This is a genomic window from Kineococcus anabasis (assembly GCF_054590795.1).
On record NZ_BAAIHU010000002.1, the window covers coordinates 704,530 to 761,203 of the forward strand.

50 protein-coding genes and 1 pseudogene (2 of these 51 running past the window's edge) are annotated in these 56,674 nt (G+C 75.9%); 32 read left to right on the forward strand and 19 right to left on the reverse strand.

The features are described 5' to 3' along the window. From ACYQBY_RS06655 to ACYQBY_RS06685, 7 genes are all read left to right on the forward strand, one after another. Window positions 1–1,762, forward strand: partial view of a polyribonucleotide nucleotidyltransferase gene (locus ACYQBY_RS06655; RefSeq protein WP_459643033.1) — the 3' portion only. 512 nt of this gene lie to the left of the window's left edge; only the last 1,762 of its 2,274 coding nucleotides appear in the window; its start codon lies beyond the left edge, outside the window; its stop codon occupies window positions 1,760–1,762. 1 nt (window position 1,763) lies between these two features. After that, a complete protein-coding gene (locus tag ACYQBY_RS06660) occupies window positions 1,764–3,119 on the forward strand; it encodes a M16 family metallopeptidase (RefSeq protein WP_459643034.1) in 1,356 nt (451 codons plus the stop codon). A 35-nt stretch (window positions 3,120–3,154) separates the two neighbouring features. Continuing rightward, window positions 3,155–3,925 (forward strand): 4-hydroxy-tetrahydrodipicolinate reductase, encoded by a 771-nt coding sequence (dapB, locus tag ACYQBY_RS06665; protein WP_459643130.1) that lies wholly within the window; start codon window positions 3,155–3,157, stop codon window positions 3,923–3,925. A 12-nt stretch (window positions 3,926–3,937) separates the two neighbouring features. After that, entirely contained in the window at window positions 3,938–4,399 is a 462-nt protein-coding gene (locus ACYQBY_RS06670) for a hypothetical protein (protein ID WP_459643035.1), read from the forward strand. Window positions 4,400–4,485: 86 nt separating this feature from the next. After that, the gene (locus ACYQBY_RS06675; RefSeq protein ID WP_459643036.1) at window positions 4,486–5,160 is read left to right on the forward strand and encodes an HAD-IA family hydrolase; all 675 of its coding nucleotides are present in this window, start codon (window positions 4,486–4,488) and stop codon (window positions 5,158–5,160) included. Window positions 5,161–5,362: 202 nt separating this feature from the next. Then, on the forward strand, window positions 5,363–6,316 hold the full coding sequence (dapA, locus tag ACYQBY_RS06680) for a 4-hydroxy-tetrahydrodipicolinate synthase (protein ID WP_459643037.1): 954 nt from the start codon (window positions 5,363–5,365) through the stop codon (window positions 6,314–6,316). After that, on the forward strand, window positions 6,313–8,001 hold the full coding sequence (locus ACYQBY_RS06685) for a ribonuclease J (protein ID WP_459643038.1): 1,689 nt from the start codon (window positions 6,313–6,315) through the stop codon (window positions 7,999–8,001). The genes dapA and ACYQBY_RS06685 overlap by 4 nt, the downstream gene beginning before the upstream one ends. Here ACYQBY_RS06685 and ACYQBY_RS06690 read toward each other — a convergent pair. Further along, a complete protein-coding gene (locus tag ACYQBY_RS06690; protein WP_459643039.1) occupies window positions 7,991–9,172 on the reverse strand; it encodes a heparan-alpha-glucosaminide N-acetyltransferase domain-containing protein in 1,182 nt (393 codons plus the stop codon). The genes ACYQBY_RS06685 and ACYQBY_RS06690 overlap by 11 nt on opposite strands. A gap of 131 nt (window positions 9,173–9,303) precedes the next feature. Here ACYQBY_RS06690 and ACYQBY_RS06695 point away from each other — a divergent pair, with 131 nt between their 5' ends. The 6 genes and pseudogenes from ACYQBY_RS06695 to ACYQBY_RS06720 all read left to right on the forward strand — a co-directional run. Further along, a complete protein-coding gene (locus ACYQBY_RS06695) occupies window positions 9,304–12,054 on the forward strand; it encodes a DNA translocase FtsK (protein WP_459643040.1) in 2,751 nt (916 codons plus the stop codon). Between the two features lie 134 nt (window positions 12,055–12,188). Further along, the gene (locus ACYQBY_RS06700; protein WP_459643041.1) at window positions 12,189–13,037 is read left to right on the forward strand and encodes an NYN domain-containing protein; all 849 of its coding nucleotides are present in this window, start codon (window positions 12,189–12,191) and stop codon (window positions 13,035–13,037) included. Window positions 13,038–13,088: 51 nt separating this feature from the next. Next, window positions 13,089–14,579 (forward strand): 30S ribosomal protein S12 methylthiotransferase RimO, encoded by a 1,491-nt coding sequence (rimO, locus tag ACYQBY_RS06705; RefSeq protein WP_459643042.1) that lies wholly within the window; start codon window positions 13,089–13,091, stop codon window positions 14,577–14,579. Continuing rightward, on the forward strand, window positions 14,576–15,187 hold the full coding sequence (pgsA, locus tag ACYQBY_RS06710) for a CDP-diacylglycerol--glycerol-3-phosphate 3-phosphatidyltransferase (RefSeq protein ID WP_459643043.1): 612 nt from the start codon (window positions 14,576–14,578) through the stop codon (window positions 15,185–15,187). Before rimO ends, pgsA begins: the two co-directional genes overlap by 4 nt. A 1-nt stretch (window position 15,188) precedes the next feature. Next, a complete protein-coding gene (locus tag ACYQBY_RS06715) occupies window positions 15,189–15,758 on the forward strand; it encodes a CinA family protein (protein WP_459643044.1) in 570 nt (189 codons plus the stop codon). Between the two features lie 145 nt (window positions 15,759–15,903). Beyond that, window positions 15,904–16,146 (forward strand): annotated as a pseudogene (locus ACYQBY_RS06720) (helix-turn-helix domain-containing protein); the annotation flags it as partial. Window positions 16,147–16,531: 385 nt separating this feature from the next. Here the strand turns inward: ACYQBY_RS06720 and ACYQBY_RS06725 are convergent. Beyond that, complete coding sequence (locus ACYQBY_RS06725; protein ID WP_459643045.1) at window positions 16,532–17,410, reverse strand: DNA-formamidopyrimidine glycosylase family protein; 879 nt, start codon at window positions 17,408–17,410, stop codon at window positions 16,532–16,534. Between the two features lie 96 nt (window positions 17,411–17,506). Continuing rightward, window positions 17,507–22,339, reverse strand: coding sequence for an ATP-dependent helicase (locus ACYQBY_RS06730; protein ID WP_459643131.1), 4,833 nt, complete (start codon window positions 22,337–22,339; stop codon window positions 17,507–17,509). Window positions 22,340–22,538: 199 nt separating this feature from the next. On the opposite strand from ACYQBY_RS06730, the gene ACYQBY_RS06735 reads away from it, so the two are divergent. The 4 genes from ACYQBY_RS06735 to ACYQBY_RS06750 all read left to right on the forward strand — a co-directional run bounded on the left by ACYQBY_RS06735 (window position 22,539) and on the right by ACYQBY_RS06750 (window position 25,501). Beyond that, on the forward strand, window positions 22,539–22,760 hold the full coding sequence (locus ACYQBY_RS06735) for a DUF3046 domain-containing protein (protein ID WP_459643046.1): 222 nt from the start codon (window positions 22,539–22,541) through the stop codon (window positions 22,758–22,760). Window positions 22,761–22,899: 139 nt separating this feature from the next. Then, window positions 22,900–23,826, forward strand: a complete 927-nt coding sequence (locus ACYQBY_RS06740; RefSeq protein WP_459643132.1) for an ABC transporter ATP-binding protein — start codon at window positions 22,900–22,902, stop codon at window positions 23,824–23,826. Further along, window positions 23,826–24,653, forward strand: coding sequence for an ABC transporter permease (locus tag ACYQBY_RS06745; RefSeq protein WP_459643047.1), 828 nt, complete (start codon window positions 23,826–23,828; stop codon window positions 24,651–24,653). The genes ACYQBY_RS06740 and ACYQBY_RS06745 overlap by 1 nt, the downstream gene beginning before the upstream one ends. Next, window positions 24,650–25,501 carry an ABC transporter permease gene (locus ACYQBY_RS06750; RefSeq protein ID WP_459643048.1) on the forward strand — a complete coding sequence of 284 codons (852 nt, stop codon included), beginning with the start codon at window positions 24,650–24,652 and terminating at the stop codon, window positions 25,499–25,501. Before ACYQBY_RS06745 ends, ACYQBY_RS06750 begins: the two co-directional genes overlap by 4 nt. 40 nt (window positions 25,502–25,541) lie before the next feature. Here the strand turns inward: ACYQBY_RS06750 and ACYQBY_RS06755 are convergent, their stop codons facing one another. The 7 genes from ACYQBY_RS06755 to ACYQBY_RS06785 all read right to left on the reverse strand — a co-directional run bounded on the left by ACYQBY_RS06755 (window position 25,542) and on the right by ACYQBY_RS06785 (window position 29,982). Then, entirely contained in the window at window positions 25,542–26,078 is a 537-nt protein-coding gene (locus ACYQBY_RS06755) for a GNAT family N-acetyltransferase (RefSeq protein WP_459643049.1), read from the reverse strand. An 81-nt stretch (window positions 26,079–26,159) separates the two neighbouring features. Beyond that, a complete protein-coding gene (locus ACYQBY_RS06760) occupies window positions 26,160–26,567 on the reverse strand; it encodes a DUF1801 domain-containing protein (RefSeq protein WP_459643050.1) in 408 nt (135 codons plus the stop codon). Continuing rightward, window positions 26,564–27,451 carry an SMP-30/gluconolactonase/LRE family protein gene (locus ACYQBY_RS06765; RefSeq protein ID WP_459643051.1) on the reverse strand — a complete coding sequence of 296 codons (888 nt, stop codon included), beginning with the start codon at window positions 27,449–27,451 and terminating at the stop codon, window positions 26,564–26,566. The genes ACYQBY_RS06760 and ACYQBY_RS06765 overlap by 4 nt, the downstream gene beginning before the upstream one ends. A gap of 298 nt (window positions 27,452–27,749) precedes the next feature. Then, entirely contained in the window at window positions 27,750–28,277 is a 528-nt protein-coding gene (locus ACYQBY_RS06770; RefSeq protein ID WP_459643052.1) for a GNAT family N-acetyltransferase, read from the reverse strand. Window positions 28,278–28,372: 95 nt separating this feature from the next. Further along, on the reverse strand, window positions 28,373–28,951 hold the full coding sequence (locus ACYQBY_RS06775) for a Clp protease N-terminal domain-containing protein (protein WP_459643053.1): 579 nt from the start codon (window positions 28,949–28,951) through the stop codon (window positions 28,373–28,375). Continuing rightward, entirely contained in the window at window positions 28,951–29,184 is a 234-nt protein-coding gene (locus ACYQBY_RS06780; RefSeq protein WP_459643054.1) for an RNA polymerase subunit sigma-70, read from the reverse strand. The genes ACYQBY_RS06775 and ACYQBY_RS06780 overlap by 1 nt, the downstream gene beginning before the upstream one ends. A gap of 63 nt (window positions 29,185–29,247) precedes the next feature. Next, entirely contained in the window at window positions 29,248–29,982 is a 735-nt protein-coding gene (locus ACYQBY_RS06785) for an AAA family ATPase (RefSeq protein WP_459643055.1), read from the reverse strand. A gap of 160 nt (window positions 29,983–30,142) precedes the next feature. On the opposite strand from ACYQBY_RS06785, the gene ACYQBY_RS06790 reads away from it, so the two are divergent. Further along, complete coding sequence (locus tag ACYQBY_RS06790) at window positions 30,143–32,842, forward strand: glycoside hydrolase family 3 N-terminal domain-containing protein (protein ID WP_459643056.1); 2,700 nt, start codon at window positions 30,143–30,145, stop codon at window positions 32,840–32,842. A 31-nt stretch (window positions 32,843–32,873) separates the two neighbouring features. On the opposite strand, the gene ACYQBY_RS06795 is transcribed toward ACYQBY_RS06790, so the two are convergent. Then, window positions 32,874–33,404 carry an SAM-dependent methyltransferase gene (locus ACYQBY_RS06795; protein ID WP_459643057.1) on the reverse strand — a complete coding sequence of 177 codons (531 nt, stop codon included), beginning with the start codon at window positions 33,402–33,404 and terminating at the stop codon, window positions 32,874–32,876. 98 nt (window positions 33,405–33,502) lie between these two features. Between ACYQBY_RS06795 and ACYQBY_RS06800 the strand changes: the two genes are divergently transcribed. The 5 genes from ACYQBY_RS06800 (at window position 33,503) to treS (ending at window position 39,047) form a co-directional block, all read left to right on the forward strand. After that, window positions 33,503–33,976 carry a VOC family protein gene (locus tag ACYQBY_RS06800; protein ID WP_459643058.1) on the forward strand — a complete coding sequence of 158 codons (474 nt, stop codon included), beginning with the start codon at window positions 33,503–33,505 and terminating at the stop codon, window positions 33,974–33,976. A 192-nt stretch (window positions 33,977–34,168) separates the two neighbouring features. Continuing rightward, window positions 34,169–34,720, forward strand: coding sequence for a sugar O-acetyltransferase (locus tag ACYQBY_RS06805; protein WP_459643133.1), 552 nt, complete (start codon window positions 34,169–34,171; stop codon window positions 34,718–34,720). Then, the gene (locus ACYQBY_RS06810) at window positions 34,717–35,325 is read left to right on the forward strand and encodes a TetR/AcrR family transcriptional regulator (RefSeq protein WP_459643059.1); all 609 of its coding nucleotides are present in this window, start codon (window positions 34,717–34,719) and stop codon (window positions 35,323–35,325) included. The genes ACYQBY_RS06805 and ACYQBY_RS06810 overlap by 4 nt, the downstream gene beginning before the upstream one ends. Then, entirely contained in the window at window positions 35,322–36,548 is a 1,227-nt protein-coding gene (locus ACYQBY_RS06815) for an MFS transporter (protein ID WP_459643060.1), read from the forward strand. The genes ACYQBY_RS06810 and ACYQBY_RS06815 overlap by 4 nt, the downstream gene beginning before the upstream one ends. 252 nt (window positions 36,549–36,800) lie before the next feature. Then, window positions 36,801–39,047, forward strand: coding sequence for a maltose alpha-D-glucosyltransferase (treS, locus tag ACYQBY_RS06820; protein ID WP_459643134.1), 2,247 nt, complete (start codon window positions 36,801–36,803; stop codon window positions 39,045–39,047). Between the two features lie 50 nt (window positions 39,048–39,097). Here treS and ACYQBY_RS06825 read toward each other — a convergent pair whose 3' ends face one another. Next, entirely contained in the window at window positions 39,098–39,712 is a 615-nt protein-coding gene (locus ACYQBY_RS06825) for a TetR/AcrR family transcriptional regulator (RefSeq protein WP_459643061.1), read from the reverse strand. Window positions 39,713–39,802: 90 nt separating this feature from the next. On the opposite strand from ACYQBY_RS06825, the gene ACYQBY_RS06830 reads away from it, so the two are divergent. From ACYQBY_RS06830 to ACYQBY_RS06840, 3 genes are all read left to right on the forward strand, one after another. Further along, window positions 39,803–40,597, forward strand: coding sequence for an SDR family NAD(P)-dependent oxidoreductase (locus ACYQBY_RS06830; protein ID WP_459643062.1), 795 nt, complete (start codon window positions 39,803–39,805; stop codon window positions 40,595–40,597). A 201-nt stretch (window positions 40,598–40,798) separates the two neighbouring features. Next, window positions 40,799–41,833 (forward strand): recombinase RecA, encoded by a 1,035-nt coding sequence (recA, locus tag ACYQBY_RS06835; RefSeq protein WP_459643063.1) that lies wholly within the window; start codon window positions 40,799–40,801, stop codon window positions 41,831–41,833. A 149-nt stretch (window positions 41,834–41,982) separates the two neighbouring features. Then, a complete protein-coding gene (locus tag ACYQBY_RS06840) occupies window positions 41,983–42,519 on the forward strand; it encodes a regulatory protein RecX (protein ID WP_459643064.1) in 537 nt (178 codons plus the stop codon). Between the two features lie 50 nt (window positions 42,520–42,569). Here ACYQBY_RS06840 and ACYQBY_RS06845 read toward each other — a convergent pair whose 3' ends face one another. The 5 genes from ACYQBY_RS06845 to ACYQBY_RS06865 all read right to left on the reverse strand — a co-directional run bounded on the left by ACYQBY_RS06845 (window position 42,570) and on the right by ACYQBY_RS06865 (window position 46,090). After that, window positions 42,570–42,701, reverse strand: coding sequence for a hypothetical protein (locus ACYQBY_RS06845; RefSeq protein WP_459643065.1), 132 nt, complete (start codon window positions 42,699–42,701; stop codon window positions 42,570–42,572). A gap of 45 nt (window positions 42,702–42,746) precedes the next feature. Next, window positions 42,747–43,598 (reverse strand): amino acid ABC transporter permease, encoded by an 852-nt coding sequence (locus tag ACYQBY_RS06850; protein WP_459643066.1) that lies wholly within the window; start codon window positions 43,596–43,598, stop codon window positions 42,747–42,749. Further along, entirely contained in the window at window positions 43,595–44,260 is a 666-nt protein-coding gene (locus ACYQBY_RS06855) for an amino acid ABC transporter permease (RefSeq protein WP_459643067.1), read from the reverse strand. Before ACYQBY_RS06855 ends, ACYQBY_RS06850 begins: the two co-directional genes overlap by 4 nt. A gap of 85 nt (window positions 44,261–44,345) precedes the next feature. Then, window positions 44,346–45,254 (reverse strand): glutamate ABC transporter substrate-binding protein, encoded by a 909-nt coding sequence (locus tag ACYQBY_RS06860; protein ID WP_459643068.1) that lies wholly within the window; start codon window positions 45,252–45,254, stop codon window positions 44,346–44,348. Between the two features lie 62 nt (window positions 45,255–45,316). After that, on the reverse strand, window positions 45,317–46,090 hold the full coding sequence (locus ACYQBY_RS06865; RefSeq protein ID WP_459643069.1) for an amino acid ABC transporter ATP-binding protein: 774 nt from the start codon (window positions 46,088–46,090) through the stop codon (window positions 45,317–45,319). 134 nt (window positions 46,091–46,224) lie between these two features. Here ACYQBY_RS06865 and miaB point away from each other — a divergent pair, with 134 nt between their 5' ends. The 3 genes from miaB (at window position 46,225) to dapF (ending at window position 50,539) form a co-directional block, all read left to right on the forward strand. Continuing rightward, window positions 46,225–47,745, forward strand: a complete 1,521-nt coding sequence (gene miaB, locus ACYQBY_RS06870) for a tRNA (N6-isopentenyl adenosine(37)-C2)-methylthiotransferase MiaB (protein WP_459643070.1) — start codon at window positions 46,225–46,227, stop codon at window positions 47,743–47,745. Window positions 47,746–48,386: 641 nt separating this feature from the next. Then, window positions 48,387–49,331, forward strand: coding sequence for a tRNA (adenosine(37)-N6)-dimethylallyltransferase MiaA (gene miaA / locus ACYQBY_RS06875; protein ID WP_459643135.1), 945 nt, complete (start codon window positions 48,387–48,389; stop codon window positions 49,329–49,331). A gap of 209 nt (window positions 49,332–49,540) precedes the next feature. Beyond that, window positions 49,541–50,539: a diaminopimelate epimerase gene (gene dapF, locus ACYQBY_RS06880; RefSeq protein ID WP_459643071.1), complete on the forward strand. Its 999-nt coding sequence runs from the start codon at window positions 49,541–49,543 to the stop codon at window positions 50,537–50,539. Window positions 50,540–50,545: 6 nt separating this feature from the next. On the opposite strand, the gene ACYQBY_RS06885 is transcribed toward dapF, so the two are convergent. Together ACYQBY_RS06885 and ACYQBY_RS06890 are read right to left on the reverse strand one after the other, a co-directional pair. After that, complete coding sequence (locus ACYQBY_RS06885; RefSeq protein WP_459643072.1) at window positions 50,546–51,679, reverse strand: aminotransferase class V-fold PLP-dependent enzyme; 1,134 nt, start codon at window positions 51,677–51,679, stop codon at window positions 50,546–50,548. Between the two features lie 54 nt (window positions 51,680–51,733). Then, a complete protein-coding gene (locus tag ACYQBY_RS06890) occupies window positions 51,734–52,375 on the reverse strand; it encodes a class I SAM-dependent methyltransferase (RefSeq protein ID WP_459643073.1) in 642 nt (213 codons plus the stop codon). 185 nt (window positions 52,376–52,560) lie between these two features. Between ACYQBY_RS06890 and hflX the strand changes: the two genes are divergently transcribed. The 3 genes from hflX to ACYQBY_RS06905 form a co-directional block, all read left to right on the forward strand. Beyond that, complete coding sequence (hflX, locus tag ACYQBY_RS06895) at window positions 52,561–54,132, forward strand: GTPase HflX (protein WP_459643074.1); 1,572 nt, start codon at window positions 52,561–52,563, stop codon at window positions 54,130–54,132. Window positions 54,133–54,239: 107 nt separating this feature from the next. Beyond that, complete coding sequence (locus ACYQBY_RS06900) at window positions 54,240–56,333, forward strand: ATP-dependent DNA helicase (protein WP_459643075.1); 2,094 nt, start codon at window positions 54,240–54,242, stop codon at window positions 56,331–56,333. A 211-nt stretch (window positions 56,334–56,544) separates the two neighbouring features. Beyond that, window positions 56,545–56,674, forward strand: partial view of a ferritin-like domain-containing protein gene (locus ACYQBY_RS06905; RefSeq protein WP_459643076.1) — the 5' portion only. It continues 800 nt past the right edge of the window; the window shows 130 of its 930 coding nt (coding positions 1–130); it begins with the start codon at window positions 56,545–56,547; its stop codon lies off the right edge, out of view.

The following is a 56,674-nucleotide window of genomic DNA, read 5'->3' on the forward strand; positions in this document are numbered from 1 at the left end:
GTTCCCCCGCTACTCCGAGTCCGAGCGCGCCGTCTTCGAGATGGTCGTGGCCGGTCGCGTCATCACCGGTGCCGACGGCACCGAGGACGTCGCGATCATGATGGTGGAGGCCGAGGCCACGGACAACGCCTGGGTCCTCATCAAGGAGAACGGTGCGCAGGCGCCCACCGAGGACGTCGTGGCCCAGGGCCTCGAGGCCGCCAAGCCGCACATCGCGGCCCTCGTGCGCGCCCAGCAGGAGGTCGCCTCGCGCGCCGCGAAGCCGACCGCGGAGTTCCCGCTCTTCCCCGACTACGCCGACGACGTCCTCGAGGCCGTCACCGCGGCCGCCGAGGCGGACCTGCGCGAGGCGCTGACCATCGGCGGCAAGCAGGAGCGCCAGGACCGGGTCGACGCCGTCAAGGCGGAGCTGAAGGGCAAGCTCGGCGAGGCGTTCGAGGGCCGGGAGAAGGAGATCTCCGCGGCCTACCGCTCGCTGCAGAAGAAGCTCATCCGCCAGCGCATCCTCACCGACGGCGTCCGCATCGACGGCCGCGGCCTCGCCGACATCCGGACCCTGTCCGCCGAGGTCGAGGTCCTGCCCCGCGTGCACGGCTCCGCGCTGTTCGAGCGCGGCGAGACCCAGATCCTCGGCGTGACGACGCTGAACATGCTCCGCATGGAGCAGCAGCTCGACACGCTCTCGCCCGTGACGCGCAAGCGCTACATGCACAACTACAACTTCCCGCCCTTCTCCACGGGCGAGACCGGCCGCGTCGGCTCCCCGAAGCGCCGCGAGATCGGCCACGGCGCGCTCGCCGAGCGCGCGTTGGTGCCGGTGCTGCCCGCCCGCGAGGAGTTCCCCTACGCCATCCGGCAGGTCTCCGAGGCCCTCAGCTCCAACGGCTCCACCTCGATGGGCTCCGTGTGCGCCTCGACGCTGTCGCTGCTCAACGCCGGTGTGCCGCTGCGCGCGCCGGTCGCGGGCATCGCCATGGGCCTGGTGTCCGACACCGTGGACGGTGAGACCCGCTACGCGGCCCTGACCGACATCCTCGGCGCCGAGGACGCCTTCGGCGACATGGACTTCAAGGTCGCCGGCACGCCGGAGTTCGTCACGGCGATCCAGCTCGACACCAAGCTCGACGGCCTGCCCGCCTCGGTGCTCGGCGACGCGCTGAAGCAGGCCCGCGACGCGCGCCTGCACATCCTCGCGGTGATGAACGAGGCCATCGACGCACCGGACGAGATGTCCCCGACGGCCCCGCGCGTCATCACGGTGAAGGTCCCCGTCGACAAGATCGGCGAGGTCATCGGCCCCAAGGGCAAGATGATCAACCAGATCCAGGAGGACACGGGCGCCGACATCTCCATCGAGGACGACGGCACCGTGTACATCGGGGCCGTCGACGGCCCGTCCGCGGAGGCCGCGCGCAGCGCGATCAACGCGATCGCCAACCCGACGATGCCGGAGGTCGGTGAGCGCTACCTGGGCACCGTCGTGAAGACGACGACGTTCGGTGCGTTCATCTCCCTGCTGCCCGGCAAGGACGGCCTGCTGCACATCTCCCAGCTGCGCAAGCTGGTGGGCGGCAAGCGCGTCGACAACGTCGACGAGGTGCTGGCCGTGGGGCAGAAGGTCCAGGTGCAGATCGCGGAGATCGACCCGCGGGGCAAGCTGTCGCTGGTGCCCGTCGTCGCCGACGAGGAGGGCGGCGAGGGCGGCGCGGAGCAGTCCGCGGACGCCTCCGGGGCCTCCGACTCCGTCGGGGTCGACGCCTGACGTGACGAGCATCCCGCTCCCGCTGGGCCCGGCCTCCGACGGCGTCCGCACCACCACCGTCGAGGACTCGGGCGGCGGCGCCCTCGTGCGCCGCTCCGTCCTGCCCAGCGGGGCGCGGGTCCTCACGGAGGCCATGCCGGGCCAGCGTTCCGTGAGCTTCGGCTGCTGGGTGGGGGTAGGCTCCCGCGACGAGACGCACGGGCAGTTCGGCTCCACCCACTTCCTGGAGCACCTGCTCTTCAAGGGCACCACCCGCCGCGACGCCATGGACATCGCCACCGCGTTCGACGCGGTCGGCGGTGAGGCCAACGCCGCGACGGGCAAGGAGCACACGACCTACTACGCGCGGATCCTCGACGAGGACCTGCCGATGGCCATCGACGTCGTCACCGACATGGTCACCTCGGCGGTCCTGGACCCCGGGGACTTCGACTCCGAGCGCGAGGTCATCCTGGAAGAGCTCGCCATGAACGACGACGACCCCGCCGACGTCGCCCACGAGCGCTTCGCCGAGGTCGTCCTCGGTGAGCACCCGCTCGGGCGGCCCATCGGCGGCACGCCCGACACCATCCGGGCGGTCGGGCGCGACGACGTGTGGGCGCACTACCGCCAGCACTACGAGCCGCGCCACCTCGTCTTCACCGCCGCGGGCGGCCTCGACCACGAGGCCGTCTGCTCGGCGGTGCAGGCGGAGCTGGAGCGCGCCGGGGTGCCGCTGCCGCCGGCGGCCCCGGCTGCGCGACGCGTCACGGGGGAGGCCACGGGCGGCGGCGCAGGCCGCGCCCTCGTCGTGGGCAGGCCCACCGAGCAGGCCCACCTCGTGCTGGGCTGCACGGGGGTCACCGCGACCGACGAGCGCCGCTTCACGCTGTCGGTGCTCAACGCCGTCCTCGGCGGGGGCATGAGCAGCCGGCTCTTCCAGGAGGTCCGGGAGAAGCGCGGCCTGGCGTACTCGGTGTACTCCTTCAACGCGAACTACTCCGACGGCGGCTACATCGGGCTGTACGCGGGCTGCTCGCCGGCCAAGGCGGACCAGGTGGCCGAGCTCATGCTCGCGGAGCTGGTGCGCCTGGCGCAGGACGGCCTGGACGAGGAGGAGCTGCGCCGCGGGATCGGCCAGCTCGCCGGCGGGCTCGTGCTGGGCCTGGAGGACTCCGGCTCCCGGATGTCCCGGCTGGGCAAGGCGGAGCTGGTGCACGGGGAGTTCACCGGCCTGGACACCGCCCTGCGCAGGCTGCGGGCCGTCACGGCGGACGAGGTGCAGGGGCTGGCCGCGGACCTGGTGGCCCGGCCCCGCTCGATCGTGGCGGTCGGCCCCTTCGAGGAGGACCACGACTTCTCCCGGGTCCTGGCGTGAGCGCCGGGGCCGCCGGCGGGGAGCCCGTCCCGCCGCTGCGCGTCGCCGTCCTCGGTGCCCGCGGGCGCATGGGCGCCCAGGCCTGCGCCGCCGTGGAGGCCGCACCGGACCTGGAGCTCGTCGCGCGCATCGGGCGCGGTGACCCGCTGGAGGCCGTCGCGGACGCCGACGCGCAGGTCGTCGTCGACCTCACCGTGCCCTCGGCGGTCATGGGCAACGTCGAGTGGTGCGTCTCGCACGGGGTGCACGTCGTCACCGGCACCACCGGCTGGACGGCGGAGCGGCTCGAGACCGTGCGCGGCTGGCTGGCCGAGGCCCCGGCCCTCGGGGTGCTGGTCGCGCCCAACTTCGGCATCGGCGCGGTGCTGGTCATGAAGTTCGCCCAGCAGGCCGCCCGCTGGTTCGAGTCCGTCGAGGTCGTGGAGCTGCACCACCCGGCCAAGGTGGACGCCCCGTCCGGCACGGCGGTGCGCACCGCCCAGCTGATCGCCGCCGCCCGCGCCGAGGCCGGTCTGCCGCCCGCGCCCGACGCGACGAGCGAGGAGCTGGAGGGCGCCCGCGGCGCGGACGTCGACGGGGTGCGCGTGCACGCGGTGCGCCTGCGGGGGCTGCTGGCCCACCAGGAGGTGCTGTTCGGCGGGCCGGGGGAGACCCTGACCCTGCGCGACGACACCTACGACCGGGCCTCGTTCATGCCGGGGGTCCTGCTCGGGGTGCGCACGGTCGTGGACCGCCCGGGCCTGACCGTCGGCCTGGAGCACTACCTGGACCTGGACGGCGCCGCGCGCCGCGACGGTCCGGCCTGAGCCGGGGCGCCGGTGCGCACCAAGCTGGTCGTGGCCCTGGCCACGGCCGTCGTCCTCGGCTACCTCCTGACCCTGGGGCGCCTCGGCGTGGAGATGCTGCGCCAGGGCGGGGCGGTGCCCGTCCTCTACGGCACGGCCCTGCTGCTCCTGCCCGCCGTCGCCGCCTGGGCCGTGGCGCGGGAGCTGATGTTCGGCGTGGCCACGGAGCGCCTCGGGCGCCGGCTCGCCGAGCGCGGGGAGCTGCCCGTGGACGACCTGGGCCGCACCGCCGGCGGCCGGGTGGACCGGGAGGCGGGCCGCGCCCTGTTCGAGCGCTACCGCGCCGAGGTGGAGCGCGACGGCGCCGACGCCGGCGCCTGGTACCGCCTGGCGGTGGCCTACGACGCCGCGGGGGACCGCCGGCGGGCGCGCGCCGCGGCCCGGCACGCCGTGCGCCTGGACCGCTCCGCGCCCGGGGGCACCCCTCCGGGCTGACCGGGCTGACCGGGAAGCCGGGGGCCGCCCGCCGGGCCGGCGGGTGCCCGGCGTGGCCGCCGCCGGCCGCTGCTTAGGGTGCGGGGGTGGACAGCACCCTCCCCGCTCTCGCCGGCCGCACCTTCGACGCCGTCCTGTTCGACATGGACGGCACCCTGGTGGACTCCACCACCGCCATCGTGCGCTGCTGGACGCGCTGGGCGATCGAGTTCGGGGTGGACGGGGAGGCCTTCGCCAAGGCCCACGGCCACGGCCGCCCCGCCGCCTCCATCGTCGCCGAGCTGCTGCCGGCCGGGCAGGTGGCGGAGGCGACCCGGCGCATCACGGAGCTGGAGGTGGAGGACGTCGCCGACGTGGTCCTGCTGCCCGGGGTGGAGGAGCTGCTGGCGTCCCTGCCGCAGGAGCGGTGGGCGGTCGTGACGTCCTGCACCCTGCCGCTGGCGCGGGCGCGGGCCTCCTCGGCGGGGCTGCGCGAGCCCCAGGAGTGGGTGACGTTCGACGACGTGCGCCGCGGCAAGCCCGACCCGGAGCCGTACCTGCTGGGGGCGCGCCGCCTGGGCGTGGACCCGGCCCGCTGCCTGGTCGTGGAGGACGCTCCCGCGGGTCTGCTCTCGGGGCGCGCCGCGGGCTGCGCCACGCTCGCCGTGACCGTCACCCACCCCGCCTCCGAGCTCCTCGCCGACGCGGTGGTGCCGACCCTGGCGCACGTGGCCGTGGTCGCCGCCGGGGACGGTCTGCAGGTGGTGTCCCGCGCGGTGTAACGCGCCCGCGCCGGGCCGCGATGTACCCCCCGGATCCGGTGCTCGCCCGAACCCCGAGCGGGCCAGCACCGGATCCAGCCACGTCCGGGCCGGTTCTCCGCGCCCGGACGTGGTCTTCCCCCGGCACGCCGCCGCCGGCCCCGGCGCAGGTCACCGCCCGCCTCGGGCGGGACGGGTGCCGCCGCAGCGGTAGCGTGACCCCATGCCCGTCGAGCTCTCCCTGCCTCCCGCGCGCCCGTTCGGCGCGGTCTGCGCCGCCATGGTCACCCCCTTCACGGCCGACGGGAAGCTGGACCTGGACGCGGCGCAGTCGCTGGCGGAGCGCCTCGTCGGCGAGGGCCACGACGGCCTGGTGGTCAGCGGCACGACGGGGGAGTCGCCCACCACGTCGGACAGCGAGAAGGAGAGCCTGCTCGCCGCGGTGCTCCAGGCCGTCGGCGGGCGCGCCCGCGTCCTGGCCGGGGTGGGCACCAACGACACCCAGCACACCGTCGCGCTGGCACGCGCCGCGGAGCGGGCGGGTGCGCACGGGCTGCTCGTGGTGACCCCGTACTACTCCAAGCCGCCGCAGGAGGCCCTGCGGCGGCACTTCGTCGCGGTCGCCGACGCCACCGGCCTGCCCGTGATGCTCTATGACATCCCGGGGCGCTCGGGGGTGGCGATCGGCACGGAGACGCTCGTGCGGCTCGCCGAGCACCCGCGGGTCGTCGCGGTCAAGGACGCCAAGGGCGACCTGTACGAGACGTCGTGGGTGCAGACGCGCACCGACCTGGCCTGGTACTCCGGGGACGACGCCCTGAACCTCGCCCACCTCGCGCACGGGGCCGCCGGGATCGTCAGCGTCGTCAGCCACGTCGCGGGTCCCGAGTACGCCCGCATGGTGCAGGCGGTGGACGCGGGGGACCTCGCCGGCGCCCTCGCCGTCCACCGCCGCCTGCTGCCCGCGGTGCGGGCGATCATGACCCGCACGCAGGGGGTCATCGCCGTCAAGGCGGCCCTGGAGCTGACCGGGGCCCTTCCCACCCGCACGACCCGACCGCCGCTGATCGACGCGACCGAGGAGGAGGTGGCGACCCTGCGCGCCGACCTCGACTCCGCCGGCCTGCTCGAGGCCCGGACCCTCGCGGCGCACGCCGCGTCTGGAGGAACCGCATGAGCCACCCGCACCCCGAGCTCTCGCCGCCGCCGCCCCTCGCCGAGGGCGCCCTGCGCGTCCTGCCGCTCGGCGGCCTGGGCGAGGTGGGCCGCAACATGGCGGTCCTGGAGCACCGCGGCAAGCTGCTGATCATCGACTGCGGGGTGCTGTTCCCCGAGGAGAACCAGCCGGGCGTGGACCTGATCCTGCCCGACTTCACGCCCATCGCGGACCGCCTCGACGACGTCGTCGCGGTGATCCTCACCCACGGGCACGAGGACCACATCGGCGCGGTGCCGTACCTGCTGCGGCTCAAGCCGGACATCCCGCTCGTCGGCTCCCAGCTCACGCTCGCCTTCATCGAGGCGAAGCTCAAGGAGCACCGCATCACCCCGTACACCCTGCAGGTGCGGGAGGGGCAGGTCGAGCAGCTCGGCCCGTTCGGCTGCGAGTTCGTCGCCGTCAACCACTCCATCCCCGACGCCCTCGCCGTCGCGGTGCGCACCAGCGCCGGCACGGTCCTGCACACCGGCGACTTCAAGATGGACCAGCTCCCGCTGGACTCGCGCATCACCGACCTGCGCGCCTTCGCCCGCCTGGGCGAGGAGGGCGTGGACCTGTTCATGGTGGACTCCACCAACGCCGAGGTCCCCGGTTTCACCGCCCCCGAGCGGGGCATCGGCCCGGTGCTGGACCAGGTGTTCGGCCGCGCGGAGCGCCGCGTCATCGTCGCCTCGTTCGCCAGCCACGTGCACCGCGTGCAGCAGGTCCTGGACGCCGCGGACCGGCACGGGCGCAAGGTCGCCCTCGTGGGGCGCTCCATGGTGCGCAACATGGGCATCGCCGCCGAGCTGGGCTACCTGACGGTCCCCCCGGGGGTCCTGGTGGACGTCAAGCGGGTCGGGGACCTGCCGGAGGACCAGATCGTGCTCATGTGCACGGGGTCCCAGGGCGAGCCGATGGCCGCGCTGTCGCGGATGGCGAACGGGGACCACCGGATCGTCGTCGGCGCGGGTGACACGGTCGTGCTCGCCTCCTCGCTCATCCCCGGCAACGAGAACGCCGTGTTCCGCGTCATCAACGGCCTCATCCGCCTCGGCGCGAAGGTCGTGCACTCCGGCAACGCCAAGGTGCACGTCTCCGGGCACGCCAGCGCCGGTGAGCTCCTGTACTGCTACAACATCGTGCGCCCGCGCAACGTCATGCCGGTGCACGGGGAGTACCGCCACCTCGTCGCCAACGCCGAGCTGGCCGTGCAGACCGGCGTGCCGCGCGAGCGGGTCGTCGTCGTGGAGGACGGCGTCGTGGTGGACCTCGTGGACGGGGTGGCCCGCGTGGCGGGCAACGTCCCCTGCGGCTACGTCTACGTCGACGGCTCCACCGTCGGGGAGATCACCGACGCGGACCTGAAGGACCGGCGCATCCTCGGCGAGGAGGGCTTCATCTCCGTCTTCCTCGTGGTCGACGCCGCCACCGGCAAGATCGTGGCGGGGCCGGAGTTCAACACCCGCGGCTTCCCCGGGGAGGGCGAGGAGCGCTTCGCGCAGGTGCGCGCCCGCATCGAGAGCGCGCTGAGCGAGGCGACCGCCAACGGCAACGTCGACGCGTACCGGCTCCAGCAGGTGCTGCGGCGCACCGTCGGGACCTGGGTGAGCCAGGTGCACCGCCGCCGGCCGATGATCATCCCTGTGGTGGTCACCGCCTGAGGGCGGGCGCTCCGCGGGGCCGGCCGCCGACGAGGGACCCGGCCAGCCCCGCCGCGGCCCCGACGACCTCCTCGGCGGGGCCGCGGCCCAGCGCCTGCCGCCAGGCCGTGGCCAGCACGCACGCGACGACGAGGTGCACGCCCAGGGCCACACCGGGCGGGGTGTGCAGCAGCGGCCACGCCAGCACGTGCAGCGCGTACACGCTCAGCGGCATGCTGCCCACGGCCGTCAGCGGCCCCAACCACCGCGTGAGGGCCGCGGGCAGCGCCAGGGCGAGCCCGAGGGCGAGCAGCGCGGTGCCGGTGGAGGAGACGAGGTACACCGGCGTGTAGGAGTGCGGCACGGCGACGGCCAGCCACCACCACGTCGTCGTCGGGGTGGTGCCGTACGCGCTCGCCCCCGGGGCCGTGATCCGCGCCCAGCCCTGCGGGTCCGCGGCCGCGATCGCGCCCGCCCCGCCGGCCGGTCCCAGCAGCAGGGCGCCCACCAGGCCGGCCGCGCCCGCCAGCACGGCCCCGGCCCCGGCCAGCCGGAGCGCGGCGCGCCCGGAGGGCAGGCCCGCGCGGGCCACGGCGAGGCCGGCGAGGAGGAAACCGGCCCAGCCGACGACCGGGTAGTAGCCGGTCAGGGCGAGGGTGGTGAGCAGCCCGGCCGGGTCCGCGAGCGAGGCCAGGCCCGGCTGCGGCCCGGGCCCGGGGGGCAGGTCCTGCCGCAGCAGGTGGCCCGCGACCGGCCCCAGGAGCAGCCAAGCCCCCGCCAGGACCGCCAGGCGCCGCGCGGGCCACCACAGCACCGGCAGCAGCACGAGGAAGGCCAAACCGTAGGCGGGCAGGACCACGGCGATGCCCTCCTGCCACCCGGTCAGCACCAGCCCGAGCAGCGTGACGAGCAGGGCCCGCACGACGACGCCCGCGCGCAGGCCCGCCCGCTCGCGGCGGCCGGCACCGTCCAGACCGCGCCGGGTGAGCAGCCCCAGGGACACCCCGGCCAGGACGCCGAAGAGGGCCGAGGCGCGGCCGCCGGCGACGGTGTGGACCAGGCCCGCCGCGCCGCCCGCCGCGGCCGGCAGGAGGTGCACGGCCACCATCCCCGTCACGGCGAGGCCGCGGGCCAGGTCCACCCCGGCGAGCCGTTCCCGCCCCGCCGCCGGACCGCGTGCAACCGTCGCCATGGGCGCAGTCTCCCGCCCGCCCCTGTGCGCGGGCCGTGGGCCTCCTGTGCGGCGCGCCGCCGGTGGTGCCGTGCGGCGCGCCGCCGGTGGTGTGCCGCTGTGCCCGGGGCCCCCGCGGGTACGGTGTCGCCATGGCCACCCGGACGAGCGCGCGTTCCACGCCCGAACGGGGCAAGACCCCTGCCAGGGGCGGCGGCCCGTCGAAGCCGGTGCGCACCGCCGCCCGCCAGCCCGCCCGCCAGCCGGCCCGGCGCCCCGCACCGGCCGCGCGGCGCTCCCCGCCCCCCGCCCGCACCGGGCCCTCCTGGCCGGTGCGGGTCGTCTCCTCCGCCTGGATGGGCCTGGCCCACCTCGTCGGCGGCGCCGCCCGCCGCGTCGGCCAGGGCGCGCGGGAGCTGGACCCCGCCCACCGCCGCGACGGCGTCGGCCTGCTGCTGCTGGCGCTGGCGCTCGTGGTGGCCGCCCGGGAGTGGTGGGGGCTGCGCGGGGCGGCGGGGCACTACATCCACGTCGTGGCGGCCGGCACCTTCGGCAAGGTGGCCCTCGCGCTGCCGCTGGTCCTGCTGGGCATGGCCGTGCACCTGCTGCGCCACCCCGACCGCACCCGCACCACGGCGCGCGCGGTGATCGGCACCATCGCCCTGGTGCTGGCCGCCAGCGGTCTGGTCCACCTCGCCTCCGGGGCGCCCAGCCCCACCGTCGAGGCCGACCCGTGGGTCGGCGGGGCCGGCGGCATGCTCGGCTTCCTGGCCGCCACACCCCTCACGAGCGCGCTGACGGCCTGGGTGACGGTGCCGCTGCTGTCGCTGCTGGGCTTCTTCGGGCTGCTGGTCCTGACGGCGACCCCGGTGCACGCGATCCCGTCGCGGCTGCGGGCGCTGTACGAGTGGCTGACGCACCACTCCGGCACGGAGGCCGCCGAGGGGGCCGCCGACGGCACCGGGCGCCGCGAGCGCGGCTCCGCCGCGGATGCCGCCCACGACGCCGCGGCCGCCGCACTGGCCCGGGCGCGCCGCCGTCGCCGCGGCGCTGCGCCGGAGGAGGGGCCCGACGGCCCGCGCCCGGGCGACGAGGCGTTCGAGCAGGCCGTCGCCACCGGCCGCGAGCGCGGGCGCGGCCCGAGGTCCGCCCCCCGACCCGACGCCGACGCCCCCGCTCAGGGGTCGACCCCCGCCTCGCCGAGCGCACCGCCCCCCGTGTCGCCCCCTGCGCCGTCCCCGGTGCCGGAGCGTGCCGCGGAGCCCGTGCCCGCGGCGCCGCCGAAGGACCCCGACCCCGTCGCCGAGCCGCTCCCGATCCGCGTCGAGCAGCTCGCCGTGGGGGACGTGCCCTACACGCTGCCCTCCGACGAGGTCCTCACCCCGGGCACCCCGCACAAGACCCGCAGCGCCGCCAACGACCGCGTCGTGGAGTCCCTCTCGGGGGTGCTGGACCAGTTCGAGATCGACGCGAGGGTGACCGGCTTCATGCGCGGGCCCACCGTCACGCGCTACGAGGTCGAGCTCGGCCCCGGCGTGAAGGTGGAGCGGGTCACGGCGCTGTCGAAGAACATCGCCTACGCCGTCGCCAGCGCGGACGTGCGGATCCTGTCGCCGATCCCCGGCAAGTCGGCCATCGGCATCGAGATCCCCAACACCGACCGCGAGACGGTCTCCCTCGGCGACGTGCTCCGCAGCGGCGTGGCCCGCAAGAACGAGCACCCGATGGTCATGGGCGTCGGCAAGGACGTCGAGGGCGGTTTCGTCGTCGCGAACCTCGCCAAGATGCCGCACCTGCTCGTGGCGGGTGCCACGGGCGCCGGCAAGTCCAGCTTCATCAACTCGATGATCACCTCGATCCTCATGCGCTCCACCCCGGACGAGGTCCGGATGGTCCTCGTGGACCCCAAGCGCGTCGAGCTGACGATCTACGAGGGCATCCCGCACCTCATCACCCCCATCATCACCAGTCCCAAGAAGGCCGCGGAGGCCCTGGAGTGGGTGGTGAAGGAGATGGACACCCGCTACAACGACCTCGCGGCGTTCGGCTTCAAGCACATCGACGACTTCAACCGCGCGGTCCGCGCCGGTGAGGTGCCGCTGCCGCCGGGCAGCCAGCGCGTCCTGCAGCCCTACCCCTACCTGCTCGTGATCGTCGACGAGCTGGCGGACCTGATGATGGTCGCCCCCCGCGACGTGGAGGCCTCCATCCAGCGCATCACGCAGCTGGCGCGCGCGGCGGGCATCCACCTGGTGCTCGCGACGCAGCGGCCGAGCGTGGACGTGGTCACCGGCCTGATCAAGGCGAACGTGCCCAGCCGGCTGGCGTTCGCGACGTCGTCGCTGGCGGACTCCCGGGTCGTGCTGGACCAGCCGGGCGCGGAGAAGCTCGTCGGCCAGGGCGACGCGCTGTTCCTGCCGATGGGCGCGAGCAAGCCGATGCGCGTGCAGGGCGCGTGGGTCACGGAGTCCGAGGTGGAGGCCGTCGTCTCCCACGTCAAGACCCAGCTCAAGCCGTCCTACCGCGACGACGTCGTGCCCACGGCGGAGAAGAAGCAGGTCGACGAGGAGATCGGCGACGACCTCGGCGTGCTGCTGCAGGCGGCGGAGCTGGTGGTCAACACCCAGTTCGGCTCGACCTCGATGCTGCAGCGCAAGCTGCGGGTGGGTTTCGCCAAGGCCGGGCGCCTGATGGACCTGCTGGAGTCGCGGGGCGTCGTGGGGGCCAGCGAGGGCTCCAAGGCGCGCGACGTGCTCGTCAAGCCGGAGGACCTGCCGGCGACGCTGGCCGCCATCCGGGGCGAGGACCCGCCGACGGCGCTGCTGGACGACTCAGGCCTGGGGGACGTGGAGGACGACGAGGGCGGCTCTGAGGACGCCTGGGACCTGACCGACCGGGCCTGATCCGCCGTCACGGGCGGGCCCGGCGGCCCGCCGGGGCGGGCCGGGAGACCCGCGCGAACCGTGCGACACGCCGAGGTGTCACGCAGTGCGAGCACTACGTCGCAATTGGTGACTCTCCGTGCAACTATGTGCAGATGGAGGCTCGTGAGGCCAGCGTTGCGGCAGGCCAGGCACGGCAGGACGGGCCTGAGCTCGACCTGCTGGTGTGGGATGCGCCCAACATCGACATGACCCTGTCGAGCATCCTGGGGAGCCGCCCCTCACCGTCCTCACGCCCCCGCTTCGACGCCCTCGCGCGGTGGTTCCTCTCCGGTGCGGGCGAGCGCGAGGTGGAGGGCTGCGTCTTCACGAACGTCCAGCCCGCCAGCGCGCTGACGATGCGCGGGTGGATCGAGGCGCTGCGCGGCTTCGGCTACGCGGTCTTCGCCCGCCCCAAGCTGCAGGCCGACGACGACGTCGACGAGGACATGCTCCGGCACATCGCTGAGCGCCGCGTCAGCCACCGCCTCACCCGCCTCGTCGTGGCCAGCGGGGACGGCCGCAACTTCCTGCAGCCCCTGGAGGCCCTCGCCCGGGAGGGCGTGCACGTCACCGTCCTGTCCTTCGCCGAGGTCGCCGGCTACGCGCAGGAGTCGGAACACATCGAGTTCGTCGACCTGGAAGACGTGCCCGGGGCCTTCCAGTTCCCGCTCGGGCGCACCCGCCTCACCGCGCTGCCCCCCGGCGGCGGGTGGTTCCGGCCGACGCGGCCCATGCGGGCGCTGCTGGAGGAGCCGCACGCGCCGCAGACGCACGCCCAGCCCGTGGTGGCCGGGCACGACGCGGAGGCGGCGGGCGCGGCGGCCCACACCCCGCAGCCACCCGCACCCGCTCCGGGAGCGCCCGTGCCGCACCCGCCGGCGCCCCACGGCCCCGTGCCGCACCCGCCCTTCGGGGCGAGGGTGGCCAGCGGGCGCGCCGCCCCGGTCCGCGCCGAGCACTGACCCGTCGTCCGGCGGTCCCCGCGGACCTGCGCCGGTGCGTACCCTGGCGGGGTGCCTTCCCGATCCGTCGCGCTGATCACCCTGGGCTGCGCCCGCAACGACGTCGACTCCGAGGAGCTCGCCGGGCGTCTGGCGGACGCCGGCTGGGACCTCGTCGAGGACGCCGCCGACGCCGACGTCGCCCTGGTCAACACGTGCGGCTTCATCGAGCAGGCGAAGAAGGACAGCATCGACACGGTCCTGCAGGCCGCGGACCTGAAGAAGGCCGGGCGCACGCAGGCCGTCGTCGCCGTCGGCTGCCTCGCCGAGCGCTACGGCACCCAGCTCGCCGAGGAGCTGCCCGAGGCCGACGCCGTCCTCGGTTTCGACTCCTACGCCGACCTCGCCGGCCACCTGGACGGCATCCTCGGGGGCGCCCGGCCCGGCTCCCACGTGCCGCGCGACCGCCGCTCGCTGCTGCCGCTCGCGCCCGTGGAGCGCCAGCGCGCGCGGTCGGCCGCGGCGGTCCCCGTGGCGATCCCCGCCGCGGCCCCCGGGGCGCTCCCGGCGGCGCCCGCCGACCTGCCCGCCGGGGTGGCGCCGGCGTCCGGGCCCCGGGTGGTGCGCCGCCGCCTCGACGGCCGGCCCTGGGCACCGCTGAAGATCGCCTCCGGCTGCGACCGCCGCTGCACGTTCTGCGCGATCCCCGCCTTCCGCGGCTCCTTCCTCTCCCGCCCCGCCGGGGAGGTGCTCGCCGAGGCCGCCTGGCTGGGGGAGCGCGGTGTGAAGGAGCTGTTCCTCGTCAGCGAGAACACCACCTCCTACGGCAAGGACCTCGGTGACGTGCGGGCGCTGGAGAAGCTGCTGCCCGCCATCGCCGCCACGGCCGGGGTGGCGCGGGTGCGGGTGTCGTACCTGCAGCCGGCGGAGGTGCGGCCCGGGCTGCTGGACGCCCTGACCGGCACCCCGGGCGTCGTGCCCTACTTCGACCTCTCCTTCCAGCACTCCGCCCCGGCCGTCCTGCGGCGGATGCGCCGCTTCGGTGGCACCGAGCCGTTCCTCGCGCTGCTGGAGCAGGTCCGCGAGCGCGCGCCGCTGGCCGGGGTGCGCTCCAACGTCATCGTCGGCTTCCCCGGCGAGACCGAGGACGACGTGGCGGAGCTGTGCGGCTTCCTGGAGGCGGCCCGCCTCGACGTCGTGGGCGTGTTCGGCTACTCCGACGAGGACGGCACCGAGGCCGAGAAGCTGGACGCGCACCTGCCGGAGCACGAGGTCGCCGCCCGCGTCGAGGCGGTCGGCCGCCTCGTCGAGGAGCTGGTCGCGCAGCGTGCGGAGGAGCGCGTCGGGGAGCACGTGGAGGTGCTCGTGGAGTCCCTGGAGGACGGGGCCGTGGTGGGCCGCGCGGCGCACCAGGGCCCGGAGGTGGACGGCACGACGCTGCTGCGGGTCCCCGCGGGGGCGGCGCCGGCGATCGGCGACCTCGTCGTGGCGGAGGTCGTGGACACCGAGGGCGTCGACCTCGTGGCGGTGCCGGTGGCCGCCCGCGCCGGGGACCGGCCGTGACCTCCGGCGCCGCGCGGCACCCGTCGAGGTCCTGGCGCACCGCGCACCGCTACCACCTGCCCAACGCGCTGACGGTGCTGCGCATCGTGGCCGTCCCGCTGTTCGTCTGGCTGCTCGCCCACGACGGCGGGCAGGACACGGCCTGGCGCCTGGGTGCCTTCGGGGTCTTCCTCGCCGCGATCATCACCGACCGCTACGACGGGCACCTGGCGCGGCGCTGGGACCGGGTCACGGACTTCGGCAAGATGGCCGACCCGATCGCGGACAAGGCGCTCATCGGCGGTGCGCTGGTCGTGCTGTCGGTGCTGGGGGAGCTGACCTGGTGGGCGACCGTCCTGATCCTGCTGCGCGAGGGGCTGGTGACGCTGGCCCGCTTCCTCGTGGTGCGCCGGGGCGTCATCCCCGCGGGCAGGGGCGGGAAGATCAAGACGGTGGTGCAGTCGGTGGCCGTGGGGATGTACGTGCTGCCGCTGCCGGGCTGGACGGACCCGGTGGAGGCGGCCGTGATGCTCGTCGCGGTCGTCCTGACGCTGGTCACGGCGTGGGAGTACTTCGTCATCGCCCACCGCCTGTGGCGGCCGGCGGCGCAGGCGAGGGACGCGCGCTGAGGTGGGCGGGACCGCGGGGCGTGCCGCTGAGGTCGTCGCGGAGGCGTCGCGGCGCGGCCTGACGGTGGCCGTGGCCGAGTCCCTCACCGGCGGTGCGGTGTGCTCGGCGCTGGTGGAGGTGCCCGGCGCGTCGAGGGTGCTGCGCGGCGGGGTCGTCGCCTACGCCACGGACCTCAAGGCGCAGGTGCTGGGCGTGGACGCCGACCTGCTGGCGGCCCGCGGCGCGGTGGACGGTGACGTCGCCGCGCAGATGGCGCGGGGGGTGCGGGAGCGGCTGCGGGCGGACGTGGGGGTCGCGACGACCGGGGTGGCAGGGCCGGACCCGCAGGACGGCGCGGCGCCGGGGACGGTGTTCGTGGCGGTGGCATGGGCCGCACCGCAGGTGCCACCGGCGGCGCCGGGCGCTCCCGCGGGGTCGCGGACGTCGGGTGTGTCCGTGGAGGTGCGCCGCTTCGGCCTTCCCGGCGGGCGGGCCGAGGTGCGGGGTGCGACGGTTGACGCGGCGCTGGAGATGCTGGTGTGGTGCGTGGCACGTGCAGGAGCGGAACAGGGCGGCGCCGCCGAGAGTTGAGCCGGACATGCTCAGGCCTCGCGTGACCCCGCCCCCGGCCCTCTCCTCCATGTACCGTAGTCATTCCATCACTACCAGCCACCACGCGGGGGAGCCGTCCGGCCACGGGAGCGCCGGTGATCCGGGCAGGAGAGGGGGGCGCAAGATGGTCGTGCTGCGTCAGACGATCGGCGATGTGCTGCGCGACCAGCGCCGCAGCCAGGGCCGCACCCTGCGGGAGGTGTCCTCCACCGCCCGCGTCTCCCTCGGGTACCTCAGCGAGGTCGAGCGCGGCCAGAAGGAGGCGTCCAGCGAGCTGCTGGCCTCCATCTGCTCCGCCCTGGAGCTGCCCCTCTCCCGCGTCCTGCACGAGGTGACGCAGCGCGTGGCCGAGGCGGAGGGCGGAGCGGCCCTCGTCCGCGGCACCCCCGCACCGGCCGCCCACCCCGACGGCGCCTTCGCGGCGGTGGCCACCGTGGGCACCGACGTGGACGGCGACGCGCTCGCGGCCCTGGTGACCCTGCCCGAGGACGTCCCCACCGTGGTGACCCTCCCCGAGGACGTCCCGGCCGACGTCGCGGACCTGGTGCCCGACGAGGTGCCCGCCGCGCTCGTGGACGCCCTCGTGGAGGACATGTCCGACCTGCGCCCGGCGGACCTGCGCCGCGCGATGGAGCACCACCGCCGGGAGCGTCTCGTCTCCGTCGCCTGACCCCACCGCGGTGCGTCGGGGACGCGCCCGGCCGGGGGCCCGGCCGAGGGCTCCGCGACATGCGCGGGCGTCGCTCAGCGGCTCACGAGCGGTAGCGGGGGCCGCGTGCCCGGGGGCGCCCCGCGCCGAGCGGGTTCTGCCTGCGGCCGTCGTCGGTGGGCGCGGGGCCGCGCTGGCAGCCGGGGCAGTAGAAGGCCACCCGGTCCGTGGGGGGTTCCCCGAGCCGCGCCACCCGGATGGTGCCGCCGCAGCGGTGGCAGGGCTTGCCGGAGCGCGGGTGGACCCAGTGCTGGCGGCCGGGCCGCAGATCGCCCGTGGTGACCTGCGCGGCGCGGTCCTTGTTGACGTCGAGCAGGCGGTGCAGCAGCGCCACGAACGCGGTGGGGTCGGCGAGGTCCCGCACCGGTGACCACGGCGTCAGCCGCGCCAGGAACAGCGACTCGGCCATGTAGAGGGTGCCGACCCCCGCGAGGACGCGCTGGTCGAGCAGAGCCTGCCCGATCTCGCGCTCCGGGTCCGCCAGCAGCCGCCGCTCGGCCTCGGCCGGGTCCCAGCCGGGCCCGAGCAGGTCCGGGCCGAGGTGCCCGACGAGGGTGTCCTCCGCGGCGGTGGGCACCAGGTCGAGCATCCCCAGCAGGTGGCCGACGGCCGTCCACTCGGCGGTGGTGAGCACCGCCCGCACCCCGTGCTCGGCGCGGCGCGTCGCCCAGGGCTCGCCCGTGCGGTGCACGTGCCAGGAGCCCTCCATGCGCAGGTGGCTGTGCAGGGTCAGCTCGCCGGGGGCCCCGGTCATCCGCACCAGGAGGTGCTTGCCCGCGCTGGCGACCTCGGTGACGTGCGCACCGGTGAGGTCCGCCGCGGCGAGCGTCGGCCAGCGCAGGTCGCTGCCGGTGAGCTCGCGGCCGGCCAGGGCCTGGTGCAGCCTGCGGGCGGTGCGCCACACGGTGTCGCCCTCAGGCACGTGCGCCTCCTGCGGAGCCGGGTGCGGGCGCCCCCGGCGGGGGGCATCCCGCCGTCCGCGCCGGCACGTCTGCGCGCGCCCCCGCGGGCGACGGCCTCACGCGCGGATCCGCAGGCCGCGGGGGGTGGCGTGGAACCCGGCCGAGGCCAGGGCCCGGCCCAGCGGGGAGTCCGAGCCGAGCACCTGCTCGCCGTCGGCGCGCTCGACGGTCAGCCTACCCAGCGCGCCGTCCCGCACGGCGAGGGCCAGGGCGTCCGCCGCGGCCTGCAGGGGACCGCCGGGGCGTTCCCCGGGGGCGCCGTCGGCCTCGTCCCGCGGCTCCGGCGGCCAGGACAGGACCGTGCGCCCGCCGCGCTCCACGTACAGCAGCAGCTCCCCGTCCACGAGGACCACCAGGGCCCCGGCCTTGCGGCCCGGCTTGTGCCCGGCCGTGGTGGTCCGCCGGGCCCCGGCACCGCCCGCCGCCGCACCCTCCGCGGACGCACCCTCGGCGGACGCACCCCCGGCGGCCGTGCCGTCGGCGGGGTCCGTGCCCGCCACGGGGCGCTCGGGCCACGGCAGCGCCGCGCCGTAGGGGTTGGCGGGGTCGGTGGCGGCCAGCACGACCGCGCCGGGTCCCGTGGCGTCCCCGGGCCGGGTGCCGCCGACGGGGCGCGCCGCCTCCCGCAGCCGGTCCACCGCACCGCCGGTGGCGAACTGCGAGGCGCCCAGACCCTCCACGAAGTAGCCGCGCCGGGCCCGCCCGGCCTCCTCGAACGCGGCCAGCACCCGGTAGACCGCGGCGAAACCGCCGGGAGCGCGCTCCGCGGCGACCGCGCCGCGGGTGACGACGCCGTGCCGGTCCAGCAGCACCTCCGCGGCCGCGTGCGCGCGGACGGTGGCGTCGGGCTCGGGGGCGGGCAGCAGCGACCAGCGCCCGGCGGTCGTCGGCGGGCCGCTGCGGCTGGGCAGCTCCAGCCGCCCGGTGCGCAGGCCGCGCCCGGGGCGCGCGGGGCGGGCGTAGCGGGCCCGCGGGGAACCCGGCCGCGTCTTGTGGGCGCCCTTGCCGCCGGCGAGGCGGGCCCGCAGGGGGGCGAGGGTGTCGTTGGTGAGGCGGCCCTCCCACAGCAGGTCCCACAGCGCCGCGGTGAGCTCGGCGTCGTCGGTGGAGCCGATGCCGTCGGAGAGGGACCGGAAGAAGTACGCCCCGCCGCCGGCGAGCGCGTCGAGCACCGCCCGGTGCACGTCGCGGTGCGACTCCCCGTCCGCGGCGGTGTCCTCCCCGGGCACCGGCAGCGTCAGCGGCGCCAGGTCCGCCGGGTGCAGGGAGATCCAGCCGTCGTCGCCGGGCAGGCTGCCGTGCCCGGCCCAGACGACCTCCCCGGCGGCGGTCAGCTCGTCGAGCAGCGCGGGGGTGTACCCGTCCACGCGCGAGGGCAGCACGAGCGTCTCCAGCGCGCTGGCGGGCAGCACGGCGCCGGCGAGCTGCTCCACCGCCCGCAGCACCCCGTCCGGCCCGCGCAGCCGGGAGCGCAGCCCGGTGCCGACGCCCTGCCAGGCGGGCAGGAAGCGTGCGAGGTCGCGCGGGGGGACGGGCTCGACGTCGGCGCGCAGGGCGGCCAGGGAGCGGCGGCGCAGCACGCGCAGGACGTCCGCGTCGCAGAAGTCGGTGCCGGTGCCGCCGGGGCGCAGCTCGCCCTCCACGAGCCGGCCGGTGCGCACGAGCCTGCGCAGCGCCTCGGTCGCGACGGCGCGGCCGAGGCCGAAGCGGCGGGCGGCGTCGTCGGCGGAGAAGGGCCCGCGGGTGCGGGCGAAGCGGCCCAGCAGCTCGCCGAGGGGGTCGGCGACGGGCTCGGTGAACGCCTCGGGAACCCCCACGGGCAGCGGGGCGCCCAGGCCGTCGCGCAGCCGCCCGGCGTCCTCGATCGCCGCCCAGCGCTCCTCGCCGGCGATGCGGACGCGGATGACGCGGCGGGCCTCCTCCAGCCCCACGAGCCAGCGGGCCACCTCGCCCTCGGTCACCGGCTGCTCGGGGTCGGGGCCGGAACGGGCGTGCACCTCCGCGGTGGACAGCGGCCCGAGCACCCGCAGCAGGTCCGCCACGTCCTCGGCGTCGCGGCTGCGGCGCGAGGGGGCCAGGCGCTGCAGCTCCTCCTCGGTGCGCGTCACGGCGTCCGGGTCCAGCAGGTCGCGCAGGGCCGCGCCCTCGCCGCGCCCCAGCAGCTCCGAGAGCAGGCCCGGGTCAAGGGACAGCGCGGCGGCGCGGCGCTCGGCCAGGGGGGAGTCGCCCTCGTAGAGGAACTGCGCGACGTACCCGAACAGCAGGGAGCGGGCGAAGGGGGACGGCTGCGGGGACTCCACCTCCACCAGGCGCACGGCCCGGCCGGAGAGGTCCTTCATGAGCTGCACCAGGCCGGGCACGTCGAAGACGTCCTGGAGGACCTCGCGCACGGTCTCCAGGACGATGGGGAAGCTGGCGTAGCGCTGGGCGACCTGCAGCAGCTGGGCGGAGCGCTGCCGCTGCTGCCACAGGGGCTGGCGCTTGCCGGGGGTGCGCCGCGGCAGGAGCAGGGCCCGGGCGGCGCACTCGCGGAAGCGGGAGGCGAACAGGGCCGAGCCGCCGATCTCGGCGGTGACGAGGTCCTCCACCTCCTCGGGGTCGAGCACCAGCAGGTCGGCCACGTCGGGCGCCTGGCCCTCGGGCAGCTCCACGTCGGGCAGCCGCAGCACGATGCCGTCGTCGCCGGGCATGACCTGCACGTCGACGCCGTACCGCTCGCGCATGCGCACGGCGACGGCCAGCGCCCAGGGGGAGTGCACCTGCGCGCCGAAGGGGGAGTGGATGCAGACGCGCCAGTCGCCGAGCTCGTCGCGGAAGCGCTCCACGACGATCGTGCGGTCGTCGGGCACGTGGCGGGTGGCCTCCTGCTGCTCGCCGAGGTAGGCGAGGAGGTTGTCAGCGGCCCACTCGTCCAGGCCGGCGGCGCGCACCCGCTCGCGGGCCGCCTCGCCGCCGAAGCCGCCGGTCAGGGCGCCCAGCTCGCGGACGAAGGCACCCAGGGCCCGGCCGAGCTCGGCGGGGCGGCCCAGGGCGTCGCCGTGCCAGAACGGCAGCCGGCCGGGCACGCCGGGGGCGGGGGTGACCAGGACCCGGTCGTGGGTGATGTCCTCCACGCGCCAGGACGTGGAGCCGAGGGTGATGACGTCCCCGACGCGGGACTCGTACACCATCTCCTCGTCCAGCTCCCCGACCCGCCGGCCGGGGCCCTCCCCGCCGGCGAGGAACACCCCGAACATGCCGCGGTCGGGGATGGTGCCGCCGCTGGTGACCGCGAGGCGCTGCGCGCCGGGGCGGGCGGTGAGGGTGCCGGTGACGCGGTCCCAGACCAGGCGCGGGCGCAGCTCGGCGAACTCGTCGCTGGGGTAGCGCCCGGAGAGCATGTCCAGCACCGCCTCCAGCACCGCGCGGGAGAGCTGGCCGAACGGCGAGGCGCGGCGCACGAGCTCGTGCAGCTCGTCCACGGACCAGTCGTCCATGGCGACCATCGCGACGACCTGCTGGGCGAGCACGTCGAGGGGGTTGGCGGGCACCCGCAGGGACTCGATGCGCCCGGTGCGCATGCGCTCGACGACGACGGCGGTCTGGACGAGGTCGGCCCGGTACTTGGGGAACAGCACACCGCGGGAGACGGCCCCGACCTGGTGCCCGGCGCGCCCGACGCGCTGCAGGCCGCTGGCGACGCTGGGCGGGGACTCCACCTGCACCACGAGGTCCACGGCGCCCATGTCGATGCCCAGCTCCAGGCTGGAGGTGGCGACCACGGCCGGCAGCCGCCCGGCCTTGAGGTCCTCCTCGATGAGGGAGCGCTGCTCCTTGGAGACGGAGCCGTGGTGGGCGCGCGCCAGGACCGGCGGTGCGCCGGTGGCGGCGCCGGAGGCCATGACCTGCGCGGGCTGGACCTCCCCCGGGCCGGGACGGGCCGCACCGTCCTCCTCCGGCGGGTTCAGCCGCGCGTCCCACACCTCGTTGAGCCGGGCGGTGAGCCGCTCGGAGAGCCTGCGGGAGTTGGCGAAGACGATGGTGGAGCGGTGCCCGGAGACGAGGTCGACGACCTTCTCCTCCACGTGCGGCCAGATGCTGGCGCGGCGTGGCTCGCCCGCGGCCAGGCCGGTGAGGTCCTCCACCGCGGGGTCGGAGACGCCGGAGTCCAGGTCCGCCATGTCGGGCACGGGCACGATGACCCGCAGGTCGAACTCCTTGGCCGAGGGCGGCTGCACGATCCGCACCGGCCGGTCACCGCTGACCCAGGAGGCGACGGCCTCCACGGGGCGCACGGTGGCCGAGAGCCCCACCCGCTGGGCCGGCTCGCCCCCGGCGGCGGTGACGAGGGCGTCCAGCCGCTCCAGGGACAGCGCCAGGTGGGCACCGCGCTTGGAGCCGGCCATGGCGTGGACCTCGTCGAGCACGACGGTGCGCACCCCGGCGAGCTGCTCGCGCGCCTGGGAGGTGAGCAGCAGGAACAGCGACTCGGGGGTGGTGATGAGCACGTCGGGCGGGTTCTTGGTGAAGGCGCGGCGCTCCTCGGGCGGGGTGTCCCCGGAGCGCACCGCGACCCGCACCTCCGGCAGCGGCAGCCCGAGGCGGTGGGCGGCCTGCCGGATGCCGGTCAGGGGGCTGCGCAGGTTGCGCTCGACGTCGACGGCCAGCGCCTTGAGCGGGGAGACGTAGAGCACGCGGCAGCGGTGGCTGCGCTCCTCGGGGACCGGCTCGGCGGCGATCCGGTCCAGGGCCCAGAGGAAGGCCGAGAGGGTCTTGCCGGAGCCGGTGGGGGCCACCACGAGAGCGTGCTCGCCGCGGCTGACGGCGTCCCACGCCCCGAGCTGGGCGGCGGTGGGGGCGGCGAAGGCCCCGGTGAACCAGGCCCGGGTGGCGGGGGAGAAGCGGCCCAGGACGGTGTCCGCGTCGAGCGCGGCGTCCGGGGCGGGGACCGGCTCGGGATCCGGCTCGGGGGCACGGCGCGGGCGGGGAGGCACCTCGGCATTGGAGCACGCGGCCCCGACATCCGCCCGGCGCCGCGGGAGCGCCCCCAGCCCTCGCCCCCGCACCGCGACGGCGCGGGGGCGGCGCGGGCCGTGCGAGGCTTCCGCCATGCGGCTGAGCGATTTCTGGCGGCTGGTGGACGAGGAGTTCGGCGCCGGCTACGGCCGGTCCCTGGCGGCCGACCAGGTCCTCATGGCCCTCGGCGATCGCAGCCCGGCGCAGGCCCTGTCCGACGGCGTGGAGCCCAAGGAGGTCTGGTTCGCCCTGTGCGACGCGATGGACGTGCCCGCGGAGCGCCGGTGGGGCCGGGAGAGGCCGAAGCGCCGCTGAGGCGGGCGGGGCCGGCGGGACGCCGCGGACACCCTTCCGGTTGACCGGTTCCCGCCGTCGGGGGGCCCGGCTAGGGTCCTGGGACGTGACCGCCGCAGCCCCGCCCGCAGCCGCCGGCACCCGGCCCACCACCGCCCCCATGATCGAGGCGCGCGGCCTCGTCAAGCGCTTCGGGGACTTCACCGCCGTCGACGGCATCGACCTGGCCGTCGCGCCGGGGGAGGCCTTCGGCTTCCTCGGGCCCAACGGTGCGGGCAAGTCCTCCACGATGCGGATGGTCGGCTGCGTCTCCCCGCCCACCGCCGGCACCCTGCGCGTCCTCGGGATGGACCCGGTCCGGGACGGCTCCCTGATCCGCGGGCGGATCGGGGTGGTGCCGCAGCGCGACACCCTCGACGAGGAGCTGACGGTGCGGGAGAACGTGACCGTCTACGCCCGCTACTTCGGGCTCTCCCGGGCGCAGGCCCGGGCGAAGGCCGCGGAGCTGCTGGAGTTCGCCCAGCTCACCGACCGCGCCGACGACAAGGTCGAGCCGCTGTCCGGGGGCATGAAGCGCCGCCTGACCATCGCCCGCGCGCTGGTGAACGACCCGGACATCCTGCTGCTGGACGAGCCGACGACGGGCCTGGACCCCCAGGCGCGCCACGTGCTGTGGGACCGGTTGTTCCGGCTGAAGCGGCAGGGCGTGACGCTGGTGCTGACGACGCACTACATGGACGAGGCGGAGCAGCTGTGCGACCGGCTCGTCGTGATGGACGGCGGCCGGATCGTCGCGGAGGGCTCCCCGCGCGAGCTGATCCGGCGGTACTCCACGCGGGAGGTGCTGGAGCTGCGGCTGGCCGCCGAGCCGGGCTCGGAGGAGCTGGCCGCCGCCGCGAGGCTGCTGGCGCACGGGGCGCAGCGCACGGAGGTGCTGCCGGACCGGGTGCTCGTGTACACCGACGACGCGGACGCCGTGGCGGCGGAGGCGGAGCGCCGGGGGATCGACGTGGTCTCGGCCCTGACGCGCCGCTCGACGCTGGAGGACGTGTTCCTGCACCTGACCGGCCGGACGCTGGTGGACTGATGACCTCCACCGCGCACCCTCCCCGCCCCGCCGTGCCGCACCGGCGGCCGCGGCCGGGCGCCTTCGCCGGGCGGGCGTTCTCGTTCTGGCTGGTGAACTACCGCCGGAACTGGCTGGGCTCGGCGATCAGCAGCTTCCTGGCCCCGGCGCTGTTCCTGGCCTCGATGGGCCTGGGCCTGGGCGCCCTCGTCGACGCCGGCTCCGGTGGTGCCGCGATGGGCGTGCCGTACGTGGCGTTCGTGGCGCCGGGGGTGCTGGCCGCCAGCGCCATGCAGACGGGCGTGATGTCCTCGACGTTCCCGGTGATGATGGCGGTGAAGTGGCAGCGGCAGTACCACGCCATGACCGCGACGCCGCTGACGGCGCTGGACGTGGTGCTGGGGCACCTGGGGTACATCGCGGTCCGCATCCTCATGACGGCGGTGGTGTTCCTCGCGGTGGCCGCGGCGCTGGGTGCGGTGCCGTCCGCGTGGGCGCTGCTGGCGCTGCCGGTGGCGGTGCTGTGCGGGCTGGCGCACGCCACGCCGGTGTTCGCGTTCTCGGCCGGGCAGGAGACGGACGTGAACTTCATCCTGCTGTTCCGCCTCGTCGTCACGCCGCTGTTCCTGTTCTCCGGCACGTTCTTCCCGGTGGAGAACCTCCCCGTGGCGCTGGAGTGGCTGGCGTACCTGACGCCGCTGTGGCACGGGGTGGACCTGTGCCGGGACCTGAGCCTGGGGGCGCCGGACGCCGCCTCGGCGGCGTTGCACGTCGGTTACCTGCTGGTGTGGGCGGTCGCGGGGACCGTCCTGGCCCGGCGCGCGATGGCACGGAGGCTGCTGCGGTGAGCGCACCCACGTCGACCCCGCAGGCCGCGGCGCCCGCCCCGGGCCCGCTGCGCTCCCTGGCGCGCTCGCTGCCGTTCCCCGCGGGGGCGGTCCTGGCGCGGCGCCTGGTGGAGCGCAACGTGCTGTCGGCCCGCCGGTACTGGCTGCAGTTCGCCAGCGGGTTCTTCGAGCCGGTGTTCTACCTGCTGTCCATGGGCGTCGGCCTGGGCGCCCTCGTGGGCGCGGTGGCGCTGCCCTCGGGGCGGGAGGTGCCGTACGCGGCGTTCGTGGCGCCCGCGCTGCTGGCGTCGACGGCGATGAACGGCGCGGTGTTCGACGCCACGTTCGGGGTGTTCTTCAAGCTGAAGTACTCCAGGCTCTACGAGTCGGTGCTGTCCACGCCGCTGCGGCCGTGGGACGTGGCCGTCGCGGAGATCGCCTGGTCGCTGATCCGGGGGCTGTCCTCGGCGCTGGCGTTCGTGCTGGTGCTGCTCGTGGCGGGGCTGATCACCTCGTGGTGGGGACTGCTGGCCCTGCCCGCCGCCGCGCTGATCGGGTTCGGTTTCGCGGGCGTCGGCATGGCGGCGACGACGTTCATGCGCTCCTGGCACGACTTCGAGTTCGTGACGCTGGCGATCCTGCCGATGTTCCTGTTCTCGGCGACGTTCTACCCTCTGAGCACGTACCCGCCGGCGCTGCAGTGGGTGGTGCAGGCGACCCCGCTATACCACGCGGTGGAGCTGGAGCGGGGCCTGATGCTGGGCGAGGTGGGCTGGGGGCTGCTGGTGCACGCCGCGGTGTTCGCGGTGATGGGCGTGGGCGGGCTGACGTTCGCGGCACGGCGCCTGGACCGGCTGCTGCTGTCCTGACCGCCCCGCGTCCCCGAACCCAGTGGTCCGCGCGGGCGCGTCACCACACGTCGCCGTCGCGCCAGTCGCAGGCGAGCCCGACGTCGAGGTCGAGTTCCGCCGCGGCGGGCAGGACGTACACGGAGCCGTCCTCCCCGGGGGTGCGGCGCAGGCCGTCCGGGGCGAGCACGGCGGTCGGGCCGCGCCAGGGCAGCCAGCCGCGGCGCAGGTACAGGTCGGCCCCGGCGCCGGAGGCGGAGAGGGCGCCGAGGTCGTACGCGCGGCGCGCGACGCGCTCCACCTCGGTCATCACCTGCGCCGCGTGGCCCCGGCGGCGCCGGTCGGGGCGGACGGCGACGGCCTCGACGTAGCCGCAGCGCAGCGCCCGGCCGCGGTGCAGCACCCTGCGCTGCACGAGCGCGCCGTGGGCGACCAGGTCACCCTCCTCGCGCACGAGGACGTGCAGGCCGCCCAGGGCGTGCTCCACGTCCTCGGCGGCGAGGTCCCCGCCGAAGGCGGCCTCCAGCAGCGCGCGGACGGCTCCGAGCGCCCCGGCGTCGAGGGAGGCGGTGTGGACGGTGACCACGTCGGGGACCATGCCCGATCCTCGCACCGGCGCGCCCGGGCGCCTCGGGTGCTGCCGGCCCGGGCAGCCCGGTGGGATGCCCCGCCCACGCGGTCACGACGGGTTCTGGGCCCTGCGCCGGAGCGCACGCCAGCCACCGGCCCGGTTGTTCGCGACGATCCCCCGCAACACCGTGAGGAGCGCCGCCGACGGGACGCTCGCGCCGGCGCCCACCGCGACCGTCCGCGCCGTCGTGTTCAGGTGCCCGCCCGTGACGATGCCCTCCGGGTCGGGGACCATCCCGCCGTCGTAGAGGAAGACGTTGACGTGGTCCTTCGCCGCCTGCAGGGCGCAGACGTTGCCCTCGAGCACGAAGTACGGGCGGTCGGTGCGCTTGATCGTCTCCTCGACGGCGGGATCGGCCCGGTGCGCGAGGTCGCGCACGGTCCGGCACACCTCCTGCTGCCACGCGGGGAGCCGCTGGATGTACGCGTCGACGCGGGGGTCCCTCCCGTACGTCACGACGCCACCCCCTCGGGTGTCTGCCCGGCGCCTGCGGCCGCCGGCACGTCGACCCGGCAGGTGAGGACCTGCGCGGGCAGGAGGCGCGCCGCATCCTGCGGGGGCAGGCGGAAGTCCGGCGTGGTGCACAGGAAGAGCGCGTCCCCTCCCGGCCCGCCGAGGGCGCAGGCGATCACGTCGGCGCCCGGGACGGCGACCTCCTCGAGGACCTCGCCGCCCTCGCGGACGCGCAGGGCCCGGTGCCCCGCCGCGTCGGCCAGCCAGACGGCGCCCTCGGCGTCGAGGGCGATCCCGTCCGGCGCGCAGCCCTCCGGCAGTTCCGCCCACACGCGGCGACCGGTCAGGGCGCCACCGGCACCGATGTCGAAGGCGGTGAGACGCTGCGCCCATGACTCCGCCACCACGAGCGTGGCCCCGTCGGCGGTGATGACCATCCCGTTGGGGAAGGACAACCCGTCCGCGGCGAGCGACGCCGAGCCGTCCGGCTCGATCCTCACCAGGCACGTCGCCGGGCGCTCCGCGAAGCCCGCGAAGTCCACGGTGCCGACGTAGGCACCACCGGAGCCGTCGACGACCATGTCGTTGGCCTGCGGTCCCGGCACGTCGGGGAGCTGGGCGTGCGGCGTCACCTCGCCCCCGTGGACCCGCAGCACCGTGCGGCCCAGCATGGAGACGACGAGGAGGTCGCCGTCCGGCGCCCATCCCAGCCCGGAGGGGGACCCCTCCACCGTGGCGGCGGTCTCGCTGCCACCACCCGGCGACAGGGCCACGACCTGCCGCCGCCAGAAGTCGGACACCCACAGCCGCCCGACGTGCCACCGGGGCGACTCGAAGAACGCCCCGCCTGTCGCGAACGTGCTGACCTCTCGCGCTGCACCGCTCACGGTTCCTCCTCCGGTCACGCCCCGGACGGGCGGGCGACCGCCGCCCCCCGGCGCGCGCGGCCCGGCCGCCGGTTCGTGCGGTGCTGCACGTGCTGACCATCGTGGGCCCGCCTTCTCACCGCTGTACACGGTGCAGGCCCTACCGGGAGGGGGGTGCCGGCACCCCCCTCCGCCCGGGACGGGGCGCCGGGCTGCCCACGCTGCTACCAGGTCTCGACGTCGCCCCCGGGGGAGGTACCCGCGCGACCTCCCGGCACCAGCCGGGTGCGGTCGCCCGGAGCCGGCGCGCCCGGGCGCCTCAGAGGCGGCCGAACGCGGGGGCGTAGCGGAACAGCCCGCCCGCCCCCGGGTGCCACGCGGTGAGGGGGCACACCTGGAAGTGCGGGGCCCACTCCGGGACGGGCGGCACGACGCCGAGGCCCGCCGCGGGCCGGAACCCGAAGCGCGGGTAGTACGTGGTGTGGCCGAGCAGCACGACGGCCGGCTCGCCCAGGTCGTCGGCGGCGGCCAGGGCGGCGCGAACCAGCGCCGAGCCCACCCCGCGGCCCTGGTGCGCGGGGAGCACCCCGAGGGGGCCGAGCGCGACGCACGGCCGCCCGCCGAGGCTCGCGCGGCTGCACACCACCGACCCGACGACGCTGCCGCCGTGCTCGGCCACGAGGCACAGCGCGGGCAGGGTGTCCCCGTCGCGGCGCAGTTGCGCGACGAGCCGCGCCTCCGGGACGTCGGCCGCCACCCCGGGCCGTGCCCCGGGCGGGGCGAAGGCGGCGGTGTGGACGGCGGCGACGGCGCCTGCGTCGGCGGGCACCTCGGGACGGACGCGCATCCCGGCACCGTGCCAGCGCCCGGTGCCGGGGTCGACCGGATTTCCGTCCGGCCCGGGTTCTGCGCGTGGCCGCAGGTCCGGGTCCCCGGGCGGGTTCAGGCCGCGGTGCCCAGCTGCGCCAGCACCGCCGAGCGGACCTCGCTCGGCGGGACCCCGAGGTCGAGCAGGAGCCGCGCGGCGGGGGAGTGCTCGGTGTGCAGCAGGCCGAGCAGCAGGTGCCCGGTGCCGATCGTGCGGTGGTGCAGGGTCAGCGCCTCGCGCAGCGAGTTCTCCAGCACCGCCTTGGCGGCGTCGGTGAAGGGCAGGTGGCCCGGGGCCAGCACCTGCAGGAGACCGCCGCGCCGGCGCCGGCGCCGGCCGGGGTCGAGCGCCCCGGGGCCGAAAGACTCCTCGGCCGAGCGGCGCACGGCGTCGAGGTCCACGCCGATGCTGCGCAGGGCCTGCGCGTCGGCGTCGGGACCGGCGGCGAGGTGCCGGCGCAGGCGGTCGTGGTCGACGCCGAGGCGCCGCAGGGTCTCGGCGGCGGGGCTCCGCGCCGCACCGGGGGCGTCCGGCGTGGCGGCGAGCGCGAGCAGCAGGTGTTCCGCGCCGATGGCGTCGTGCCCCAGCGCGCGGGCCTCCTCCTGCGCGCCGGTGACGGCGCCGCGGGCGGTATCGGTGAACCTCTCGAACATCACGACCTCCGCTCTGCCGCGGCCACCCGGGCCGCGTGCTTCTTGTGGACGGCCTGCTTGGTGACGCCGAGGGCGGCGGCGATGTCCGCCCAGGACCAGCCCTGGCCGCGGGCGCCGGCGACCTGGAGGTCCTCCAAGTCCTCGGCGAGGCGGCGCAGGGCCGCCACCGCGCGCAGGCCCACGGCCGGGTCCTTGCTCGTGCTGGAGTCCAGCACCGCGTGGGTGTCCGTCATGCGTCAATGATGGTTGACGAACCGCCGGTCGTCAACTGTCGTTGACGAAACCACCTGTGCGGCTCAGCCCAGGACGTGCCGCAGGTAGCGGCGGGGGTCGTCCAGGAAACCCCGCCAGTGCTGCACCAGGCGCAGGTCCTCCCAGGCGGCCGGCGCGAACCCGTCCTCGTCGAGCTGGAGCACGTGCGCCCCCGGCAGCGCCGCCAGCAGCGGGGAGTGCGTCGCGCACAGCACCTGTCCGCCCGCCTCCGCGAGGCGCTGCAGGACCGCCACCAGCGCCAGGCAGGACGTGAAGGACAGCGCGGACTCCGGCTCGTCGAGCAGGTGGAACCCCGGCTCGTCGAACCGGTCGGAGAGCACCTGCAGGAACGACTCCCCGTGGCTCATCTCGTGCAGGGCGGGCCCGGGCGGGCCTCCGCCGAGCTGCTCCAGGTACGTGTACATCCCGTGCATCGTCTCCGCGCGCAGGAAGAACGCCCCCCGCGGGGCACCGGGGGAGCGCACGAGCTGCAGCACCTCGTGCAGGTCCGACTCGCTGGCGCGGGTGGCGAAGCGCGCCGAGCGGCTGCCGCCCTCAGGGTTCAGGCCCGCGGCGGCGGCCACCGCCTCGACCAGCGTCGACTTGCCGCTGCCGTTCTCCCCGACCAGGAACGTCACCCCGGCGGGCAGGTCCAGCCCGTCCCGCAGCAGCTGCGCCACCGGCGCCAGCGTGAACGGCCACCGCTCCGGGACCTCGCCCGCGTCGGGGTGCCGCTGCACGCGCCGCACCGGCCGGGAGTCGAACACCTGGCGTCGCACCCGGGGAGCATCGCAGGACACCCCGACAGCGGCGGGACCGGTCCTTGCGCCACCCACCACCCTGCGTGAGGATGTGCGCACCTGCGGACGGACACGGGCGCCCGACGACGCGCGCCCCGCTGCCGCGACCCGACGCGTACCTCATCGAGGAGGACCGCTCGTGCCCCTCTCCCGCCCTCTGGAACCCGCTCCCCGACGCCGCACGTCCCTCGTCGCCCTGGCCGCCGGTGCCCTCGTGCTGTCCGCGGCACCGTTCGCCACCGCCCTGCCCGCCGCCGCCGCACCCGGGGACGTCACCGTCAGCACCGACCGGGCCGTCTACCTCACGCCCCAGGGCCAGGTCGTAAACGTTGCCGTGACCCTCGCGGTGGAGGGCGGCGGAACGCTGGGGAAGCCGGTCACCGTCTCCTGGTCCACCGGGAGCGGCACGGCGCTGCCCAAGCAGGACTACGTCCCCGCCCGCGGCACCGTCACGTTCCCCGCGGGGGCGACCTCGGGCACCCGCCGCACCTTCGGCGTGCAGGTGTACTCCAACAGGGCGCCGGAGAAGGCCGAAACCATCCCGCTCGTCCTCTCCTCCGACACCCCGGGCGTGCGCACCGGCAGCGCCGGCACCATCGTCGTCAACGCCCACGGGTTCCCCTACCTCGACGCCTCCCGCTCCGTGCGCCGCCGGGTGGACGACCTCCTCAAGCGGATGACGCTGGAGGAGAAGGTCGGGCAGATGACGCAGGCCGAGCGGGCCGCCGTCGACACCACGCAGCAGCAGATCACCGACCTGCGCCTGGGGTCCCTGCTCTCCGGCGGCGGCTCGACGCCCCGGGAGAACGACCCCGCGGCGTGGGCCGACATGATCGACGGGTACCAGGCGCGCGCCCTCGCCGCACCCCTGCAGATCCCGCTCGTCTACGGCATCGACGCCGTGCACGGCAACAACAACGTGCAGGGCGCGACGATCTTCCCCCACAACGTCGGCATGGGCGCCGCCCGCGACCCGGAGCTGACCCGTGCCGCCCAGGCGGCCACCGCGGTGGAGACCCGCGCCATCGGCGTCCCGTGGACGTTCGCGCCGTGCGTGTGCGTCGCGCGCGACGACCGGTGGGGCCGTGCCTACGAGGCGTACGGGGAGCACCCGGCGCTCGTCATCACCCAGGAGACGGCCATCGAGGGCCTGCAGGGCAACGGCACGAGCGACCTCGCCAGGCGCGACAAGGTCCTGGCCACCGTCAAGCACTTCGCCGGCGACGGGGACACCCGGTACGGGACCGGCGACGACCCGGAGGCGCACGGCAGCGGCTACCCCATCGACCAGGGCATCACCGTCACCAGCCGCGCGGACTTCGAGCGCATCGACCTGTCCCCGTACGTGCCGGCGGTGGAGCGCTGGAACGCCGGGTCCGTCATGCCGTCGTACTCCTCCGTGGACTTCACGGACGACGGGGTCGGGAACCCCGTCAACATGCACGGGCACCGGGAGCTGCTGCAGGGCTGGCTGAAGGACCGGCAGGGTTTCGGCGGGTTCGTCATCAGCGACTACAACGGCATCGACCACATCGGCGGCGAGTTCGCGCACAACGTCCGCACCTCGGTCAACGCCGGCGTCGACATGTTCATGCAGCCCAACAACTTCGCGCAGTTCCACAGCACGCTGCTGGCCGAGGTGCGCGCCGGGCGCGTGAGCCAGGCCCGGGTGGACGACGCGGTGCGCCGCATCCTCACCAAGAAGTTCCAGCTGGGCCTGTTCGAGCGGCCCTTCGCGGACCGGGGACTGCTGGGCGAGGTGGGGGCCGCGGAGCACCGGGCGCTGGCCCGCACGGCCGCGGCGAGGTCGCAGGTGCTGCTGAAGAACTCCGGCGGTGCGCTGCCGCTGGAGCGCGGGGCGAAGGTGTACGTCGCCGGGCGCAACGCCGACGACCTCGGCAACCAGGCCGGCGGCTGGACCATCACCTGGCAGGGCATGAGCGGGCGGCACACCGAGGGCACCACGATCCTGCAGGGCATGCGGCAGCTGGCCCCCCGCAACCGCGTCACGTTCAGCGCCGACGCCAGCGCGCCGACGGCCGGGCACGAGGTCGGCGTCGTGGTCGTCGGCGAGACGCCCTACGCGGAGGGTTTCGGCGACGTGGGCGGCCCGCGGTGGGCCTACGACCCCGTCGACGCCGGTCAGCCGCGCGAGCCGAAGAGCCTCAGCCTGAACGCCGGCGACCGGGCGGTGGTGCAGAAGGTGTGCGCCGCGCTGCCCACGTGCGTGGTGCTCGTGGTCTCCGGCCGGACCCAGGTGCTCACCGACCTGCTGCCGCAGGCGGACGCGGTGGTGGCGTCCTGGCTGCCGGGCTCGGAGGGCGCCGGCGTGGCCGACGTCCTCTACGGGCGGGAGCCGTTCACCGGTCAGCTGCCGGTGAGCTGGCCGCGCACCGAGGCACAGCAGCCGCTCAACGTGGAGGACGAGGACTACGCGCCGCTGTTCCCGTTCGGCTGGGGGCTCGGGACCGGCTCGGCGCGCGAGGACCTCGCCGCCGCGCGCACGGCCCTGCGCGGGCCCGCCGCGGCGGCCGTGGACCGCGCGCTGGCCGCGCCGTCGTGGGCGCCGGACGGCTCGGTCGCCGACCGGGCGGCGGTGCTGCGGGAGCTGGCCGCGGTGCCGGCGGGCCTCGGCGCCGCGGCGGCCGACGGCGAGGTCACCGCGGAGGAGCGCGAGTTCGTGCGGGTGCTGCGCCTGCTGGTGCAGGACCTGGTGGAGGGCGACGGCGTCCCGGCGGCGGTGGCGGACCCGTTCGCCCGCGCCGACGTGGCGCTGCTGGAGGGCCGCGTGCAGGACGCGGTCGGCCTGCTGCTGGACGCGGCGGCGGCCACGGACTGACGCGCCGGGCCGGTGGAGGCGGCCCCGCGGGTCAGCCCCGCGGGACCGCCTCCACCGCGAGCAGCGAGCCGGAGGTGCCGCCGCTGCGCGCGGTGCAGCCGAAGCCGGCCGCCGCCAGGTGCGCGCTCACCGCCTCGCGCACCGTCGTGGTGCGGTCCGGGCCTGGCGGCTCGTACACCAGGACCAGCCGCCCGGCCGGCGCGAGCAGCGCGGCCAGCACGGCGAGCTCCCGCCGTGCGGGGGAGGTCCAGAAGACGTTGACGTTCACGGCGAGCGCCGCGTCGAGCGGGCCGAGGTCCTGCGGCGCGAGGTCCGCCAGGGCGGCGGTGCGGAAGCCCACCCGCCCGGCGGCCTCGTGCGCGGCGCAGCGCGCCCTGGCTGCCGCGACCGCGGTCGCGGAGCGGTCCACCGCCACCAGGTGGCCGTGGGGGAGCCGTTCGCACAGCAGCTCCGCCGCGACCCCCCGGCCGCAGCCGACCTCCAGCACCCGCTCGCCGGGGCGCACACCGAGCACCTCCACCGCCCAGCGCAGCCGCTCCGGTACCCGTGCCGCTGCGGACATCCGCACCTCCCGCCGACCCGACCGATGAGTTCCGCCCCGCCCCGGGGTCCATCCCTGCGACCGGGAACTCCCCGGGAGCGCGTGAGAGAGGACGACCGATGCCCACCACGATCCCGTGCCTGTGGTTCGACGGCCAGGCCCTGGAGGCCGCCGAGCACTACGTCTCCATCTTCCCGAACTCGCAGGTCCTGTCCGTGACCCGCACGCCGCCCGGGATGCCCGGTGAGGAGGGCAGCGTCATGGTCGTGGAGTTCAGCCTGGACGGGCAGCGCTACGTCGGTCTCAACGGCGGGCCGCACTTCACCTTCTCCGAGGCCGTCTCCTTCCAGATCCACTGCGCCGACCAGGCCGAGGTCGACCACTACTGGGACCGCCTGACCGACGGTGGTGAGGAGAGCCAGTGCGGCTGGCTCAAGGACCGGTTCGGGCTGTCCTGGCAGGTGACGCCGCTCCGGCTGCTGGAGTTGATGCAGGACCCGGAGCGCGCCGGCCGGGCCACCGAGGCGATGCTGCGGATGCGCAGGATCGACATCGCGACGATCGAGCGCGCGGTGGAGGGCGTCCCCGCCTGACGCGCCACGCCGGCGGCTGGGGGGACGTCCCCCGGCCGCCGTGCACGTCGACGCGGTCCCGTGCGTACAGCCGTACACATCGCTGTGTACGCTCGTACACATGAGCGCCCCGCACCCCTCGCGCACGTGAGTGCCCAGCACCCCGCGGACCCCGCCGCGGACGCCCCGGGGGACCCGGGGGACCGCCGGTCGATGTACCAGCGGATGCTCGCCGGTGACCTCTACCTCGCCGACGACCCGGAGATCGCGGCGGCCTCCGCCGCGGCGCTGGACCTCGTGTCCGCGTACAACGCCACCACCTCCCGGCAGGAGCCCCTGCGCCGCGCCCTGCTGGAGCGCCTCCTCGGCGCGGTGGGGGAGGGCACCGTCATCCGCCCCCCGTTCTTCGTCGACTACGGCACCAACGTCCGCATCGGCGCGCGGTGCTTCGCGAACTTCGGCCTCACCGCGCTGGACGTCGTCGCCATCACCGTCGGCGACGACGTGCAGTTCGGCCCGCACGTGCAGCTGCTGACCCCCACGCACCCCGTCGAGCCGGGGCCGCGGCGCGCGAAGTGGGAGGCGGGGGAGCCCATCACCATCGGCGACAACGCCTGGCTCGGCGGCGGGGTGGTCGTCTGCCCCGGCGTCACCATCGGCGCGGACACCGTCGTGGGGGCCGGTGCCGTCGTCACGCGGGACCTGCCCGCGGGTGTCGTGGCCGTGGGCAACCCCGCCCGCGTCGTGCGCCGGGTCACGGGGTGAGCGCCCCGCCCCGGCAGCGCCGCTCCGACCCGCACCGCCGCGAGCGGATCCTCGACGCCGCCCTCGACGTGCTCGCCGCCCACGGTGTGGCCGGCGCCACCAGCCGGCGCATCGCCGCGGCGGCCGACGTGCCGCTGGGCTCCCTGACGTACCACTTCAGCGGCCTGGAGGACCTGCGCGCCCAGGCCTTCACCCGTCTCGCCGCCCGGATGTCCACCGCCTACGCGGCGCACTTCACCGCCGTGCGCACCCGCGAGGACCTGGTCGAGGCGGTGACCGACCTCGTGCACGCCGACGCCGGCGCCGACGCGCGCGAGTGGGCCGTGACGTACGAGCTGTACCTCGCGGCGCTGCGGGACCCGGCGCTGCGGCGGATCACCGAGGAGTGGATGCGGACCAGCCGGCGCGTGCTGGAGCGCTTCGTCGACCCGCCGGTCGCGCGCGCCCTCGACGCCCTCGTCGAGGGCCTCGTGATGCACCGGATGCTCTCCACCGACCCCGCCCCGCGTGCGGCCACCCGCGCCGCCGTGGCGCGCGCCCTGGCCCCCGCGCCCGAGCCGACCCCCGACCCGACCCCCGACCCGACCCCGGAGCCGTCCCGGTGAGCACCGCACCCACCCCCGCCGCCCTGCGCGCGGCCACCGTCGCGACCTACACCGCCTTCACCGGCTCCGGGTTCGCCTTCGCCAGCTGGGCCTCCCGCATCCCGCAGGTGCGCGACGCCCTGGACCTGACGCCCTCCCGGCTGGGGCTGGTGCTGCTGGCGATCGCCGCCGGCTCGATGCTGGCGCTGCCCGCCGCCGGCCCGGTCGTGGCGCGCCTCGGTTCCGGGCGCACGGTCACCGCGATGGCGCTGCTGCTGGGCGCCGGGCTGACCGTGGTCGCCACCGGCTACCCCGCCGGCGTCACCCCCCTCGTCGTCGGCCTGTTCCTCTTCGGCTTCGCCAACGGCGCGTGGGACGTGGCGATGAACGTGCAGGGCGCCGTCGTGGAGCGCCGCCTCGCCCGCTCGGTGATGTCCCGCTTCCACGCCGGCTTCAGCATCGGCACCGTGGCCGGGGCGCTGCTGGGCGCGGCGGCCGTCGCCGCGGGCGTGCCGGTGACCGCGCACCTGCTCGCCGTCGCGGTCCTCGTGGCCGTCGTCGTGCCGCTCGCCGTGCGGGGTTTCCTGCCCGACCACAACGCCGCGCACGACGGAGCGGCGTCCGCCGGTGGGGCGGCGGGGGAGCGGCGCGGTGCCCTGGCCTCCTGGCGGGAGCCGCGCACCCTGCTGATCGGGGTGTTCGTGCTGGCCTTCGCCTTCGCGGAGGGCGCCGGCAACGACTGGGTCATCGTGGCCCTCGTCGACGGGCACGGCCTGCCCGAGTCCGTCGGCACCCTGGCCCTGGCGCTGTTCCTGGCGGCCATGACCGCCGGGCGCTGGTTCGGGCCGGCGCTGCTGGACCGCCACGGGCGCGTGCCGGTGGTGCGGGCGCTGGCCGCCGTCGGCATCGCCGGCACCCTGCTCTTCGTCCTCGCGCCCACCCCGGCGCTGGCGTTCGCCGGGGCGCTGCTGTGGGGGCTGGGGGTCTCCCTCGGCTTCCCCGTCGGCATGAGCGCCGCCGCCGACGAGCCCCGCGCGGCGGCCGGCCGCGTCAGCGTCGTCGCCTCGGTGGGGTACTGCGCCTTCCTCGCCGGCCCCCCGCTGGTCGGTCTCCTCGGCGACCACGGCGGGGTGCTGCGGGCGCTGCTGTCCGTGGCCGTCCTGCTGGGCCTGTCGGCGCTGCTGGCCTCCGTCGTCCGCCCGCCGGCCGAGGTGGACGCCGCGCGGGACGGCGCACGGCCCTGACGGGTGGCCGGCGGGAGGCCCGGACGGGCTTTCGAGGCGACGGCGCAGCCCGTCGCTGGTAGGACGGAGCACGGGAGGACGCGGACGGAGGGTGCCGGCGCCCTCCTGCGCTGCGGCCGCACCGACCGCGACCGCCGCCAGGCACCACCCGAACCCGAGGACCGCACCGTGAGCCACAGCACCAGCCAGACCACCGACGACCGCCTCGGCGACGTCGCCGCCGGCACGCCGGGGGCGGCGGAGCCGGACGACGTGGCCGTGGAGGTCGCCGAGCACGACCCCACGGAGATCACGTACGACGAGTCGCGGTACCCGGCCCGTCCCCAGCGGCTGCGCCCCCGCGCGCAGCTGCGCGGCGACGGGATCCTGCGGGCGGACCCGAGGCGCTCCGACGGGTCCAACCCCACCTACGTGCAGTGGCTCGTGGGGCAGTCGATGCTGGCCGACGCCGACGTCCTGAGCCGGCAGCTCTCCGGGCAGCCCAGCATGTGGCGCAACCCCTACGCCCGGCCCGACGCGCGCCGGGCGCTGTCCACGGCCTCGGTGTGGTTCACCGCCTACCCGATCTCCCTCGTCACCCCGCCCGGGCAGTCCTTCCTCGGCGCCCTGGGCAGCGACGCGCTGTGGCAGGCGTTCCAGGAGATCGGCATCGACGCGGTGCACACGGGGCCGGTGAAGCTGGCCGGCGGGATCACCGGCTGGGAGCTCACGCCCAGCGTGGACGGGCACTTCGACCGCATCAGCACCCACATCGACCCGGTCTTCGGCACCGAGGCGGAGTTCCGGCGGGTGTGCGAGGTCGCCGACTCCCACGGCGGCAGCGTCATCGACGACATCGTGCCCGGCCACACCGGCAAGGGCGCGGACTTCCGCCTCGCCGAGATGGCGTACGAGGACTACCCGGGGGTCTACCACATGGTGGAGATCCCCGAGGAGGACTGGCACCTGCTGCCCGACGTGCCGGCCGGTCAGGACGCGGTCAACCTCGACGCCGTGGCCGAGGCGCAGCTCGCCGGCCACGGGTACATCATCGGCGCCCTGCAGCGCGTCATCTTCTACGCGCCGGGCGTGAAGGAGACCAACTGGAGCGCCACCGGCCCCGTCCGCGGTGTCGACGGCAGGGTGCGCCGCTGGGTGTACCTGCACTACTTCAAGCAGGGGCAGCCCTCGATCAACTGGCTGGACCCGACGTTCGCGGGCATGCGCCTGGTCATCGGCGACGCGCTGCACTCCCTGGGGGACCTGGGGACCCACGCGCTGCGCCTGGACGCCAACGGGTTCCTCGGGGTGGAGAAGAGCGCCGAGGGCCTGCCCGCCTGGTCCGAGGGGCACCCGCTGTCGCAGGCGGCGAACCACGTCATCGCGGGCATGGTCCGCAAGGTGGGGGGGTTCACCTTCCAGGAGCTCAACCTGACGATCGAGGACATCCGCGACACCGGCCGGGTCGGCGCGGACCTGTCCTACGACTTCGTCAACCGCCCCGCCTACCACCACGCCCTCGCGACGGGCGACACCGAGTTCCTGCGGCTGACCCTGCGCACGAGCCTGGAGCTCGGGGTGGAGCCGGTGTCCCTCGTGCACGCGCTGCAGAACCACGACGAGCTGACGTACGAGCTGGTGCACTGGGCCACGCTGCACGCCGCCGACACGTACCGCTTCCGCGGCAGGGACACCACCGGGGAGCAGCTCGCGGAGACGATCCGCGCCGACCTGCTGCACCACCTGACCGCCGAGGCCGACTACAACCGGGTCTTCACGACCAACGGCATCGCCTGCACCAGCGCCTCCGTCATCGCCGCCACCCAGGGCGTGCGGAGCCTGGACGAGATCACCGAGGAGCACGTCGAGCCGATCCGCCGCGCGCACCTGCTGATGGCGATGTTCAACGCCTGGCAGCCGGGCGTCTTCGCGCTGTCCGGCTGGGACCTGACCGGCACGCTGCCCGTGCCGGCGGGGCAGGTGGCCGACCTCATCTCCACCGGTGACACCCGCTGGATCGAACGCGGCGCGCACGACCTCATGGACGTCGCCCCCGAGGCCACGGTGTCGGCGTCGGGCATGCCGCGCGGGCGGGCGCTGTACGGCTCCCTGCCGGCGCAGCTGGCGTCGGAGACGTCGTTCGTGTCGGGGCTGCGCTCGCTGCTGGCCGTGCGCGCCGAGCACGGCATCGCCACGGCCACCCAGATCGACATCCCGCCCGTCGCCCACCCCGGGATGCTGGTGATGGTGCACCGCCTCGACGGCGGCGACCCCACCCTGGTGGACGCCCCCGTGCAGGTCACGGTGCTGAACTTCACGGGCGAGACGATCGAGGGCTCCGTGCGCTCGGACTCCTTCACCCCGCGCCTGGCGGTCGTCGACGCCACCACGGGCGGGGAGATCGGCTGGGTGGACGACCTGCAGAGCTTCGGGGTCTGGCTGGGCCCGTACGCGGGGCTGTTCCTCGTGCTGCGCGACCCGGCGGAGGGCGGCGAGGGCGACGTGCGCGAGGCGGGCTGACACCCCCCCCCGCTGCTCCGGAGGCCGGTTCCCCTGCGCGGGGGCCGGCCTCAGGCGCGCACGGCGGCCACGAGGTCGGCGTAGACCGCGGTGATGTCATCCTGGCCGCCGCCCGCCGCCCACGCGTCGACGGCGACGTCCAGGCACGCCAGCGCCGAGGAGACCAGGGCCCGGGCCCGAGCCTCCTGCTCCCGCGCGCCCTCCGCCGGGGCCTGCGACCCGGACCCGGCCGCCATCCGGCGCGCGATCTCCGGGGCGAGCTCCTCCAGCAGGCGGTGCTGCTTCTCCAGCCGGTGCGCCCGCAGGGACGGTGCGGTGCCGCAGATCCGCGCCACGGCCAGCTCGCGCTGCGGGTCCCACGTCCCGCCCTCGACGAGCACGGTGAACGCCGCCTCCAGCGCCTCCCAGGGGTCCTCGCCCTCGGGGCGGGCCTCCAGCGCGGCGCGCACGGTCCCGCCCAGGTCGGCGTGCCGGGCGACGACGACGTCCTCCTTGGTGGGGAAGTACCGGAACACCGTGCGGCGGGCGACCCCCGCGGCGGCGGCGATCTGGTCCATGGTCGTCGCATCGAAACCCTGCTCCGCGAACAGCCGCAGGGCGGTCTCGGCGATCTCGCGGCGCACCGCCAGCCGGTTGCGCTCGCGCAGGCCCCCGCTCCCCGTCATGCCAGAACGGTACATCAGGTGCCGCCTTGACACTAAGTGCCACCAGGGCACAGAGTGCCGCCATTCCGATCCCGAGCACCGGAGGCACCCGTGAGCGCAGTCGACTACCGAGGGCAGACCACCATCGTCACCGGCGCCAGCGCCGGCATCGGGGCGGAGTTCGCCCGCCAGCTCGCCGCCCGGGGCTCCCATCTCGTCCTCGTCGCCCGGCGCCTGGACCGGCTGGAGCGGCTCGCGGCGGAGCTGACCGCGGCGCACGGGGTCCGCGTCACCCCGGTGGCCCTGGACCTCTCCGCGCCCGGCGCCGGGGCGGCCCTGGCCGCCGAGGTCGACCGGCGCGGCCTGCGCGTCACCGGCCTCGTCAACAACGCCGGCTTCGGGACGCACGGCCCGTTCCACGCCGAGGACCCCGCCCGCGTGCAGGAGGAGATCGCCGTCAACGTCGCCGCCCTCGTGGACCTCAGCAGGACTTTCGTCGGGCGCCTGCGCGAGGCGGGCACGGGCGTGCTCGTCAACGTCGCGAGCACGATCGCCTACCAGCCGGCGCCGGGCATGGCGGTCTACGGCGCCACCAAGGCGTTCGTCCTCAGCTTCACCGAGGCGCTGTGGCGCGAGACGCGCGGCAGCGGCCTGCGCGTGCTCGCCCTCTCGCCCGGGGCCACCAGCACGGAGTTCTTCGACGTGCTCGGCGCCCGCGTCGACGGCGCCCGCGGCCACCAGAGCCCGGCGGAGGTCGTCGACACCGCGCTGCGCGCCCTGGACCGGCGCGACCCCCCGCCGAGCGTCGTCGCCGGCCGCGTCAACCGCGTCCTGTCGCTGGCGGGCCGGGTCGTCACGCGCCGCGGCACGCTGCGGATCATGGAGGCGATGACCCGGCCGGCGTGAGCCGGTGCGGCTGCTCGCCCTCGAACACGTGTTCGGATACGCTCGGGGTGTCCACAGGGGTCCTGAGACACCCCTCCGTGCACAGCCCGGCGCGGCCGGGAGGTGATGTCGGAGGTGCCGTCTAGCGTCTGGGGATGTCGGAGAGGAACCGACGAACGAGACGCTGGCCGTCGACCCGGCCGCTCAACCTGAGGTGAGGACATGCCCGCTCCTGCAGACCGCGAGAAGGCCCTCGACGCCGCACTCGCCAGCATCGACCGTCAGTTCGGCAAGGGCTCCGTCATGCGGCTGGGCGACGAGGTGCGCGCGCCGATGGAGGTGATCCCCACCGGGGCCATCGCCCTCGACGTCGCCCTGGGCATCGGCGGCCTGCCGCGCGGCCGGGTCATCGAGGTGTACGGCCCGGAGTCGTCCGGTAAGACGACCGTCGCCCTGCACGCCGTGGCCAACGCCCAGCGCGCGGGCGGTATCGCCGCCTTCATCGACGCCGAGCACGCCCTGGACCCGGACTACGCCGCCAAGCTGGGCGTGGACACCGACGCGCTGCTGGTGTCCCAGCCCGACACCGGTGAGCAGGCGCTGGAGATCGCGGACATGCTGATCCGCTCCGGCGCGCTCGACATCATCGTCATCGACTCCGTGGCGGCCCTGGTGCCCCGCGCCGAGATCGAGGGCGAGATGGGCGACAGCCACGTCGGCCTCCAAGCCCGCCTGATGTCGCAGGCCCTGCGCAAGATCACCGGCGCGCTGAGCAACTCCAAGACCACGGCCATCTTCATCAACCAGCTCCGCGAGAAGATCGGCGTGATGTTCGGCTCGCCGGAGACCACGACGGGTGGCAAGGCGCTGAAGTTCTACGCCTCGGTCCGCCTCGACGTGCGCCGCATCGAGACGCTCAAGGACGGGACGGTCCCCGTCGGCAACCGCACCCGTGTCAAGGTCGTGAAGAACAAGGTCAGCCCGCCGTTCAAGCAGGCCGAGTTCGACATCATCTACGGCCAGGGCATCTCCCGCGAGGGTGGTCTCATCGACATGGGTGTGGAGCAGGGCTTCGTCCGCAAGGCCGGCGCCTGGTACACGTACGAGGGAGACCAGCTCGGCCAGGGCAAGGAGAACGCCCGCGCGTTCCTGCGCGACAACCCCGACCTCGCGGACGAGATCGAGAAGCGCATCAAGGAGAAGCTGGGCGTCGGACCGCGGGTGGACACCCCCGCTGAGCCCGAGGTCGAGTTCTGATCGAACCCGGCGCCGGGGACCCTTCCGAGGGTCCCCGGCGCCGCCGTTCGCGCCGGGGCGGTCAGGCCGGGAATCCGGCCGGGGCCGGCCCCGGCTCGCGTGCACCCCGGCCGCCGGAGCCGCAGGACGCCGACGCCGACCCCGTGGCGGTGGCCCGCGCCATCGTGCTGCGCCAGCTCACCATGGCGCCACGCAGCCGCGCCCAGCTCGCGGAGAAGCTCGCCACCCGCGACGTCCCCGACGACGTCGCCGCGCGCGTCCTCGACCGGTTCGAGGAGGTCGGCCTCGTCGACGACGCCGCCTACGCCGAGATGCTCGTGCGCTCCCGCCAGCAGACCCGCGGCCTGGCCCGCCGGGCCCTCGCGCAGGACCTGCGTCGCAAGGGCGTCGACGACGACACCGCCCGCGAGGCGCTGGCGGGAGTCACCTCCGAGGACGAGGAGACCGCCGCCCGCGAGCTCGTCGCCCGCAAGCTGCGCACCACCCGCGGCGTGGACCCGGTCAAGCGCGCCCAGCGCCTCGCCGGGATGCTCGCCCGCAAGGGCTACGGCGCCGGGGTCGCCTACCGCGTCGTGCGCGACGCCCTCGACGCGGAGGACGCCCCCGTCGAGGACGAGCCCGGGACGTTCAACGACGACGCGCCGCACGACGTCGGGCCCGGCAGCGCTGACCTCACCGACGGCTGAGGGCGCCGGGACCGCGGTCCCGACGCCCTCAGCCGTCCACACGCAGGCGCTCAGGCCACGCCGCCCCCGACGCCGCCGACCTGCTCGGGGACCTTCGCCGTCGTCCGGGTCACCTTGCCCGTCTGGGACATCCGCCGCTCCAGCACCTTCGCCAGCAGCGCCACCACGGAGTTCGTCCCCACGTACANCCGCGGTCCCGACGCCCTCAGCCGTCCACACGCAGGCGCTCAGGCCACGCCGCCCCCGACGCCGCCGACCTGCTCGGGGACCTTCGCCGTCGTCCGGGTCACCTTGCCCGTCTGGGACATCCGCCGCTCCAGCACCTTCGCCAGCAGCGCCACCACGGAGTTCGTCCCCACGTACACCACGGCGATGACCAGGAACGTGGGCACCAGGTTGAAGAACTGGCTGCCCAGCTGACCGCCCACCCGCAGCAGCTCCTCGTAGCCGACGATGAACCCCAGCGCCGTGTCCTTGAGGATCACCACGACCTGCGCCACCAGCGCCGGCAGCATCGCCCGCACCGCCTGCGGCATCAGGATCAGGCGCGTCACCTGCGACGGCGTCAGGCCCACCGCCAGGCCGGCCTCCCGCTGGCCCTTCGGCAGGGACAGCACCCCGGCGCGCAGGATCTCCGAGATGATCGCCGCGTTGTACAGCGTCAGGCCCAGCACCACGCACCAGAACACCGGGATGGTGCCGCCGGAGGCGTAGAGGAACCAGAACATCATCAGCAGCACCGGCGGGCCGCGCAGGAACTCCACCGCCCACGTCACCGGCCGGCTCAGCGCCCGCCGCGTCGACAGCCGCGCCGCCGCCAGCAGGGTGCCCAGCACCAGGGCCAGCACCGTCGCCACCGCCGCCGCCTGCACCGTGGAGATCCAGCCGCGCAGGACCGCCTGCTGGATCACCGCGAACTGGAACGGGTTCCACTTCGCCGCCGTGAGCTGCCCCGTCACCTGCAGCCGCCACACGACGAGCCCGACGGCGCCCGCGCACAGCAGCACCCCCAGCAGGGTGTAGAGGCGGTTGCGGGCCAGCGCCCTCGGGCCCGGGGCGTCGTACAGGACCGAGCTCATGCCGTCACCGCCAGCTTCCGCTCCAGCGCCCGCAGGCCCAGCGCCAGGACCGCCACGACCCCCACGTACGCCAGGGTCGTGGCGATGAGGATCGCGATGGTGGCGTTGCCGTTGTCCTCGATGAGGCCGCGCATCCCCGAGACGAGCTCGTAGTTGCTGAAGGCCGAGGCCACCGAGGAGTTCTTCACCAGCGCGATGAGCACGTTGCCCAGCGGCGGGACCACCGCGCGGAACGCCTGCGGCAGCACCACCAGCGTCAGCACCTGCGCGAACGGCAGGCCGATCGCCCGGGCCGCCTCCGCCTGCCCCACCGGCACCGTGTTGATGCCCGAGCGGATCGCCTCGCACACGAAGCAGGAGGTGTAGGCGATGAGCGCGACGAGGGCGTAGATGCGCAGGTTCGTGCTCGCCCGCTCCCCGAAGGAGATCTGCAGCGCGGGGAACCCGAACACGGTGAAGAACATCACCAGTGTCAGCGGGGTGTTGCGCACGACGTTCACGTAGGCCGTGCCGAAGGCCCGCATCGCCGCGCTCGGCGCGACCCGCAGCACCGCCAGCACCGTGCCCAGGACGAGCGACCCCAGGGCCGCCCAGAACGTCAGCAGCAGCGTGCCCCACAGGGCGCGGCCGAAGACGTCGAGGTTGTCGACGATGACCTGCATCCGGTCCCTCCCGGTGTTCTCGCGCCCGCGCCCGGGCGGCGCCCGCCGTGGTGGCGGCACCGCCCGGGACGCGGGCGCACGGTGCTCAGTAGCGGTCGACGGAGGGGGGCTCGGGAGCGGCGCCGACCCCACCGAGGGTCGCGTCGAAGATCTTCTTCCAGGTGCCGTCCTCGACGGACTCCTCCAGGGAGTCGTTCACGGCGTCCCGCAGGACCTTGTCGTCCTTGGGCAGCCCGATGCCGTAGGGCTCCTCGCTGAACGGCGTGCCCAGGACCTTCAGGGCGTCCGGCTGCTGGGCGGCGAAACCGCGCAGGATCGCGTCGTCGGTGGTGACCGCGTCGACCTGCTTGCTCGTGAGCTGCTCGACGCACTTGGAGTAGGTGTCGAACGTGACGAGCTGCGCGTCGGGGTACTTCTCCTGGATGCGCCCGGCGGGGGTGGAGCCGTCCACGGAGCAGACCTTCTTGCCCGCGAGGGTGTCCGGGCCGGTGATGGCCGTCTCGTCCTTGCGGACCAGCAGGTCCTGCCCGGCGACGTAGTAGGGGCCGGCGAAGTCCACGACCTGCTTGCGCTTGTCGTTGATGGTGTAGGTCGCCACCACCATGTCGACCTGCCCGTTCTGCAGGAACGGCTCGCGGTTGGCCGACACCGACTCCTTGAACTCGATGGCGTCCGCGGCGAAGCCGAGGTCCGCGGCGACCTTCTTGGCGATCTCCACGTCGAAGCCCTCGAACCCGCCGGTGGCGGCGTTCTTCAGGCCGATGCCCGGCTGGTCGTACTTGATGCCGACGACCAGCTTGCCGCGGGACTTCGCCTTGTCGAACGTCGGGCTGCCGCTCAGGGCGACGCCCTCGGCGACCGCGTAGGTGGGGGCGGCGGCCTTGGTCTCGCCGGGGGCGGCGCCGGGGGTGGGGGCACCCTCCTGGCCGCACGCGCCGAGGGCGAGCGTGCTGAGGGCGGCTGCGGCGAGGGTGGGGAGGAGTCGGGTGCGCATCGGTGGAACTCCCGTTCGTGGGTGCCGGCTGGTGCTCGGTGGTGCGGCCCGGGTGCGCCGGGTCAGTGGGTGAGGATCTTGGACAGGAAGTCCTTGGCCCGCTCGGAGCGGGGCGCGGTGAAGAACTGCTCGGGCGGGGCGTCCTCGAGGATCTGCCCGTCCGCCATGAAGACGACGCGGTCGGCGGCGCGGCGGGCGAAGCCCATCTCGTGCGTCACGACGATCATGGTCATGCCCTCGCGCGCCAGCGTCGTCATGACGTCCAGCACCTCGTTGATCATCTCGGGGTCGAGCGCGGAGGTGGGCTCGTCGAACAGCATCACCTTCGGCTCCATCGCCAGGGCCCGGGCGATGGCCACGCGCTGCTGCTGGCCGCCGGAGAGCTGCGCCGGGTACTTCGCGGCCTGGTTGGCCACCCCCACCCGCTCCAGCAGCCTCTCCGCCGTGGCGCGCGCCTCGGCGGCGGACCGGCCGCGCACCTTGACCGGCCCGAGCGTGACGTTCTCCAGCACCGTCTTGTGCGCGAAGAGGTTGAAGGACTGGAACACCATCCCCACGTCCGCCCGCAGGCGGGCCAGGTCCTTGCCCTCCGCGGGCAGGGCCCTGCCGTCCAGGGTGATCTGCCCGCCGTCGACGGTCTCCAGCCGGTTGATCGTGCGGCACAGCGTCGACTTGCCCGAGCCCGAGGGCCCGATGACGACGACGACCTCCCCCTCGGCGACCGTCAGGTCCACCGAGCGGAGCACGTGCAGCGCCCCGAAGTGCTTGTCGACGCCCCGCAACTGCACCAGCGGCCGGCGGCTCGTGGCGGCCCCGGCGCTCTCGCTGCCCGTCATGCCGCCTGACCGTACAGCGCGGGGTGCAGGGTGCTCAGGAGGCGGGGCCCGGCCTGGTCACATCGTGACCCGCGCGTGACGTGCGGGCGACGAACGGCCCCCGCGGCGGTGCGGTGACCTACCCTGGAGACCTCATGAGCACGAGCACCCTCCCGCAGCCCGAGCCCGCCGCCGACCGGCAGGACGCCCCCCTGCGCACCTACGAGGTGCGCACCTTCGGGTGCCAGATGAACGTCCACGACTCCGAGCGCCTCTCCGGCCTGCTGGAGGCCGCCGGCTACGTGCGCCTGGCCGAGGCCGGCACCGGCGGCGAGGCCGACGTCGTGGTCTTCAACACCTGCGCCGTCCGGGAGAACGCGGACAACAAGCTCTACGGCAACCTCGGGCACCTCGCACCCGTCAAGGCCCGCCGGCCCGGCATGCAGATCGCCGTCGGCGGGTGCCTGGCGCAGAAGGACCGCGGCGAGATCGTGCGCCGCGCCCCCTGGGTCGACGTCGTCTTCGGCACCCACAACGTGGGCTCCCTGCCGGCGCTGCTGGAGCGCGCCCGGCACAACGAGGAGGCCCAGGTCGAGATCCTGGAGTCGCTGGAGGTCTTCCCCTCCACCCTCCCCACCCGCCGCGACTCGCCCTACGCGGCGTGGGTGAGCATCAGCGTCGGCTGCAACAACACCTGCACGTTCTGCATCGTGCCCAGCCTGCGCGGCACCGAGAAGGACCGCCGCCCCGGCGACGTGCTCGCCGAGGTCGGGGCGCTGGTCTCCGAGGGCGTCCTCGAGGTCACCCTGCTCGGGCAGAACGTCAACACCTACGGCGTGGAGTTCGGCGACCGCCTCGCCTTCGGCAAGCTGCTGCGCGCCTGCGGCGGCATCGAGGGACTGGAGCGGGTCCGCTTCACCAGCCCGCACCCCTCGTCCTTCACCGAGGACGTCGTGGACGCGATGGCCGAGACCCCCAACGTCATGCCGAGCCTGCACATGCCGCTGCAGTCCGGCTCCGACCGGGTGCTGCGCGCCATGCGCCGCTCCTACCGCAGCGAGCGCTTCCTCGGCATCATCGACCGGGTCCGCGCCTCCATCCCCGACGCCGCGATCACCACCGACATCATCGTCGGCTTCCCCGGGGAGACGGAGGAGGACTTCCAGGCCACCCTCGACGTGGTCGCGGCCTCCCGCTTCTCGGGGGCCTTCACCTTCCAGTACTCCCCGCGCCCCGGCACGCCCGCCGCGACGATGGAGCAGCAGGTGCCCAAGGCCGTCGTGCAGGAGCGCTACGAGCGGCTCGTGGCGCTGCAGGAGGAGATCTCCTGGTCGGAGAACCGCGCGCAGGTCGGGCGCACCCTCGACGTCCTCGTCGCCGAGGGGGAGGGGCGCAAGGACAGCGCCACCCGCCGCCTGTCCGGCCGCGCGCCGGACAACCGGCTCGTGCACTTCGCCGTGCCCGCCGGGGCGCAGGCCCCGCGCCCGGGCGACGTGGCCACCGTGACCGTCACCCGCGGGGCCCCGCACCACCTCGAGGCCGACGACACCTCGCTCTTCGCGGTGCGCCGCACCCGCGCCGGCGACGCGTGGCAGGCCCGCCAGGAGCGCCCCGCCGAGCCCGCCCCCGCCGGGCCGCGCCCCGTCTCCCTCGGCCTGCCCGGCCTGCGGCGCTGAGCCCCGGCAGCCCATCCGGACGTGGGGGGGGGGGGGGGGGGGGGGGGGGGGGGNCCCCCCCCCCCCCCCCCCCCCCCCCCCCCCGCCCCCCCCCCCCCCCCCCCCCCCCCCCCCCCCCCCCCCCCCCCCCCCCCCCCCCCCCCCCCCCCCCCCCCCCCCCCCCCCCCCGCGCCCGGTACGGCTCCGGTGCGGGTCAGGGGATGGCGGGTCCGGGCAGCGGTCCCGGCCCGGGCACCGGGTCCGACAGCGGGCTCGGGTCCGGCGCCGGGTCCGGCAGGGACCCGGGGTCGGGGAGCGGTGCGGGCCCCGGCTCCGGCAGCGGCTCACCGGGCTGGCCCGGGTGCGGCGTCGGGGACGGCGGGGTGGGGAAGTCCGGCACCCCGGGCGTCGGGACCGTGTCGCTCGCGAGGTGTCCCGCTGGTGCGTCGAGGACTGGCATCTGGGCCTCCTGCGTCGTCGTGACCCGCCGGGCGGGCGGGCCGGCCGCGCGCTGCGGTCCGCGCCGACCGCCTCAGAGTCTCTGCCACCATGCGCCCGTGGGCCACTCCGCGACCTCCCCGAACCGTTCCGCGCCGCACCCCGGCCCCGGCGGCGCCCCCGGTACCGGCACCGGCACCGGCGCAGGTCCCGGCGACGCGGCGGTGGCGGCCCGCCTCGGCGCGGTCGTCGCCGTCACCGGCCCCACGGCCGCGGGCAAGTCCGACGTGGCGGTCGCCCTCGCCGCGCGCCTCGCCGCCGCCGGCCGGGCCGCCGAGGTCGTCAACGCCGACGCGATGCAGCTCTACCGCGGCATGGACGTGGGCACCGCCAAGCTGACCCCCGCCGAGCGCCGCGGCGTGCCCCACCACCTCCTCGACGTGCTCGACGTCACCGAGACCGCCGACGTCGCGACCTACCAGGAGCAGGCGCGCGCCACCCTCGACGCGATCGCCGCGCGCGGCGCCGTGCCGCTGCTGGTCGGCGGCTCCGGGCTGTACGTGCGCGCGGTCCTCGACGAGATGGACTTCCCCGGTACCGACCCCGCCCTGCGCCTCCGCTGGGAGGACCGGCTCGCCGAGGCCGGCGCCCCCGCCCTGCACGCCGAGCTGGCCCGCCGCGACCCCGAGGCCGCCGCGCGCATCCTGCCCTCCAACGCCCGGCGCATCGTGCGGGCGCTGGAGGTCGTGGAGCTGACCGGCAGGCCGTTCACCGCCTCCCTGCCGCGGCAGGTGTACGTGCGGCCCACCGTCCAGGTCGCCCTCGCGGTGCCCCGCGACCAGCTCGACGCCCGCATCGACGCCCGGGTGCGGCGCATGGCCGATGCCGGGCTCGTCGCGGAGGTCGAGGCGCTGGCGGCGGGAGGGCTGCGGGCGGGGCGCACCGCCTCCCGGGCCCTGGGGTACGCGCAGGTCCTCGATGCCCTGGACGGTCGCTGCACGCTGGAGGAGGCGCTGGAGGCCACCGCGCGCGCCACCCGGAAGTTCGCGCGCCGGCAGGAGTCCTGGTTCCGCCGCGACCCCCGCGTGCGCTGGGTCGAGGCCCCTGACGGCCGCGGCGCGGACGAGCTGGCCGACGAGGTGTGGCAGGTCCTGGCCGCCACCGGCTGAGGGCCGCGGCACGACGCCCTCCCGCCCCTCTCCGGGTTCCGGCGCGCCCGGGTGGGTGCCTGCCCGCCCATCTCCGGGTTCGGGCGGGAGGAGGGGGGTGCCTCCCCGCCCATCTCCGGGTTTCGGCGGGGAGAGGTGGCTGCCCACCCGCCCGAACCCGGAGATGGGCGGGCGAGGGGCGCACCGCCGCCGCGGCGTACCCTCGCCCGGTGAGCACCCCCGCGCGCCGCGGCGCCGTCCCCGCCGACGTCTCCCCGCGAGGTCGTTTCGCCAAGGGCCACGGCACCGCCAACGACTTCGTGCTGGTCCCCGACCCGGACGGCGCCTGGGACCCCACACCCGCCGAGGTCGCCGCGATCTGCGCGCGCCGCACGGGGATCGGCGCGGACGGTCTCATCCGCGCGGTTCGCGCCGGCGCGCTGGAGGCCGGGGCGGCCACCGCAGCGCAGGCGGAGTGGTTCATGGACTACCGCAACTCCGACGGCTCCCTGTCGGAGATGTGCGGCAACGGGATCCGCGTCTACGCCGAGTACCTGCTGCGCGAGGGCCTCGTGCCGCCGGAGGCCGGCGACGGGCGCTGGTGGAGCATCGGCACCCGCGGCGGGGTGAAGCGGGTGCGACGCGAGGCGGACGGCACGTGGACCGCCCACATGGGCCGCTGGCACCTCCCGGGTGGGCAGCGGGCCGCGCGCGCCGCGGGTGACGCCCTGGTGGCGGTCCCCGGCCTCGACGGGGTGGTGCGCCCGGCGCTCAGCGTCGACCTCGGCAACCCGCACACCGTCGTGGCGCTGGCGAGCACCGACGAGCTGGCCGCCGCGGACCTGACCCGCCCGCCCACCGTGGACCCGGCCCCGCCGCACGGCACGAACGTGGAGCTGGTCGTGCCGCTGTTCGCCCTCGACGTCACCGGCGACTCCCGCCCCGACGTGGGGGAGGTCGCCATGCGCGTCCACGAGCGCGGCTCGGGGGAGACGATGTCCTGCGGCACGGGCGCGTGCGCGGCCGCGCTGGCGACCCGGCTGTGGGCGGGGCCGGGCGCGCCGGACGTGTGGCGCGTCGACGTGCCCGGCGGCCGCCTCGTCGTGACGATCGAGACCGGGGGCGGCGGCGTCGAGGGGACGGTGCTGCTCGGCGGGCCCGCCGAGATCGTCGCCGAGGGGGTCCTCGACGCCGCGTGGCTGGCCGGGCCGGTGCCCGCCGCTCCCTGAGGCGGCTCAGCACGCGGCCTCCACGTGGCCCCGCAGGCACGTGGCGGCCAGGTCGGCGTCGGCCGGGGTGTTGTGCAGGTGGAACGCCAGCCTGAGCCGGCCGGCGCGCGTGCTCGCGACCACCCCGGCGCGCTGCAGCTCCTCCAGCCCGCCCGGGCGGACCCGCACGCTGACGATCGCCGAGTCGCCCGTCGGCAGGCCCACGGCGGCGCGGAAGCGCTCCGCCAGGGCCACGGCGTGGCGGTGCAGCGACTCCGCCCCCACCTCCAGCAGCAGCTCCAGGGCGGGCTGCTGCGACACCCAGGAGAACCAGGCGGGGGAGACGTCGTGCCGCCGGGCCGTCCCCGCCAGGCGCAGCGGACCGCCGTAGATGCTGGACCAGCGGTCCTGACCGGCGTACCAGCCGGCCGCGGTGGGCACGAGGCGCCCCAGGACGTCCGGCCGCACCGTGGCGAAGCACGTGCCGCGCGCGGCGAGCAGCCACTTGTAGCCGCCGCCCACGGTGAACGCGAAACGGCCGGCGTCCACGGGCAGCCACCCGGCGGCCTGCGTCGTGTCCAGCAGCACCGGCGTCGAGCGGACCGCCGCGGCGGCCTCGACGGCGTCGAGGTCCGCGAGGCGCCCGTCGGCGGACTGCACCGCGGACAGCGCCACGAGGTCCGCGCCGTCGGCCACGGCCTCGGGCACCAGCTCCAGGGGCACCTCGCGCACCCGCACGCCGCGGTGCGCCTGCGCGAGGAAGGGGAAGACGACGCTGGTGAACTCCCCGGCCGGCACGACGACCAGACCGCCGTCGGGCACCGAGGCGGCGACGGCGCCGGCGAACACGCTGACCTGCGAGCCCACGGCGACCTGCTCCACCGGGACGCCCACGAGGGCGGCGTAGGCGGCGCGGGAGCCCTCCACGGGGGCGTCGAGGCCCCGGGCGTCGAGGCGCCCGGCGGCCCAGTCGTCCTGCGCCGCGCGCAGCGCCGCCAGCGCTCGGGCGGGTGGCAGGCCCACGGCGGCGGTGTCGAGGTACGTGGTGGCCGGGGCGAACTCCTGCTGGGCGGCCGCCACGGCGAGCCGGGCCGGGGGTTGCGCCGGTGGACCTGCCGAGGGGGCTGCGGGGGCGTCTGCGGGGGCTGCGTCCGGGTGCACGGCCCCACCCTGCGCCGCGCGGGGCTGCCGGCGGTAGGGGGCGGGTGGGACGGCTCAGCCGGTGGCCGGCCGCGTGACGCGCAGCACCCGGAAGCCCTTCGCGCCGCCCTCCCGCTCCACCTCCGCGCCCGGCACGCCGCCCTCGGCGATCCAGCGGTGCAGGGAGTCCGCCCCGAGGTTGCGCTGGACGACCAGGTGCGCGGCGCCGCCGGGGGCCAGCCGCGGCAGCCAGCGGCGCAGCAGGGCGTGCAGCTCCGCCTTGCCGATGCGGATCGGCGGGTTGGACCAGATCGCCGCGAACTCCACTCCGGCGGGCACCTCGTCGGGCAGGGCGCAGCGCACGGCCGGCAGCCCGAGGCGCGCGGCGCTGGAGCGCAGCAGGTCCAGGGCGCGCTCGTTGACGTCGACGGCCCACACGGGCCGCTCCGGGCGGTGCAGGGCCAGGCTCAGGGCCACCGGCCCCCAGCCGCAGCCGAGGTCGAGCACCGGGCCGCCGGGGCCCTCGCCGGCGGCCTCCGCGGCGTCGAGGTGGGGCAGCAGCACCGCCGTGCCCGGGTCGAGGCGCTCGGCGCTGAAGACGCCGCGGGCGGTGTCGACCTCCACGTCCCGCCCGGCCAGGTGCACGGTCAGCCGGCGCCGCTCCTCGGGGCTGGCCGGCCGGGCCGTGAAGTAGTGCTGCTCGTCCGCTCCGGGCATGCCGCGCCGGCCTCCTCCCCGGTGCCCGGGGCTCTCCCGGGCGCGCCTGCGCAGCCTAGGAGACGCCCGTGCGGTGGAATTCGCTCGTCCCCGGGGCCGTTGCAGTGGAAGCCTGCGGGTACGGGGCGCGAGGTCGCGCCACCCCTGATCGGCAGGGGCGCCGGCAGGTGAGACCGAGGAGGTCCATGAACGACAACACCCAGCCCACCGTCACCGTGCACGACGAGCGCGAGGTGACCCAGGACGCCGAGGTGGACCGCGCCCTGGCACGCATCCTGGCGGGGCACGGGCCGGCGGGCGCGGGAGCCGGTGCGGCGGGTGCCTCCGGGCGGTCCGCCGACGGCACCGACCACGACGGCCCCGACGACGTGACCGACGACGGCACCGACTACGACGGTGACCAGCTGGACCTGGCCGACCGCCGCGCCATGCGGCGTGTGGCGGGGCTGTCCACCGAGCTCACCGACGTCACCGAGGTCGAGTACCGCCAGCTCCGCCTGGAGAAGGTGGTCCTGGTCGGCGTGTCCACGTCCGGCTCCGCCGAGGAGGCCGAGGTCTCCCTGCAGGAGCTGGCGGCCCTGGCCTCCACCGCCGGCTCCGAGGTCGTCGAGGGCGTCATCCAGCGCCGCGCCAACCCCGACCCGGCGACGTTCCTGGGGGCGGGCAAGGCCGCGGAGCTGGCGGAGATCGTCACCGCCACCGGTGCCGACACCGTCATCTGCGACGGCGAGCTCAGCCCCTCCCAGCGCCGCGGCCTGGAGGACATCGTCAAGGTCAAGGTGGTCGACCGCACGGCGCTGATCCTGGACATCTTCGCCCAGCACGCGAAGTCCAAGGAGGGCAAGGCGCAGGTCGAGCTGGCGCAGATGGAGTACCTCCTGCCGCGCCTGCGCGGCTGGGGTGAGTCGATGTCCCGGCAGGCCGGTGGCCGTGTCGCCGGCGGTGCGGGGATCGGCTCGCGCGGTCCCGGTGAGACGAAGATCGAGCTGGACCGCCGCCGCATCCGCACCCGGATGGCGAAGCTGCGCCGGGACCTGAAGCACATGAAGACGGCGCGCGACACCAAGCGCGGCTCGCGCGAGCGCAGCGCGGTGCCGTCGGTGGCGATCGCCGGGTACACCAACGCGGGCAAGTCCTCGCTGCTGAACCGCCTGACGGGCGCCGGGGTGCTGGTGGAGAACGCGCTGTTCGCCACGCTGGACCCGACGGTCCGCCGGGCGGAGACGCCGGAGGGCCGCCCGATCGTGCTCGCCGACACGGTGGGCTTCGTGCGCCAGCTCCCGCACCAGCTCGTCGAGGCGTTCCGCTCGACCCTGGAGGAGGTCTCCGGGGCGGACCTCGTCGTGCACGTGGTCGACGGTTCCCACCCGGACCCGGAGGGGCAGCTCGCCGCGGTGCGGGAGGTCATGGCCGAGGTCGGCGCGGGGACGGTCCGCGAGATCGTGGCCATCAACAAGGTGGACGCGGCCGACCCGGAGGTGGTGCGCCGCCTCGTGCGCCGCGAGCGCCGGGCCGTGGCGGTCTCAGCCCGCACGGGCGAGGGCATCGAGGAGCTGCGGCGGGTCATCTCCGAGGAGCTGCCGCACCCAGACGTCGCGGTGGACGTGGTCCTGCCGTACGACCGGGGCGACCTGGTGAACCGGGTGCACCGCTACGGCGAGGTGGTCCGCGAGGAGCACACCGCCGCCGGCACCCGGATCGAGGCGCGGGTGCCCGCCGCCCTGGCGGGGGACCTCTCGGGGTACCGGGCGTCCTGACCCTGCCCGTCACGAGCGCCCCGCGGCCTGCCGGCTGCGGGGCGCTCGTACGTCCGCACCGGTGTGCGCGGCACGGAGATGTCCGCGGTGTGCGGCAGACTCCCCGGGTGCCCGACCGCGCCACCACGCCCCCCTCCCCACGCAGCGCACCGGGCACCCCGCCCGCACCGGGCACCGGGGGCGACGCGCGCACCGCCGAGCTGCTGGACCTGGCCGTGCGCGCCGTCGGGGGGCAGCCCCGCGAGGGGCAGCAGCGGATGGCCGGGGCGGTCACCGAGGCCCTGCGCACCGGCCGGCACCTGCTCGTGCAGGCCGGCACCGGCACCGGCAAGTCCCTGGCCTACCTCGTGCCCGCGGTGGCGCACGCCGTGGCGTCCGACAAGGCCGTCGTCGTCAGCACCGCCACCCTGGCCCTGCAGGCGCAGCTCGACGCCCGTGACATGCCGCGGGTGGCCGCGGCCCTGGCCCCCGCGCTGCACCGGGAGATCACCTGGCAGCTCCTCAAGGGCCGCGCGAACTACCTGTGCCGCAACAAGCTCGACGGGGGCTTCGGGCCGGACGACGAGCCCGCCGACGTCCTCTTCGGGGCGGGGGAGGCCGCGCCGTCCGCGGCGGCGGACGCCGGGCGCACCGGACGCGAGGTCGTGCGCCTGCGCGAGTGGGCGCTCACCACGGCCACGGGCGACCGCGACGAGATCGATCCCGGGGTGGGGGACCGCGCCTGGCGGCAGGTGTCCGTCACCGCCCGCGAGTGCCTCGGCCAGCGCTGCCCCGCCGTGGCGGAGTGCTTCAGCGAGCGCGCCCGCGCCCGCGCCCGGCAGGTGGACGTCGTCCTGACCAACCACGCCCTCACCGCCATCGACGCCGTCGAGGGCCGCGGCACCCTGCCCGAGCACGACCTGCTGGTGCTCGACGAGGCCCACGAGCTGGCCGACCGGGTCACCGCCGTGGGCTCCAAGGAGCTCTCGGGCGCCACGGTGCACGCCGCGACCCGCCGCGTGCGCCGCGCCGGGCACGTCCCGGCCGCCCTGGAGGAGGCCGCCGACGACCTCGCCGACGCGCTGGGGGTGGTCCCCCCGGGCCGCGTCACCTCCTGGCCGCAGGTGCTCACCGCCGCGGTCGGCGCCGTGCGCGACACCGCCCGCACGCTCCTGTCGGAGCTGAAGGAGCAGGCCGACGCCGCCGGGCCGGACGAGGCCGCCGAGGCGCGCGGTGGCCGCCAGCTCGCCCGCGCCGCCGTCTCCGACGTGTTCGCCGTCGCCGAGCGCCTCGCCGAGCACGCCGAGCACGACGTGGTGTGGGCCTCCGACTCGCCGGTGCGCGGCCCCGCGCTGCACGTGGCGCCGCTGTCCGTCGCCGGCTTGCTGCGCGAGCGGGTCTTCGCCGACCGCACGGTGGTGTGCACCTCCGCCACCCTCACCGTCGGCGGCTCGTTCGACGCGGTGGCCGGCCAGTTCGGGCTGCGCCGCTCCGACGGCAGGGCCTCCACCCCGTGGAGCGGCCTGGACGTGGGCAGCCCCTTCGACTACGCGCGGCAGGGCATCCTCTACGTCGCACGGCACCTGCCCCCACCGGGCCGCGACGGCGCGGGGGAGCAGGCGCTGGCGGAGCTGAGCGACCTGGTGGCCGCCGCGGGGGGCCGGACCCTCGGGCTGTTCTCCTCCCGGCGCGCCGCGGAGCAGGCCGCGCAGGAGGTGCGGCGGCGGACGGGCCTGACGGTGCTGTGCCAGGGCGAGGACCGGCTGCCGCGCCTGGTGCGGCGCTTCGCCGCGGAGGAGGCGGTGTCCCTGTTCGGCACCCTGTCCCTGTGGCAGGGCGTGGACGTACCCGGCCCGTCGTGCCAGCTCGTCGTCATCGACCGCATCCCCTTCCCCCGTCCCGACGACCCCCTGATGTCGGCGCGCGCGGAGGCGGTCTCGGCGGCGGGCGGCAACGGGTTCATGTCGGTCTCCGCCGCGCACGCGGGGGTGCGGCTGGCTCAGGGGGCGGGCCGGCTGGTCCGCAGCAGCGGTGACCGCGGGGTCGTGGCGGTGCTGGATGCCCGGCTGGCCACGGCCCGCTACGGGGAGTTCCTGCGCCGGAGCCTGCCGGAGTTCTGGCCCACCACGTCCGGTGAGGTGGCCCGGCGCGCCCTGGAGCGTCTCGCGGAGGAGGCCGGCGGTGCCTCCCGGCCCGTGGCCGCGGGGTCCGGGCGGTCCTGAACCGGGGCCTCCCGGACACGATCCAGTCGCTGTCCGTCGAGATTCCTTGACGCTCCGCCGAAAGTTTGCCGACTTCTCCCGATTCCCGGGAATCCGCCCATCCGGGGCGCGAACTGCTCCGAACGGAGGACACCACGGGGGCGGCGACGGCGCCGCCCCCGTGCTCCGGGGGTGTCACCCCAGGATTCCTGCGGAAGAACGAGGTAGCCACATGTTCGGGAAATCCCTCGTGGTCGACATGGTCGACCGGAGTGCGGAGACCCCCGCCGACCGGCGCAACTTCCTGCGCGGCGCGGGCCTCATGGGTCTCGGCGTCCTCGGCGCCGGGGTCGCCGGAACCG

What these genes read in the sequence shown, in the direction of transcription:
- ACYQBY_RS06770 (WP_459643052.1), bottom strand. Translation starts at nt 28,277, where the DNA reads ATGCGCGTCCGTCCCGAGGTGCCCGCCGACGCAGGCGCCGTCGCCGCC.
- dapA (WP_459643037.1), top strand. Translation starts at nt 5,363, where the DNA reads ATGCCCGTCGAGCTCTCCCTGCCTCCCGCGCGCCCGTTCGGCGCGGTC.
- ACYQBY_RS06690 (WP_459643039.1), bottom strand. Translation starts at nt 9,172, where the DNA reads ATGGCGACGGTTGCACGCGGTCCGGCGGCGGGGCGGGAACGGCTCGCC.
- ACYQBY_RS06695 (WP_459643040.1), top strand. Translation starts at nt 9,304, where the DNA reads ATGGCCACCCGGACGAGCGCGCGTTCCACGCCCGAACGGGGCAAGACC.
- ACYQBY_RS06775 (WP_459643053.1), bottom strand. Translation starts at nt 28,951, where the DNA reads ATGTTCGAGAGGTTCACCGATACCGCCCGCGGCGCCGTCACCGGCGCG.
- recA (WP_459643063.1), top strand. Translation starts at nt 40,799, where the DNA reads ATGCCCGCTCCTGCAGACCGCGAGAAGGCCCTCGACGCCGCACTCGCC.
- ACYQBY_RS06795 (WP_459643057.1), bottom strand. Translation starts at nt 33,404, where the DNA reads ATGTCCGCAGCGGCACGGGTACCGGAGCGGCTGCGCTGGGCGGTGGAG.
- ACYQBY_RS06850 (WP_459643066.1), bottom strand. Translation starts at nt 43,598, where the DNA reads ATGAGCTCGGTCCTGTACGACGCCCCGGGCCCGAGGGCGCTGGCCCGC.
- ACYQBY_RS06860 (WP_459643068.1), bottom strand. Translation starts at nt 45,254, where the DNA reads ATGCGCACCCGACTCCTCCCCACCCTCGCCGCAGCCGCCCTCAGCACG.
- ACYQBY_RS06735 (WP_459643046.1), top strand. Translation starts at nt 22,539, where the DNA reads ATGCGGCTGAGCGATTTCTGGCGGCTGGTGGACGAGGAGTTCGGCGCC.
- ACYQBY_RS06825 (WP_459643061.1), bottom strand. Translation starts at nt 39,712, where the DNA reads ATGACGGGGAGCGGGGGCCTGCGCGAGCGCAACCGGCTGGCGGTGCGC.
- ACYQBY_RS06805 (WP_459643133.1), top strand. Translation starts at nt 34,169, where the DNA reads ATGTACCAGCGGATGCTCGCCGGTGACCTCTACCTCGCCGACGACCCG.
- ACYQBY_RS06800 (WP_459643058.1), top strand. Translation starts at nt 33,503, where the DNA reads ATGCCCACCACGATCCCGTGCCTGTGGTTCGACGGCCAGGCCCTGGAG.
- ACYQBY_RS06865 (WP_459643069.1), bottom strand. Translation starts at nt 46,090, where the DNA reads ATGACGGGCAGCGAGAGCGCCGGGGCCGCCACGAGCCGCCGGCCGCTG.
- ACYQBY_RS06755 (WP_459643049.1), bottom strand. Translation starts at nt 26,078, where the DNA reads ATGGTCCCCGACGTGGTCACCGTCCACACCGCCTCCCTCGACGCCGGG.
- ACYQBY_RS06855 (WP_459643067.1), bottom strand. Translation starts at nt 44,260, where the DNA reads ATGCAGGTCATCGTCGACAACCTCGACGTCTTCGGCCGCGCCCTGTGG.
- miaB (WP_459643070.1), top strand. Translation starts at nt 46,225, where the DNA reads ATGAGCACGAGCACCCTCCCGCAGCCCGAGCCCGCCGCCGACCGGCAG.
- ACYQBY_RS06700 (WP_459643041.1), top strand. Translation starts at nt 12,189, where the DNA reads ATGGAGGCTCGTGAGGCCAGCGTTGCGGCAGGCCAGGCACGGCAGGAC.
- ACYQBY_RS06745 (WP_459643047.1), top strand. Translation starts at nt 23,826, where the DNA reads ATGACCTCCACCGCGCACCCTCCCCGCCCCGCCGTGCCGCACCGGCGG.
- ACYQBY_RS06890 (WP_459643073.1), bottom strand. Translation starts at nt 52,375, where the DNA reads ATGCCCGGAGCGGACGAGCAGCACTACTTCACGGCCCGGCCGGCCAGC.
- hflX (WP_459643074.1), top strand. Translation starts at nt 52,561, where the DNA reads ATGAACGACAACACCCAGCCCACCGTCACCGTGCACGACGAGCGCGAG.
- ACYQBY_RS06780 (WP_459643054.1), bottom strand. Translation starts at nt 29,184, where the DNA reads ATGACGGACACCCACGCGGTGCTGGACTCCAGCACGAGCAAGGACCCG.
- ACYQBY_RS06685 (WP_459643038.1), top strand. Translation starts at nt 6,313, where the DNA reads ATGAGCCACCCGCACCCCGAGCTCTCGCCGCCGCCGCCCCTCGCCGAG.
- ACYQBY_RS06740 (WP_459643132.1), top strand. Translation starts at nt 22,900, where the DNA reads ATGATCGAGGCGCGCGGCCTCGTCAAGCGCTTCGGGGACTTCACCGCC.